Here is a 57,671-nt window from a genome sequence, read left to right on the forward strand (position 1 = left end):
CCGCATATTACACCTAAACGCGCATGTTTAGCCGTTGCAGGTCCAATAAAAGCTGGGCAAGTGCATTTAACTAATTTAGGTTGGCATTTTAGCGTCAGTGAATTTAAAACTCATTTTGATTTACAACAACTAGAAGTCATAAACGATTTTGCTGCCTTTGCATACGCCGCCCCTTATTTAGATCCTAAACAAAATGTCATTGTTAAATCGGGTCAAGCTGATGACAATGCAAACATTGGTGTTATAGGTCCAGGTACTGGCTTTGGTGCAGCGTGTTTAGTTAGAACGTCGCAATCTACCGCTGTTTTAAGTTCAGAAGGAGGGCATATATCGCTTGCACCTGTTAATGAGCTCGATACCTTATTATTAAATGAGTTACGTAAAGATCATCCGCATGTTTCTATCGAAACAGTATTTTCAGGCCCTGGTATTGCGCATTTGTACAAGGCCATGGCTGCAGTTAAGGGTGTAACAGCTAAAAATTTAGACGCGGCGCAAATAAGTAGTCTAGCAAATAGCGGTGAATGTACTGTTTGTGATGCAACGCTTAACCAATTTTGTGATTGGATCGGCAGTGTAGCCGGCGATTTAGCCGTTGTTTACGGCGCTTTAGGCGGATTATTTATCGGCGGTGGAATACTGCCTCGTATGCAAGCAAGACTTCTAGAGAGTCGTTTTGTTGAACGATTTTCGCAAAAAGGTATTATGTCGCAGTACGCAGGGCAAATCCCTGTAACACTTGTAACACAAGACAACATACCGCTTATTGGCGCTGCTGCGTGTTTACACAATAGCAAATAGGGCTTTGGCCTTATTGGTTGTATTTGGATAATGGATAGATGAAAAAAGTAACCATAAATATTGTAGCAAGCCATGCTGGGGTTTCTAAAAAAACCGTTTCGCGTGTTTTAAATAATGAGCCAAATGTAAGTGCCGCTACCCGAGAAAAGGTACTCGCGGTATTTAAAGAACTTGATTACACACCTAATCCTATTGCGCGTGGCCTTGCACAAAATCGTAGCTTTATTATTGGTTGTTTATACGATAATCCCAGTAAAAGTTATATCACTCGGGTGCAAACGGGCGCTTTAGAAGCATGCAAAGAAAATAACTATAACTTATTGATACACCCTTGTGAGTTTCGTGGTGAAGCCCTTATAAATAATATTGAGCAATTACTACAGACTTCTCGATTAGATGGCATTGTATTAACACCTCCTTTTGGTGATTTTGCCGAGCTGGTTTCATTTTTAAAATCTAAAAAAATTCCTTACGCAAGAGTTGCGTCAGCTTTACTTCAAGATGATTCTATTTCAGTTCGTAGTAATGATGAGCAAGGCGCATTTGAAATTACTGAGCATCTAATTAGCCTTGGGCATAAATCTATAGCGTTTATTAAAGGGCACCCGGATCACAGTGCGACGCAACAGCGTTTTAAAGGCTACAGGCGTTCACTTGCAAGCCATGGAATAGAATTTGATGAGCGCTTAGTAGAGGAGGGTAACTTTAGTTATCACTCAGGTGTCGACAGCGCGCGCAGTATTTTAGACTTATCACCTAGGCCAACAGCTGTATTTGCATCAAATGATTACATGGCGGCAGCGGTGTTAAAATTAGCTACCCAGCGCCAACTTAAAGTACCTGATGATATTTCTATTGCGGGCTTTGATAACGCACCTATTGCGCGTCATATTTGGCCTGGTTTAACGACTATTGCACAACCGGTTGAGGAAATGACTAAACAAGCCGTAACTCAACTTATTTCACACATAGCTCAACCGCAAGAACAGCCGTATCAGGTAACGCTTGAGTCGCGCTTAATTACACGTGAGTCTACCTCTGCGATAAAATAGTGAGTTAAAAACACTTTCACAGTAGCCCGAATATGAGTGACGCTTATTCGGGCTTTTTTTTGCTCTGAACTTGCTAAAATATACTTTGTGCCTAAAAATCAAATAGGTCATTATTCGGTCATGTTAAAATATTAAACTATTTTTGTTACCTAGGGTTGACACCGGTGTCATTGCTATGCGTTAATACAGTGACACCGGTGTCAGGGTTGTTGTGAGAGGCTCCCTGGTAGCGTACCTTTGAACGGGTAAATCAAAGATGCTCAGTACAGTTATTTACGTGGAGTCTGTAGTTGCTACTGAGCCTTTATCCTCTAACTAATAGAGATGAGTTAAATTATGTTACATCCTCGTATTCAAGAAGTTACCCAGCGCGTTATCGAACGCAGTAAAAATACCCGTCAAGATTATTTAGAACGTATTTCGCACGCAAAAAAACAAACAAGAGTTCGTGCCGGTTTAGGTTGCGGAAATATAGCCCATGTTATGGCTGCTTGTAGCAGTGATGACAAAGCGCGCTTAAAGGCTGATGAGCAGCCAAATCTTGCTATTATCAACTCATATAACGATATGCTTTCGGCTCATGTGCCATACAAAGATTACCCAGATTTAATTAAAGACATTGCTACCAAATTCGATGCTACAGCACAAGTTGCTGGTGGCGTTCCTGCAATGTGTGATGGTGTTACGCAAGGGCGTGACGGCATGGAACTTTCACTTTTTTCTCGTGATGTAATTGCTATGTCTACGGCAATTTCTCTTTCGCACGATGTGTTTGATGGCGTTTTTTGTTTAGGTGTTTGTGACAAAATAGTCCCGGGTTTATTAATTGGTGCATTGTCGTTTGGTCATTTACCTGTGTTCTTTTTACCAGCAGGCCCAATGCAGTCAGGTATTCCTAATAAAGAAAAAGCACGTATTCGTCAAAAATTTGCACAAGGTTTAGTAAGCCGTGAAGACTTATTAGAAGCTGAAAGCGCGTCTTATCACAGTGCAGGTACTTGTACGTTCTACGGTACTGCAAATTCAAACCAAATGTTAATGGAAATAATGGGCTTACACCTTCCTGGTAGCTCGTTTATTAATCCTTACACTGAGCTTCGCGATGGTCTTACAGGTAATGCTGTAGAAACTATGCTTAAGCAGCTTACAGATGATAAAGAAAGCCCATGTTTAGCTGATGTGATCAGCGAAAAAACGATTATAAACGGTTTAGTAGGCCTGCTTTCTACAGGTGGTTCTACTAACCATGCTATTCATATTGTTGCGATAGCAAAAGCGGCGGGCATTCAGGTTACGTGGAAAGACATGTCTGATTTATCAGAAGTTGTACCACTGCTTACACGTATTTACCCTAATGGTTCAGCTGATGTAAACCACTTCCAAGCAGCGGGCGGTATGGGTTTCTTAATGCGTGAACTAGCAAGCGCCGGTTATTTACACACAGACGTTAAAACAATGCTAGGTGATGGTTTAGCGCCATACATGACAGAGCCTCGTTTAGATAAAGACGATAGCCTGATCATGAGCAACTCAACCGGCCCAACTAAAGTTAAATGGGTAGATTGCCCAGCAAACTCACATGATGAAGAAGTGCTTCGCCCTGTGAGTAACCCTTTTAGTAAGCAAGGTGGTCTGCAACTTCTAACAGGTAACTTAGGTAAAGCCGTTATCAAAGTGTCAGCGGTTGCTATTGAGCATCAGGTTGTTACTGCTCCAGCAAAAGTATTTAGTTCACAAGGTGCTTTGCAAGATGCATACACGCGTGGCGAATTAAACCAAGACTTTATTGCCGTGCTAAAAGAGCAAGGCCCTAAAGCGAAAGGTATGCCAGAGCTACATAAATTAACGCCAGTAATGGCAACGCTTCAAGATGAAGGCTTTAAAGTAGCTATTGTTACTGACGGCCGTATGTCGGGTGCATCAGGTAAAGTACCAGCTGCTATTCACTTAGCACCAGAGGCAGTAGAAGGCGGCATTATTGCTAAAATCCGAGAAGGTGATTTAGTGACGCTTGATGCGCCAAACGGAATATTAAAAGTACACGTTAGCGACGAAGAACTTGCTAAACGTGAAGCAGAACTTAGCCAACCAAGTGCCACATTTGGTACAGGCAGAGAATTATTTACTGGATTTAGAAATATCGTAAGCAGTGCCGATTTAGGCGCGAGTGCTTTTGGACTTGAATAAATATTAGCCATACTGGGTAATGAGGAACAAGTAATGAGTATTGAAAAAATCTTAGCATCGGCACCCGTAGTGCCAGTGGTTGTAATCGAAAAATTAGAAGATGCAGCACCACTTGCAAGAGCGTTATATAACGGTGGCTTAAAAGCCTTAGAAATAACACTACGTACACCTATTGCTGCAGAAGCTGTAAAGCTGATGAAAGCAGAAGTACCTGAAGCCTATGTAGGTACTGGTACGGTAGTAGATAAAGCAAGTTTTGATCTTTCGGTTGCCGCTGGTGCAGATTTTATGGTGAGTCCAGGTGTGAGCGATGAGCTTATTGCTTTGGCTAAAACATCAGATATACCATTTTTACCAGGCGCTGCAACTGCAAGTGAAGTTATGCAACTTGCGTCGCACGGTTTTAAGTATTTAAAATTCTTCCCAGCAGAAGCTGCAGGTGGAACGGCTATGCTCAAATCAATCGGTGGCCCATTACCACACATTACTTTTTGCCCAACTGGTGGCATAAGCTTAGCAATCGCACCTAATTATTTAGCGCTTAATAACGTTATATGTGTTGGTGGTACGTGGATGCTAGATAAACAACTAATTGAAAATAAAGACTGGCAAGCAATTGAAGCGCTTGCTCGCCAAGCAAGTGAACTTAAATAGGAGTCTAAAATGATTAATGTAGCAATTAACGGTTACGGCCGTATCGGTAGAAATGTTTTACGTGCACTTTATGAGTCAGCTCAAAACAGCGAAATTAAAATTGTAGCAATTAACGATTTAGCACCTGCTAACGTTAATGCACATTTAACGCAGTATGACTCAGTTCATGGTCAATTTTCTAAAAAAGTAACACTTGAAAATAACACCATGTTAATTGACGATGACGTAATAACGTTAACGCAAGAGCGTGACCCTGCAAACTTACCGTGGAAAGCACTAAATGTAGATATCGTTTTAGAATGTACTGGTTTTTTCACTAAACGCGAAGATGCAGCTAAACATATTACTGCAGGCGCTAAAAAAGTAATCGTTTCTGCTCCAGGTAAAGATATGGATGCAACAGTGGTTCATGGTGTAAACAGCGATGTAATTAACGCTGATAGCCACATCATCTCTAATGCTTCTTGTACTACTAACTGTTTAGCACCGCTTGCAAAAGCAATTAACGACACAGTAGGTATTGAAAAAGGTAGCATGACTACTATTCATTCTTATACGAATGATCAAAATTTATCTGACGTATACCACCCTGATCTATACCGTGCTCGTAGTGCAACTCAATCTATGATCCCAACTAAAACAGGTGCTGCGGCAGCTGTTGGTTTAGTATTACCAGAACTTGCTGGTAAATTAGACGGTATGTCGGTACGTGTACCAACAATCAACGTATCTTTAGTTGATTTTACGTTTATTACTAAGCGCGATACGACTGCAGAAGAAATCAATGCAATCATGAAAGAAGCGTCAACGGGTTCAATGAAAGATATTTTACAATATAATGAGCTTCCGCTTGTTTCTATCGACTTTAACCATAACCCTGCGTCATCTATCTTTGATGCAACGCAAACTAAAGCCGATGGCAATCTAGTAAAAGTAATGGCTTGGTACGACAACGAATGGGGTTTCTCAAACCGCATGTTAGACCAAGTTAAAGCATTAGGTGCATTTTTATAAGCCCTAGTGTTGTAAAGTTTTAGCTTTATCCAACCAAGCCACGCATTGCGTGGCTTTTTTGTGTTTGGCTTATCTGTATATTTGCAACTCAGACTATGGAGGGAACTATTTATATTTTTTATATCCTAAATTTTGTTAATATTGGGTCATGGAAATCTCGTTATATTTAAACGAAGCAAGGAATAATAAAAATGATCAGAGCTTTATCACGAAAAATATTTCGCACAAATCATCTACAAATAGGTGAGGGGAACATAAGTGGCTACATAGCCTGCTTTTTAGCAATACTGAGTTGCTTAGGCGTCTTAGCTTTTCACTTTCCTGAATACTTAACCACACCAGAGCTGAGAAAAAGCTACAGTGTCGATTTTTTACGTCAGCTTATGTTTGCATCATTATTGGTCTCGGGTAGTTTGGGGCTACTTAACTTTGTACGTAATACCAATAAACGCTTAGGAGCTACAGCGTGGTTTTTTATTATTCTGGCAATTATGTTTGGCGGACCAAACGTTGAGGTAAACGAGTTTGCAAGCGACACGCCTTACATAGGGCTTGATTGGTTTATTTTAGATTTGCTCGGCTCAACGCTTATATTTATCGTGATTGAAAAGCTATTACCACATCGTAAAGATCAAAAAATATTACGTAGCGAATGGCGGGGCGATTTAAACCACTTTTTTGTAAATCATTTAATTATTGGTTTTGTATTACTCGTTACTAACCACTTTGTGCATTATGGCTTTGGCTGGGCTGTATCATCGACTATTCAAGGTTATATAGAGCAAACACCATTTGTAGTGCAGTTGTTTTTAATTATACTCGTGGCCGATTTAATGCAATATTGGGTGCATCGCGCTTATCACGAAGTTCCTTTATTATGGCGTTTTCATGGTGTACATCACAGCGCCAAAGAAATGGATTGGTTAGCGGGCTCTCGCCAGCATATTCTTGAAATACTGGTTACTCGCAGCTTAGTGCTCACGCCCATATTTGTACTTGGGTTTTCACAGCAAATAATTAGTTTGTACGTCATTATTGTGGGTTTGCAGGCTGTGTTTAATCATGCAAATGTACGCGTTAGATTTGGTTGGCTAAAATATTTCATGGTTACACCGCAGTTTCATCATTGGCATCATGCGTCAGATAAAGACGCGATTGACCGCAACTACGCTGCGCACTTTTCGTTTTTAGACTACGCGTTTGGTACTGCTGTTAAAGGTCAAAAAGAGTGGCCAAAAGCATACGGTGTAGTCGGGGATTACATGCCGATAGGTATGCTTAAACAACAGGTTTATCCGTTTAAGCGCACTAAATAGATTCAAAAGTTCGAATAAATACAAACTAAAAGGGAGCAACGTGTTATACGTTGCTCCCTTTTAGAATTTATTTAATTAATACTGAGTTATATATTTAGTTCTTCTAATAACTCAGTAAATTTAGGCCTTTGATTTAATACAGGTTGCATAGCGCGTTTTGCCATATCGGACATTTCACCAAATAGCTCACTTTGCCTATCATCGCCGGTAACCGTGCCTAATAAGTCTTCAATTAAACAGCCCAAGGCTCTTACTTCTATAAGCTCTAACTGCTTTTGTTGATACTCACTGAGCATTGCTAAATTAGTAGAAGCACCAAAATCACCAAACAAAACATCATGGTCTTGGTTAATCATAGTGTTATGCGCATAAATGTCGCCGTGACTTACTTTAAAAACATGCAAGTGATGTAAGGTACTTACCATTTGCTGTGCAATTTTTAAAATAGCCTGAGTTGAGTAATGGCAATCATTGTTAAAGGTATCACGCGTACAGGTTTCGAGGCTTGGAGGCAGGCCTAAATTAGCGAAGCTCTTATCTATTAGTTCCATCACTAAGCCTAGCTGACCACTTTGTTCAATATAAGCAAGCACCTTAATTAAACTAGCGTGGTCGCCTGCTTGTAAGCAGCAATTTACTTCATCAAGCGGGTAGCCGTCGCTGGTAATTGCACCTTTAAATAATTTAATTGCTACAGAGTTATCAGCCGATTTTGCTAAATGAATAACGCCCGAGGCACCTTGACCAATAACATGGCTAAGCGTGTAATCGTTAAGCGGTTTATTTTCTAAGCTGCACTTTGTAAGGCACTGAGCTTTATTAAAATCGTTACCGGCAAACGCCAGCCAAGCAAGTTTAGGCAGTTCAAAAAGCCAGTCGTCTACGTGTGTTAAGTTATTAGCAGAGAGCCTAACAAGCTCAAGGTTTTTACACTGCGCCATGCTACTTGGCAGTTGCTTAAGTTGATTGCCCGCAAGTGCGAGCTTTTTAAGCTGTGTAAATTGGCCAAAGGTTTGAGGCAGCTCAGTAATGTTGTTGTCGGTGAGTATGAGCCATTCAATATTTTTTGGTAAACAATAATCACTAAACTCAGTTATTTTACAGCCCTTAAATGCAACCATTATCAGAGCAGGGCACTTAGCTAAAACCGCAGGAATATGCTTAAACTGATTAAACGATAAAAATACTCGCTTAAGGCGTGTTAAACAGGCAAATTCATCAGGTAGTGTTGATAATTTATTATTTGATAAATCGAGCACTTCAAGCGTGTTAGCTAAGCTAAAAATTTCTTCAGGAAATGTGGTTAGCTCTTCTACTAATTGCAGGCGAGTAGCACCAACAAGCTTGCCACTTTTAAGCTCTTCAAGGGAATTCATATATTTATACCACGTTCTAAAAATAAAAAAGCCAACATAGCTGTTGGCTTAAAATCGTTCTAACTTACTAAATTGTTCTTTAGAATTGCGCGTTATGGTAAACGTTTTGTACGTCGTCGCAATCTTCTAGCATGGCTAAAAAGCGTTCCATAACTTCAACGTCTTCGCCTTCAATTGGCGTTTCAATTTGTGGCACAAAGCTAATTAGGTCTTCGTCAAATTCAGTCACGCCCATTTCTTCAAGCGCTGTACGTGTATTGTTATACTCTGTGTGAGGAGCAAAAACAGTGACTTTACCGTCATCTACTTCTACGTCAGTTACATCAACATCAGCCATCATAAGGGCTTCAAGTACTGCTTCGTCGTCATCACCGTCAAATACAAAAATAGCAAGGTGATCAAATAAATGTGAAACAGAGTTTTGAGCGCCAATTTTAGCATTTGCTTTGGTAAAACAAACACGTACATCAGCAAAGGTACGCTTGTTGTTGTCTGTTAAACAGTCAACAATAATCATACAGTTACCAGGGCCGTAACCTTCGTAACGTGTTGCTGAGTAGTCTTCGCCGCCGCCACCTTTTGCTTTGTCGATTGCGCGGTCAATAACGTGTGCTGGTACTTGGTCTTTTTTAGCGCGTTCAATTAAACGACGTAATGATAAGTTACCATCTGGATCTACACCGCCGTTTTTAGCACAAATATAAATTTCTTTGCCGTACTTAGAATAAACTTTAGTTTTAGCACCCGCAGTCTTAGCCATTGAATCTTTTTTGTTTTGGTAAGCTCTTCCCATCTGCGTTTCGCCTTAATATATGTAAATAATAGAATAAAATTATAATGCGTATTCTAAAGGTAAATGCATTCAAGGGCTAGTAAGTATTAAAGCCGATTAAAACTGTAGCGTTTAAAGTCCATCTAAAGTGCATTTTAGTGAGGGATTATCGAGGGATTTAGACGTTGGAATTATATCTATTATTGTAAATTTAACTCAATAAAAAAGGCAACCTGTATAACAGGTTGCCTTACTAAGTAATAAAATGTAAGTATTACTTACCAAATACGTACACGTTCATCTTCAGGAAGGTATAACTCATCGCCTTGCTTTACATCAAACGCTTTGTACCATGCATCGTGGTTACGTGGCGCTTGTGCTCTAAAGCGACCTGGGGCATGCGTGCCACCACGCAGTTGGTTAAGCATGCTTTGCTCAGTACGTTTTTCTTTCCATACTTGTGCCCACGCAAGGAAGAAACGTTGATCGCCAGTCACGCCGTCTATTACAGGCGCTTCTTTACCATTTAAACTTAGCTTGTACGCATGATAGGCCATTGACAAACCACCCACATCACCAATATTTTCGCCAAGGCTATTTCGACCATTAACAAAATTACCTTCAATTGGCTCGTATTTACTGTACTGCGCAGCCAGTTGATCGGCTTTTTTGTCAAATGCAGCGCGGTCAGCATCAGTCCACCAATTACGTTGCACACCGTTTTCGTCTGATTTTGAACCCTGATCGTCAAATCCATGACCCATTTCGTGACCAATTACAGCGCCAATACCGCCATAGTTTACAGCCGGATCGGCATTTGGATCGAAAAACGGCGGTTGTAATATCGCAGCCGGAAATACAATTTCATTAAACGAGCTATTGTAGTAAGCGTTTACGCGTTGTGGCGTCATGCCCCAGCGGTTACGGTCTGTTTTTTGTAGCTCTTTTTCAACACTTTCTGCGTGGAAAAAATCACGCATGTTTTTCACATTACCAATCAAATCGTTTTTAGTAATGCTTAAACCATCATAAGACTGCCATACATCGGGGTAACCAATTTTTGGTACAAATGCAGCCAGTTTAGCGCGCGCATTTACTTTAGTTGCATCGCCCATCCACTCTAGGTTATCAATACGTTCACCAAGGGCTGTACGAAGGTTTTCAACTAGCTCTGACATTTGTTGTTTTGATGACTCAGGGAAGTAACGCGCTACGTATATTTTACCAATAGCAAAACCAAGCGAACTTGTGCCTGACATTTCACTTATTGCACGTTTCCATCGAGGACGAGGTTCTTGTTGTCCGTTTAGTTCTTTACCAAAAAAAGCAAAATTAGTATTAAATACGTCCTCTGATAGTAAACCTGCGTTACCGCTAATAGCGTGATACGTTAGGTAGTCTTTCCATACTGCAATATCTTCTTGATTGATTAGCTCAATCATCGCTTTTATTGGCTCAGGCTGAGATACATTTAACTGAGGTACTTTATAACCTGTTTGCGCAAAGTATAAATCCCAGTTAAAGCCAGGATAAGCAGTGCTTAAATCGGCACGTTCAACTTGGTTTAGGGTTAAATCGCGATTACGGCGCTTTTCACGAGGCCAATGACCTTGTGCAATTTTAGTTTCAAGATCAACAATTGCTTGAGCACGCTTAGCGGTATTTTCAGTGCCTGCAAACTCAAGCATGTCAGCAATGTGAGCAACATAAGCTGTACGGGTTTTTACAAAGCGCTCAGCGTCTTCAAGGTAGTAAGAGCGATCTGGTAGGCCTAACCCACCCGCACCTAGTGACATTTCATATTTGTTAGGGTCTAGGCGATTAAACCACATACCGCCGCCAAAAGGGGCTTTATTACCGGTTAACCAAGACTTACCAAACATTTCAGCTAAATCGTCAGTCGACGATATATCACTAATTTCACTTAACAATGGCTTGATAGGCGCTACACCTAGTTTATTAAGTGTCTCGGTATCCATATAGGCGTTGTAAAAATCAGCAACGAGTTTTTCTTCTGCGTTTAAATCTTTACGTGCTGCTATTTCTTCAATAATAGCTTTAACATCGCCTTCGCTTCGCTCAGCTAACCCTGAAAATGCACCGTAGCGGGTTTTATCTGCAGGCATTTCGTAGTTGTCATACCATGTGCCACTGGCATACATAAAAAAGTCATCGCCTGGTTTAACGGCTTCGTTACGGGCTGTTAAATCAACACCAAAACTACCTAATTCTGCTTTTTCTGCCACTGTTGCTGTGGCTACTTTAGGTTGTTGCTCGTCTGTTTTTGTTGTTTGCGGCTCTGAACAACCGGTAATAAATGTGGCAGCTAATGCTGCGGCAATTAAACTCTTTTTCATTATGTTCCCCTGAGGAGCTTTTTTGGATTCAAATAGGTATGAATCATTTTTATTGTTATGAATATTTAACTTATCGATTGTTATTGATATTAATCATACAAACAAACCTTTTGAGGTGAATCACCACAGCGCTCGATAAAGCTTAGATTAAGCAAGAAGAGCAAGATTAAAAGCGCGAGGTAAACTCCCGCCCACAGTTAATAGCGATGTTTCGATTTATTCGTGGGCTTGAGGCTTAAATTTATGTGTAGGCGGGGCTTTATGCCGCGCTTGTTTAAGTTAGCTCAAAAAGTGCGAGGTAAACTCACACCTACGGTTTAACAGCAATGTTTCGATTTATTCGTGGGCTACGGCTTTAATTTATTTGTAGGCGCGGCTTTATGCCGCGCTTGTTTAAGTTAGCTCAAAAAGCACGAGGTAAACTCACGCCTACGGTTTAATAGCGATGTTTAGATGTATTCGTGGGCTGGGGCTTAAATTTATGTGTAGGCGGGGCTTTATGCCGCGCTTGTTTAAATTGGCTCAAAAAGCGCGAGGTAAACTCCTGCCTATATTTAATAGCGATGCTTAGATGTATTCGTGGGCTGGGGCTTAAATTTATGTGTAGGCGAGGCTTTATGCCGCGCTTGTTTAAATTAGCTCAAAAAGCGCGAGGTAAACTCACGCCTACGGTTTAATAGCGATGCTTAGATGTATTCGTGGGCTGGGGCTTAAATTTATGTGTAGGCGGGGCTTTATGCCGCGATTGTTTAAATTAGCTCAAAAAGCGCGAGGTAAACTCACGCCTACTATCCCTTATTTTTTATGCTGTAGTTCCCACATACGAGCGTATTCTCCGGCGAGTGCAAGTAACTCATCGTGCTTACCTTGCTCAATAATTTGTCCGGCTTTGAGCACAATAATGGTGTCTGCATCGGTAATAGTAGAAAGGCGATGGGCAATAACAATACTCGTATGGTTACTGGCAACTTCACGCATTGCTGCGAGTATAGCTTGCTCAGAATGAGAGTCGAGAGCAGAAGTTGCTTCATCAAAAATTAAAATAGGGGACTTTTTCAAAATAGCGCGCGCAATAGCAATACGCTGTTTTTCGCCGCCGGATACTTTTAAACCGCGCTCGCCAACCAGCGTTTTATCGCCTTTATCAAGAGTTGCTATAAAGTTTTTTAAATGCGCCATAGCAATGGCTTCATCAATTTCTGCATCGCTTGCTGATGGCCTACCGTAAGCGATATTTTCACGAATAGTCGTGTTAAACAGCACGGTATCTTGCGGGACTATTGCAATGGCTTTTCGTAAACTATTAAGTGTTACTGAATTTATGGCTTGATTATCAATACTAATTTCACCACCGCTTACATCATAAAAACGATAAAGAAGTCGGGCTAATGAGCTTTTACCAGCACCACTGGCACCAACAATGGCTACTTTGCTGCCAGCTTTAACACTAAAGCTAAGGTTATTAAGAATAGGGCGATGCGCATCGTAACTAAAACTTACATTTTTAAATGTTATTTCACCTTGGCTAATATTGAGTTCTTTTGCATTAAGTGCATCGGTTATTTGTGGTTTTTTGTTAAGTAGCCCAAGCATATTTTCAAGATCGGTTAGCGCGCGTCTTATTTCGCGGTACACAAAACCTAAAAAGTTAAGCGGTAAAAATAATTGAATCATATACGCGTTAATCATCACAAGTTCACCAATAGAGAGCGCACCTGCAACTACTTCGGTTGAGCCCAACCACATTAACGCGGTAATAGCACAAGCAATAATAAGCGCTTGGCCTGAATTGAGCGCGAGCAACGACATTCTATTTTTTAAACGGGCTTTTTCCCAGTTTGCTAAAAAGGTGTCGTATGTTTTTGCTTCAAACTGCTCATTATTAAAATATTTTACAGTTTCATAATTAAGTAGGCTGTCTATGGCGCGGGTATTACTTTGATTGTCGGCAGCATTTGCTTCTCTAATAAAGCGGTTTCGCCACTGAGTAACCACCACAGTAAAAGTAATATAAATAGCGACGGCCAGTAATGTAATAAGCGCAAACCAAACAGAAAACAACGTGCCAAAAATAATCGCAACGGTCAGTATTTCAAACAAAGTAGGCACAATGTTAAACATTAAAAAACGCATTAAAAAACTTAACCCGCTAGTACCGCGTTCTATATCGCGGCTAATACCGCCAGTTTGCCTGTCTAAATGAAAAGCCAGCTCAAGCGAGTGCAAATGCTTAAATACTTTTAAACCAATATCACGCATGGCGTGCTCGGTTACGCGCGAAAATACAGCATCTCTTATTTCACCTAAAAATACACTGGCAAAACGCAGCGCGCCGTACATCAATAACAATAAAGCGGGAATAACTAGCAGTGGGTTAATCGACTTATCAACCGAGTCTATTATTTCTTTAAGTGCCCAAGGCATTAAAAGCGTGGCACCTTTTGCGCCTATAAGCGCCATAAGTGCAATAAAAACACGGCCTTTAAATTTTGTAAGGTAGGGCCACAGTGTTTTTACACTTTGGCGTAAATTCATGGCGTCTGGTCGTTTTTCACTGCTTTGTCTGGGGCGCATTAAAAGTCTCAGTAAAATTAAAATAGATAGTAAATAACTAAAGGCTATTGTATTTCAAATACTAGCCCTTATATACTACGCATCCCTTATTTTAGTTTTAAAACGTGAATGTTTAAATTTAGAGTGTTTTTAACTGCCTTTTTGCTACTTGCTGCACTTTTTAGTGTGCAAAGCAATGCTATGGACGCCTCACAAAATTTAAATATTAATGTAAGTACGCAGGTTTCGCTTACTGATATTACCGATCTAACTAAAATACAGCCTATTACTAAGTCTGTAGATACTACGCAGCATAAAAAAACGCATCAAACCGATTTTGACGCGCACCAACCAAGGTTAACTGCCAATAATTCATCATTGTTTTTGCACACTGTTCAAAGTGAGTCTGAATACGATGTTGTTTTTGAATTTTTTGCTCAAAACCTTGTTAGGCATATATTTTTAAAACCACGCGCTGTTAACCCTATACAACCTTGGTACACGTTTGTTACTAATAGTAAAAAGTCGCGTTTGAGTGGCTGGAAAGACGTTAACTTACTCTACACTGCTGTCACTACCTACCACGCTTAATTTTCCTTATTTAATTTTATTTAGGTTTTAACTTTTAAAGTTTTAGCCTGCAGATTAATTGTGCTTTTAAAAAGTACGTTATCAGCTAATGGCTGATAGTAAGGATTAAACATGTTAAGTTTTAAAAAAGATAAAAAGCCGTCTACGGCTAAGTTCAAATTAAGCTATATAGCCATGCTAATAGTATTGGTATTATTAGCTATTAGCGCATTACCAAACCTATATCCAAATAAATCGTGGTTGCACATCAGTACTGCTCCGCACAGCGAAACACAATCTTTACCGAGCACTAAAACCCTAGTTACCTTTTTAAATAACCAAGGGCTTGAGGTTGAGCAGGGCGTAGATAAACAGTCAACTATTAATGTACTTTTAAACGAGCCAACTAAAAGCGCTCAGGCGCAAGCGGCTATAAAAGCGCAATACCCAAACACGCAAGTAAAAATTGTTGAGCATGCAACCAGCCCTACATGGTTACAAGATTTTGGTTTATCGCCAATAAAGCTGGGCCTTGATTTAAATGGCGGTGTGCTATTTGTACTAGACGTAGATTTAGATAAAGCCGTTGATGAGCAATTAGTCAGTGCGTATCAACAAGCTAAATCAATTATTATTAAGCAAAAAGCACATGGTATAAAAGCGCAGCAAACTCAGCACGGGTTTGAAATAAACGCATTGCCTAATGCAACCGACAAGTTAACCCCTGTTATTGAAGAGCTACAAAGCCGCTTTGCTAATTTAGCCGTTGTAACAAGCAATAACGGCAGCGTTAAAACCGCCAAATTTAGTTATTCAGAGCAAGGCCGCAGTGCGTTTGATAAAGAAGTAATGGGGCAAACCCTTACAACTCTTCGTTCACGTATTGAAGAGTTAGGTATTACCGAAGCGGTAACACAGCAACAAGGCAAACATCGCATTCGTATAGAGCTACCAGGTGTGCAAGATCCAACCGAAGCAAAACGTATTATTGGTGCAACTGCATCGCTTGGTTTTTATCAATTAAAAGAAATAGGCGGACAAACATTTAATATGCAATCGGGCGGTACGATTGAGCTTGACCCTGTGCCAATTTTTACAGGAGACCATATTAATAATGCAAACATAGGCCGCGACGATTGGGGTAAACCACTGGTACAGCTAAGCCTAGACGGCCAAGGCGGGGATGCAATGTCGGCGTTTTCAAAAGCCAATATTGGTAAGCCAATGGCGACGGTCTACTCTGAGTACTCTCAAAATGCTAAAGGCGAAGTAGTTAAAAAAAGCGAAGTTATTAATGTTGCTAATATTGCTCAGCATTTAAGTTCGCGTTTTAGTATTACCAATATGAAAAGCCAACAAGCTGCAGCCGACCTTGCATTGCTACTACGTGCAGGCTCGCTTACCGCGCCCGTTACAATTGTGCACGAACAAACAATAGGGCCAAGCCTCGGCAGCGAAAACATTAGTAATGGCTTAGCTGCGCTTATGTTAGGTATGGGTATTACCCTTGCATTTATGGCGCTTTGGTATCGCCGTTTAGGCCTTATTGCAAACGTGGCACTTATATTAAATTTAACGTCGCTTGTGGGTTTAATGTCATTATTACCAGGGGTTGTGTTAACGCTGCCGGGTATTGCAGGCCTAGTGCTAACTATAGGTATGGCGGTAGACACTAACGTAATAATATTTGAACGCATTAAAGAAGAGCGCCGCCAAGGCCGTGCACCGTATCAGGCTATTCAAGAGGGGTATAAACAAGCCGCAAATACAATATTTGATGCCAATATAACCACCATGATCACCGCACTTATTTTATATGGCATAGGCTATGGGCCCGTTAAAGGTTTTGCCATTACACTCGCACTGGGGCTTTTAACGTCTGTATTTACAGGTGTGTACGTATCAAAAATATTAAGCCAAACGTTGTATTTAAAAATGGGTAAAAAAGCAGGAGTAAAAGCACATGCTTAACACTTTTTTGAAAGGTGAAAAGGGCACACGTTTACGTTTTATGGGTATGCTTTTAAGTGCTATTTTAGTGCTGCTATCGGTATTTACGCTTACGCAAAAAGGGCTAAATTTCGGCCTGGATTTTACCGGCGGTTATTTAACTGAGTTTACAACCAACCAAAGTGTTGAACTAAAAGAGCTTCAATCGTTTATTGCTAAAAATCACAACGGTGATTTTGAGCTAACCGCGCAAGGTAATAGCCATTTTCAATTAAGAGAAGCGCCAAGTACATCAACTACATCAACAACAGCTAATAGCCTTGATTGGCAAAGCGCTGTTACACAAAACGATTATATAAACGCACAGGTTTTATCGTCGGCCTATATTGGCTCGCAAGTGGGCGATGAGTTATTTGATCAAGGCTGTTTAGCCATGTTTACTGCAATGATTGCGGTAATGCTTTACCTTGCAGTGCGTTTTGAATGGCGTTTAGCTGTTGGCTCTGTGGTTGCGCTAGTGCACGATTTAATACTCGTACTTGGGTTATTTTCACTATTACAAATTGAGTTTAACCTAACCGTGCTGGCCAGCTTACTGGCTATTATTGGTTACTCACTTAACGACTCAATAATAGTGGGAGATAGAGTACGCGAGCTTTTACGTGTCAAATCAAACAATGTACTTAGCCCAGCGACTATTATTAATAATGCGATTAAAAGTACGCTAACACGTACCTTAATAACGTCGGGTACCACACTTGCTACGGTTGCCAGCGTTTGGTTACTTGCAGGCGCACCACTGCAAGGCTTTGCTATTGCATTATTTACCGGCATTGTAGTGGGTACGTTCTCGTCTATATGTATAGCGGCAACCTTGCCAGAACTATTGGGCTTAAGCGCTAAAAACTACGAAGTTAAAGTAGATGCTCACACGCAAACATTATTAGATATGCCATAAGGTTTTTAATAAAGCACAAGCAAAGAGCCGTACCAACCAATCAATGGCTCTTTGCTAGTTTAATGCTTATTTAACCCTGGGGTATTCCAACCAACCTAGCGGGGTTTAAAACAATGGTTTTAAGCCCCGCAAAAATGTTAAACTAACTGCCTTATTTTTTACAGCCTGTATTGTATTAATCCCCATGAATAAAACCCACGTTATCGAACATCTTCGTTTTGCACTAGAAGCGCAGCTTACAACAGCAAAAGTAGCGGCAAAAACTGCGCACGACACCGCCACACATGAAGAAAACATAGCCGAAAATAAATACGATACCCTAGGGCTCGAAGCCGCTTATTTAGCACAAGGCCAAGCCCAGCGCGTAAACGATTGCTATAAAAGCATAGAATTGTTTGAACCTGCCTTTAACGAAAAACCAACCGACAAAATAGCTATCGGTTCGCTGGTGTGTTTAGAAGATGATAACGCAGCGCAAAAATGGTTTTATTTAGGCCCAGCCGCTGGTGGTTTAACAGTAAACGTTAAACAGCATTCCATTGCCGTTGTAACACCCGGCGCACCAATGGGTAAGCAGTTATTAAATAAACAGATTGATGATGAAATTACGTTAACAATAGCAGGTAAAGTCCACGAATATATGGTTGTAGAGATTTTATAAAGCTAAAATATGTAATTTTTGAAATATATGAAATTAAGTTTTTAGATTTCCTATTTCAAGTTTTTATGTATGAATTAGGAAAATAGACCTTGATCTGCGATTTTGCTAATGTGTCACACAAATAACTTTTTCTTTGAGGTATTCATGGAAGATAACGAAAGAATAAATCAACAAAAATCTGAAAGTAATTTAAGTCAAAAAAATAAAACACTAGGTTTATTTAAAAGACTAAAGATTTCTTTTATCAGTTGGGTGATGGAAAATACCGTATTAATACTGTTTATCGTTACAGGCTTATATGGTTTAGGATTATTGCTTTTTGGGCTCTATAATGGAGTTTATTTATCAGAGTTAGTTGGATTGTATGCGGATTTAAAAATCAAAGAATCTTCTGATTCATACATAATTTCTTTTTACGCATCTGCAGAGCAGGATTATTGGTTTTTCGTATTTATAGGAATCATGGCGTGGTTTATTAGTTTTTTGAGCTCGAGGAAAGAAGCAAAAAATGATAAATTAATAACAAAAATAAATCATTTTTTTCCAGAAATAGATCCAAGTTCTGCACATATGCGGTATCTTGAGCAAAAAATTAATGAATTATCTTGTATAGCTGATTACGTTTCACGAAAGGTGATCATTAGCTCTTTTGAGAATAATTTGATAGAGACACAAATAACTGTTGTTACAAAGTTAGTGAATATCCATCATAATCATGACTTAACAGAGAATTTTGGTGAGTTTTATGTGACTCAGGATGATGCAGTAAAAAGTAAAAAGCCTTGGGGTAGGCTAAATATGTTTATTTTTGATACTCCTTCTATGGGATCGGAAGAGTTAGTTAAACCACAGAACTTTCCCGCGGATAAATTCCACGAAAAATATAATATAAAACTTAATAGGGAAGAAGTTGGGACATTAAGCAGTAACTATTCATCTTGGGCTGAGGTAAGGGAAAACTCTGAATTAACCCCAGCATTTTTTACCCGTCAATATTGCTTTGAAATAGTTAACAATACAGCATCAAGGTTGAAAATAAGAGTATCTTGTACTAGACACCCAGATTCCGTTATTATTTTAGCACCAGATAAGGGAATGGATGCCGCGCTTGTATTTAAAAACATACGTCCAGACGAAGATTCAATTATAATAAATGTAGAGGAAGAAACTTAAAATTTATCTATATTTGTAATTGTATGTACAAACATTTTACGTTATTCTGAATCTATTCCGGTAAGGTATAAATAATATCTTCTATAAGGTGATTATTATGATGAATAAAGTTAAAGGCATGTAAGCCTAAATTTAAAATACCTAAAAGGCGGTTTATTACCGCCTTAATTATTTAACACACATTTAAACTTCAATTGTTAGCCTTTTTTACTAAATTCCGCTGTTACTATCATTTCGCCAATACCTTCTATTTTACAATCAAGTTCGTGATCTCTTTTATCAAGCACTCTTCTAACTACCGCTTTGGTACCAATTTTAATTACTTGCGAGCTGCCTTTAATTTTTAAATCTTTGGCTACTGTCATTTTGTCGCCATCATTTAGCAAGGTGCCGTTGGCATCTTTAACTCAAATAGCGTATTAATCGTTTGTATTATTTGGGTTCCACTCATGAGCGCACTCGGGGCAAACAAGCAGTTGTTGGTCTTCGTAAATATAATCACATTGGCATTTTGGGCAGAATAACAGTGACACCGATCCTGATTTTTGCAGTTTAGCGAATTAACTACTAGGCTATTATAAGTGTGAAAAATAAGCAGGGTGTTTTATGGCAATCGCAAGAAAGCGTCAAGCAAGTTTGGTTGATACAAGATATTATCACTGTATTTCACGGTGTGTTCGTCGTGCCTTTCTGTGTGGTGAAGACCACTTTACAGGTAAGTCTTTCGAACATCGACGAGGCTGGGTTGAAGACAAACAGAATAATTAAGATGACACCCATCCTAACTATTACGAAAAAATCTAACAAAACAGCATGAAGAGTGCATTATTATAAATAATTAAACACGCAAAAAGTTGAGCTATGTAGACAAAATGAAAGTAAAAATAGACAGCCCAATCGGACAACGACAGCTGTTTATTAAATAATGGCAAACGACTCGGCTGTATCGAACCGGCTTTCCTTTAAATAAAAAGCGTAACATAACAGTGAATAAATTTTATTGACCACTACACATGAATAAATTGACCTTACGAGGTCAAACGCAAGTGAATACGCAATGGCAACTGTATTGCCTTGTTCATAATATAGAAAAACTGCAAAACACGATGCATTAAGAAAGGCAGAACCTTTTAACCTCAAATAAGCCACTCAGACATCTGTAATCCCTTCCAAAACACCAATTGAAACAACACCAAACACTTTTTTATATGTTACGTAAAAATACAGTAATCGATTGAACCAAAATAGGAACTCGGCTATGGTTTGTTTTCAATAAAAACAAATAAAAAAACGAGTTAATCTACAGGCTCGTTAGCTTCTAATGGAGTCAGATGAAACCTTCAACCTTAAATACCTTACTCGTTGCAAAATCCATCTATGGAGAAACGAAATATTTAGTTAACTCTGGTGATAAACACTCCAGTACTGCTGGCATTATTTTATTACAAGATTTTGTGGAATTGGTTGTTTTAGCTACTTTAGATGAACTAGATATTGATGAAAAAAGAAACTTGGAATCAAAATCGTTTGATGAACTTCTAGGTGAGTTAAAACGAAACAAAGTTCCTGTTATAAAGTCAGGTACGATTAAAGCATTAAATAAACAGCGTGTTATATCTAAGCATTATGGTCAACTCGCTGAACCTGCCTCTGTTGTAAATTACTTCAACACTGCAATGAAATTTGTTGATGGGCTATTACTACATGTTGTTGGTTGCAAATTACAAGAAGTATTCTTAATTGATGTTCTCAAAGAAGGGAAAGTAAAAAATATTATTAAAGAAGCACTTGAACATTCTGAGAATGGAAAGCACTTTGAATCTTTAATCGATCTACGTAAGGCTTTTTTTGTTGCTTACGAAAGGGAATTTTCTGTCTATGGATGGAGAAATGAACCCAAAAACTCTAAAAATAGATTAGGTTTAGGGCTATTTGGTAAGGGGGGGCTTAAAGCTCATCATTGGACGACAAATAAAGAGTGGATTACAGAACAAGTAAAAAAACCAACTGATTATATACAACTCAATCATGAGCAATTAAAAATTGATTGTATTGAGTGGGGGGTAAATACAGTAGACATTGAAAACTTCCGCCGATTATCCCCAAGTGTTGTGGAAACTGAAGAAGGTAAGTGGCACTTTGATTATGATTCAAATTTTGCCGCAAATGAATTCAATGCGGATAATTTTAAATATTGCTTAGATTTATTATTAGATTTCCTATTAAAAAAACAAGAATTTGACTCTAGTAGAAAGTGGCCTAAAAAAGATAATCCTACATTAACTCCTCCAATTTATGTAGGTAAAGAAATTTATGAGCAACCAGATCAAACATCAAAAATGGTTGCAGTGGTTAAAGAAGATTATCTTTATACAGTTGACAGGATCGTGTCAGGATTTAATTCAGATGAGAGGTATTTATTTGTTCATTTATACCCTAAAGAAACTGAGTTTACTTTCTCAGATCATATATGGGGATACCTGTTGAATTAACGAAGCTAACAAGGCAAAGTAGTAGGATAAAAACAGTTTGCTGTTTTCGTGCCTCAACATTTTAGCAAACAATTTTTTGCCTCTGTTTGAGGCGTTAGTTTTCAGGTGGAATCTTGAGAATATTATCTTTTCTAATCGCTTTATTACTATCTGCTTCTGTTTTTTCTAAGGAAAACAATAGTAAGTATTTTGTATTTATAGGTGAAAAAGTTAGTTTTGAGCATGTCCAACCTAATAAAGGTGAACGTACTTTTGATCGTCAATATTTATCAACATACAAAATCATTGCGCCAGTTCTAGGTGAGTATAATGGCAAGGAGATTATGTTTACCGCCTTTGACCACTATGGTAAACCACCATTTCTAAAATATGATCATGTGCTACTTTATTTAGTGTTACAAGATGGACGTTATTATCATTCTAAGTATCAATACACTCCGCTTTATAAAACGTTGGACTGGGTCATACTCAACGTATGACTACAATCATTCTTATAATGAAAATACTAAAATAAAACCAGAAAAAATAGATTTCTTAAATCCTGTATTAATCGATATAAGTGATTATGAAAACGCTGATTTGCAATTATGGTTTCCTACACCGTATTATCAAATCAAGGGAAATACAGCCATCGCAGTGTATGGTAATTATGTCGAGCAATTATTTACTCTTAAGCAATCAGGCGTTTTGAAAGCTCGTGGCAATTTCCAGTAAAAAGAAAGCTAACAACACGCCCTGAGGTGGACGACTAGTAAAATTTAGCTATTAATTGCAAATTTTAAAAGTGATGAGCCTCTACGTTTTAAGGCCGCTAAATACGTCGATTCATCGTAGGGTGCATTCGTTTTCCAGCACCTAAATACAATCCTTATCCATTTAAAGGCCAGCCCACTCTACAAATGTTTGCCTTAAAAAAAGTGGGGCAACTATAACGCCAATGAGTCCACATCTTTTGACCACTGCGCTCAATAACAGGCGCTATACCCGCGTACTTTTGAAGCTCTGCAGCATCATTGTAACGCGCTAAGAGAATAGAAAAAATTATTCACTTTATAGAACAGTGAGATTAAATCAATGGGCTCAGTACACTTGATTTGGTTATTCAGAGCAAAGCAGGCGCTCTGCTTTCATTGATTGTTGTCCTTTTTGAGTATCTAATTAAATTAATAACTGGAATACAAAAAGCTAAGCTATGCAAACAGTTTTCTCTCAAAACTGACTAAAGTTATTCTATATCATTTAAACTTTAATTTGTGAAAGTAAACATTTGACGGAAAAAAGTCGAAGAGTATATTTTTACTTACTTATTAAATTATTTTTTAACGAAGTACATACTATGAGCAATTCTAAAATTTATTTAAACGGATTAGGATTAGGTTCCTTATCAGCGGCAGTTTACTTAGTGCAGAAAGTTGGTTTCGCCCCAGAAAACATTCACATTTTTGAAAAAAACACTGAAACTGATTTAGTCGGTGGGTCAATGGATGCATCTTTTAAAATGATTGATGGCAAGCCTGTTTACATAATGCGCGGCAGTCGTATGTACGAAGATAAAGTATATTGCTGCACTAAAGAATTTTGGTCATTAATACCTTATGACGAACTTGGATCTTGCCTAGACGACTATGAAGCTAATGCTAAAGAATGCAATATGGACACTGTGGTTAGGCTATTACATGCAAATGGAGAGAAAGATACTGGGCACGATCTTGGGTTAGGCGCAACTGAAGCTCTTCAAATGGCTCGATTAATAGAAATACCAGAATCTAAGATCCCAGCAGATGCTAAAATCACTGATTATTTTAGTGACGATTTTTTCAAGAGTAATTATTGGTATATGTGGCGTGCTCTTTTTGCTTTTCAGCCATGGCACTCTGCGATAGAGATGAAGCGTTACATGAAACTATTTTATCACCGTATGTCTGATATGGAAAAAATGACCTCTTTAGAACGTACACGTTACACAAACTATCACTCGTTCATTCTACCGGCTATTAAACTCTTAACAAAAAAAGGCGTTCAAATACATTATAATACTTGTATTACGGATGTTGATTTTAAAGAAAGTGATGATAAACGCTGGGTAGAACGCTTACATTTAAAAAATGCAGATGATAAAATCTTAGATTCAATAGAAGTTAGACCACAAGACAAGGCATTCTTGACAATCGGCTCAATTGTTTCTAATCATTCTTATGGCTCCCACGATGAGCCTGTATCTACAACACCTGCAGAAAAACCAGGCGAAGCTTACCAATTATGGCAAAACATAGTATCAAAACAAGCAGATTTAGGTAGACCAGAGCGTTATTTACGTGATGTTTCACTTTCTAGAATGATGCACTTTACCGTAACGTTTAGAGGAAATCTTTTTGAAAGAAAATTCCAATGGTTAGTTGAACGACCAATGGGAGTACAAAGTCCATTACCTTTAACACAATCTCCATGGATAATGCATTTACACACCTATCGCCAGCCTTTTTACCCGGGTCAAGCGGCAGATACTTGTGTAATTTGGGTTTCAGCATTAGGTGAAGATAATATTGGTCAATTTGTAAAAAAACCTATGTATGAATGTACTGGAAAAGAGATTTTAGAAGAGCTTTTAGGACATTTATGGGGTGATCTAGACGAAGATGAAAAAACAGAACTTCTTGAAACATCTTACTGTATACCTTGTAGATTACCTTACGGAATTTCTCAATTTTTACCTAGAGCCGAAGGTGACAGACCTCCTGTTGTACCTAAAGGTTCGCAAAACTTTGCGCTGTTAGGACAATTTGTTGAAATACCAGATGGGATAGTTTTCACAACCGAATATAGTGTTCGTGGGGCTATATTAGCCATTAACAAATTAATAGACCCATCAATAAAGCCACCTGAAATGTACTTTGGTCAACACCATCTATGGGATAACTTAAAAAATGCAAAAGCAATTTTAAATTAATCCCCACGAACACTCGTTTGTAACGAGTGTCATCAGAGAGTTATAAAAAATTAAACAACAAAAGCTATCTATTTAATGAAGTAATTAGGATGACACCCATCCTAATTACTATCACAATAAATGCGCTTATTAATATTCATGAATTGATTGTTGGATGGCATGGCTTCGCCATTTATCCGACCTATTCAAACTAGTTAGCCTTTTTCACAAACTTAGCAGTCACCATCATTTCGCCAATACCTTCTACTTTGCAATCTAGTTCGTGATCTTTTTTATCAAGTACTCTTCTAACGACCGCTTTGGTGCCAATTTTAATTACTTGCGAGCTGCCTTTAATTTTTAAATCTTTGGCTACTGTCACTTTGTCGCCATCACTTAACACAGTGCCGTTGGCATCTTTTACTAAAATTTCGGCTTCATCGTTTGTATTATTTGGGTTCCACTCATGAGCGCACTCGGGGCAAATAAGCAGTTGTTGGTCTTCGTAAACATATTCACATTGGCATTTTGGGCAAGCAGGTAGCAACATTTTTAAACTCTTATAAAGTACTGTTTTGCGTATTTTAATCGGCATTAGGTGGAAAATATAGTTAATCAATATTTTTCATCTTCACGCTAAAAATATCTCGTTTGTGCGTTTTATAAAAAGGGCATATAAAGCACATGTCGCTTAAGCAATTTAAGCGCTAACTCGTACAGTAGGTACCTGTTAAAGCACCCATCGTATTAAGTGATTTGCAACAATGCTCCACTTAGTACGATGGGTGTTTCTATTTATAATGCTTAGTAATGTTACTTAAGCATGCTTTTTATATTTTGACTTAACTAGGAAAAGTCGTGTTTAAAACCTTAATTGTGGTTGATAACAACGAGCAAACGCTTGCTCAATCGTTCGAAAATGTAATTACGTTTAATACCTACTTACGTGATTACCCAAAACAAAATGAACCCAAAACACGCATTATTAATCTGTGCGACTCAAGCCAATACTTGAGCAAAGGTTACTACTGCTCGTTACTTGCTGAGGCGCGCAAGCACCAAGTTTTGCCAAGTGTAAAAACAATAAACGCATTACGTAGTGGTCAAGCCCCTATGTTAAATGTAGGCCAAATAGATGGCACACTTTACTTTGGTAATGCACTAAACGATTTACAATCAAAAGCGGCAAAGTCGGTATTTAAACAATACCCAACGCCTATTTTATTTGTTGATGAGCAAGGCTTATTACAACAAGGTTCGATGTCGTCTTTAAACGAGCAGCAGTACAGCGACTTTGTAGCAAAGCTAGATAACTTTACTAAAACACAGTGGCGTATTAGTTCGGTACAACGTCGTTTTAGATGGGACATGGCAATACTTGTTGATCATAACGAAAAAGTACCGCCGAGCGATAAAGACGCCATTGCACGCTTTATTAAAGCCGCCGCTAAACACGGCATTAATGCACAAGCGCTAAGCTTTGACGAAATTGATAACATTGCTCAGTTTGATGCGTTATTTATTCGCCAAACTACAGCGATTGACCATCCAACATATCGCCTTGCAAGCAAAGCGCAAAGCCTTGGTTTAGTGGTTATTGACGATGCTGAGTCTATTTTGCGTTGTTGTAATAAAGTGTATTTACACGATGCATTTAATTATCAAAAAGTGCCAAGTTTAAAAACAGTTGTAGTGGCTGATCAATCAAATGAAACGCTTACTCACTTAGAAGAAGCCTTTACGTATCCGCTTGTTTTAAAAATGCCAGAAGGGTCTTTCTCAAAAGGTGTTTATAAAGTGTCAAACCGCGATGAGCTTGAAGCTAAGCTTACAGAGTTGTTTGAATTTAGCGCATTAGTGCTTGCGCAAGAATACATGTATACCGAATACGATTGGCGAGTGGGTGTGTTAAATGGCCGTGCAATTTATGCATGTCGTTATTTAATGGCGCGTAACCATTGGCAAATTTATAACCACGACGCTAAACGGTTTTTCTCTGGTGGCTTTGAAACATTGCCAACCTTTGAGTTACCAAAAGCAGTATTAGATGCAGCATTAAAAGCATGTAAAACGGTAGGTAGGGGTTTATATGGTGTTGATGTTAAAGAGCATCAAGGCAAAGCATACGTGCTTGAAGTAAACGACAACCCAAGTATTGATCACAAGGTAGAAGACGGCTATTTAGGCGACGAGCTATATATGATCATTATGGATGAATTTAAACAACGCTTAGAAGCGCGAGGCCGTGGGTAATAACATGAGCAACCTTGTTATTCGAAAGGCGCTTAGCAGTGATTTAAATGCACTGATTGACGTTGAAAACGCTTGCTTTAATAACGATAAATTGAGCCCGCGCAGTTTAAAGCGTTGGCTAAGTGCTAAGCACGGTATTTTACTTGTTGCAGAAAATGGCGAGCAACTATGCGGTTACGGGCTAGTGTGGTGCCATAAAGGCACACGTTTAGCGCGTTTATATTCGCTTGCTGTGTTACCCACAATGCAAGGTAAGGGCATTGCAAAAGTACTGCTTACTAGCCTTGAAAAAGAAACGTGTGAGCGGGCTCGTATTTACCTGCGCTTAGAGGTAGCTGTAAATAACGAAGGCGCGATAGGGCTTTATAAAAGCTTAGGCTACAGAGTGTTTGGTCAATACAGCGATTATTACGACGACCACAGTGACGCACTACGAATGCAAAAAAACATTCGACAAACAAGTGAGTTAAAAGTGGCGCGTTTAACGCCGTGGTATCAGCAAACTACCGAGTTTACGTGCGGACCTGCTGCGCTATTAATGGCTATGGGTGCACTTGAGCCGACTACTGAGCTTAACCAGTCACATGAGTTAGCACTCTGGCGTGAAGGTACCACTATTTTTATGACCTCGGGTCATGGTGGTTGCCATCCGTTTGGTTTGGCACTTGCCGCTAACAAGCGGGGTTTTAAAAGCGAGGTAATGGTTAATACCACAGAGCCTTTGTTTTTAGATGGCGTACGTAACGAGAACAAAAAAGTGGTACTTGCCACAGTGCATCAACAATTTGTAGATGGTATAGCGCAAGCAAACATACCGCTTACGCATAAAGATGTAGAGCTTGAGCATATTGAGCAGTGGTTAAGTAAAGGCTTTAGTGTGCTGTTATTAATTAGTACATACAGCTTTGATGGTAAAAAGTCGCCACATTGGGTGTGTGTTACACACCTTGATGAGCACTGCGTGTATGTTCACGACCCGTTTTGCGAGCCCGGTAACGACAAACAACTCGCAATAGATTGCCAATATGTACCTATTGCACGAAGTGATTTTAGTAAAATGTCAGCGTTTGGTAGCCAACGTTTAAGAACGGCGGTGGCTATAGCTAATAAAATATAAGGTTAACAGTGACTTTTTTAGATTTAATTGATGTAGCCCCGTATTCGTGGGCAGCTATTGGTACTGCGGCTTTTTGCGGTGCCATTATTGGAATAGAGCGCCAATTGCGTGGTAAACCTGTCGGCATTCGTACATCAGCCCTAATAACGCTGGGCACGTATTTGTTTTTATCCACTGCGTTTAATTTACAAGGGGATGTAATTGATCATTCTCGTGTGGTTGGGCAAATAATTACAGGCATTGGCTTTTTAGGGGCAGGCGTTATGCTTGCAAAAGATGGTGCGGTGGTTGGTGTAACCTCAGCCGCGACTATTTGGGTGCTTGCATCAATAGGCGTTATGATAGCGACCGAAAACCTTGGCGCTGCAATAAAACTTTCGGTGCTGGTGGTCGGTATTTTATACGGTGTAGACGTACTCGAAGCTAAATTTAAAAGCTTAAGTAAAGGCGTACACACTAAAGTAAAAAACTATCAAAAGCGCTACTATCGAAAGGATTTTAACGAATCAGAACGCCACTAAAAGTGGCGTTTTTTAGTGCTATTTAAATAATTACATTTTGAACAAGTGCTATTAAATGACGACTAACCAAATAACTTTCGTCTAACTACTTTTCTATAACCACTGGGCGTTTGGCTTAATACCTTTTTAAACACACGCGTTAAATGCCCTTGGTCGTTATATCCCACTTCTAAGGCTACTTCTTGAATTGATAGATTTGATGACGCTAATAACTCCTTCGCACCTTCTACGCGTAATTGTTGCCAATACTCAATAGGGCTTTGATTAGTAGCGGCTCTAAAACGGCGGGTAAAAGTACGGTAGCTCAAGCTAAATTGGGCAGCGACTTCTTGCAGGTTTAACTCGGCGGCTAAATTGGTTTTTAGCCAAAACTGAATTTGCGCAATTAGCTCGTCGGGGTGGCGGTCAACTGCGCCTTCTAAGTAGCGTTGATCTTCGTAGGGTTTACGTATTTCGTGCGAAAAGTTTCGCTCTACATGTTGAGCGGCGGCTTTTCCATAGTACTGACTAATAATATGTACGATCACATCTGCAAGGGCATTAAGGCTTGCTACGGTATACATGCGTTCTGACTGAGTTATAAAAAAGTCGGGTTTTAAACGCACTAACGGGTAGTCGTGGCTAAATTGATTGGCGTAGTGCCAATGGGTTGTAGCAGGGTGCCCATCAAGTAAGCCAGCCTCAGCTAGTAAGCAGTTGCCAGTGCCTACACCAATTATATGGCTGCCTGCGCTAAAGCTCTCGCTTAGCCAGTCAACTACGTCTTGATTTGTACGCACCACTGGGCGCGGATTGCGCCAAATACCAGGCACTATAATTAAATCACTATAGGGCGCATTAGTTGTTATGCAATCAGGAATTATCGCAAGGCCTGCGCGAGTAGCTATAGATTCTGCATTTTTAGCCACTAAATTTATAGCAAGCGGTCTAAAGCCATGTTTATCAATATGGCCTTTAGCAAAGGCCTCGCCGGCTCTTAACATCTCAATTGGCAGTGTTAAACTAGTCACTAATAAATGCGGATATACCGCTATAGCAATGTTTAGTGGTGGATTAGTGTGTTTATCAGTCATATAAATGCTCCGACCAGTACATTTTGGCCTTTTGTGCTGGATATTTGGCTATTAAAGCACAATGTATAGTGCATAATCCATTTAAACTGCCTGTTCTTCTTATAACACGTTTTTTAAAGGTAAATTATGACTGCATTACCCGTTATAGTGGGCATGGGTGGCATTAACGCCGCTGGCCGTACTTCTTTTCATCAAGGTTATCGCCGTATCGTGTTAGACAGTTTAAACGCTCAAGATCGCAGTGAAACATTTTTAGGCCTCGCCACACTGATGAATCTAGTAAGCGTTGTAAACGGCCAATTACAAGATACACAAGGTAATAATGTTGAGCAAAGCGACATAGAAGCACGTTTTGGTGAGCAAATTATTGCTGGTACACTTATTCGTAAAATTGAAAAAGAACACTTTGATGCTGATGCCACGCCGTGGCAGCAAAAAATGACACTAAGCGCATCAAGCGAAAACGCTATTATGTTTGAAACACGTGCTCGCGATTTACCAACGCCGGTTCCGACGAGTTGGCAGGTTGAAGAACTTGAAGGCAAAAAAGTTAAAGTTACTATTGCTGCCGAAATAGATGTAAAACACAACTCAACGCGTGATAACCCAATTAAATCTGCAGGGCAATTTCCAACTGGTTTTGATCCGTCTGTTATGTATAACAGCCGCTATCAGCCACGTGGCCTACAAGCGACAATTTTTGCAGCTACCGATGCGATCAAATCAACAGGGCTTGATTGGCAACACATTATGAATAGCGTAGAGCCAGATAAAATTGGTACCTATTCAGCATCGGTAATTGGCCAAATGGACGACAAAGGCCTAGGCGGTTTAGTAAAAGCGCGCCAACAGGGCGATCGTGTTAGCACTAAGCAGTTAGCACTGGGTTTAAATACAATGTCTACCGATTTTATTAACGCGTATGTTACTGGCAATGTGGGGACTACATTTTCGACCTCAGGAGCCTGTGCTACGTTTTTATATAACTTACGTGCAGCGGTTAACGATATACAGGCAGGGCGTACGCGTGTTGCAGTTGTAGCAAGTGTTGAGTGTGCTATTACACCAGAAGTGATTGAAGGCTTTGGTAACATGAGCGCACTTGCCAATGTTGAAGGTTTGCGCCGTTTAGATAACTTATCAAGTGATGAAGAACCAGATTATCGCAAAAGTAGCCGCCCATTTGGCGACAACTGCGGCTTTACATTAGGTGAAGGCGCACAAGTTGCTATTTTAATGGACGATGCCTTAGCCCTTGAACTAGGCGCTGACATTATGGGCTGCGTACCGGATGTATTTGTAAATGCAGATGGCATAAAAAAATCAATCACGTCACCTGGTCCTGGTAACTATATTACCATGGCTAAATCGGCTGCTTTAGCAACGAGCCTTTTAGGCAAAGAAGCTTTGCAAGAACGTAGCTTTATTTTAGCGCATGGCTCAAGTACACCACTAAATCGCGTAACAGAGTCGCTGATATATCACAAAGTGGCACAAACGTTCGCTATTGATAATTGGAAAGTGACAGCGCCAAAAGCCTATGTTGGTCATACTATAGCTCCTGCAAGTGGCGACCAATTAGCGATAGCTTTAGGTGTATTTAGCCATAATATTATGCCGGGTATTACCACAATTGATAAAGTGGCTGATGATGTTTACACCGATCATCTTGATATTCGTAATAACCATTACGAATGCGCCGATATGGATATTGCTTTTATAAATTCAAAAGGCTTTGGCGGTAACAATGCAACAGCTACCGTACTTTCACCAAAAGTAACAATGCAAATGCTCGCTAAGCGCCATGGCGATGAAGTTATGAGTAGTTACGCGCAGAAAAACGTGGCAATTAAAGCCGCGCAACAAACGTATCAAGCTCAAGCCGATTTAGGCCAGTACGAACTTATTTACCGCTTTGGCGACGGACTTATTGACGACAACGATATTGTAATAGACGAGCAAAGTATTCAGTTACCTGGCTTTGAAAAAGCAATTACGTTTAGCACAACAAATTCCTATCAAGATATGTTTTAAGCACACATACTTGTTAGCAAGGCGCTTTTTAAGCGCCTTTTTTAATGTCTGAAATTACGTAATGCATTCCTACAAAAATACTCAACACCCCTTATTTAATAGGCTGTAGCATCATTATGAGTTCTTAAACATTGGAGTCGGTACAGAGCGAGCACAGACTTCACCGTAAGAAAAGACCCTCACTGGAGCCACAAACAGACCTATTTCTCCGCTCTAAACCGTTCTAAAATTCACTGTCTCAAGCACTGTTAAACAAGCTTTATTACTCGCCACATGTCCGATTCAGTTTTTTCGCAATAGTAGGGTAAGTATTAATTATTAAAACGTCGAAAATACACTACGAGACTATTTATTATATTCATACATCAGGCGTTAAATGCTCACTCCGAACTTATCAAAAACAAAAACCACGGAACGCTGACAGTTGAAAAAGTTACTTCAATTTATAATGGTGACACCTTTCGCGCTAATATCGCGGGTTTGCACTCTCTGATAGGGGAGAGTATTAGTATTCGCGTAGCGGGTGTCGGCACACCTGAAATGCGCGGTAAGCGTAAACAAGAGAAAGATCTTGCTCGCCAAGCAAAGCAAGTAACAGTTGAAGCGCTACGCTCAGCTAAGGTTATTGAGCTTAGGAACACGAAGCGTGGTAAGTATTTTAGGATAGTGGCTGACGTATACGTGGACGACAAAAACCTGACTGACATTCTAATCAGCTCAGGCTTGGGCGTTGTCTACGAGAGTGGTACAAAAGCGAAAGATTGGTGTGGTTAGTCTACTAGTTCTTAGCAACTATGAACTAAACGCAGCCAGTCGGAAAGTTTAACGTACGAAGATAAAATTTATCATTTTTGATTTGAGTCAGTCTATCCGCATTTTAAAAAGTAACCCAAGATACCTATGATGTCGAAGAGCATTTCACAACCTTTATTAATTAGCGTTAATATTTCATTAATGCTAATTATGCTTAATATGGAATAAATCAGCAATAAACATATAAAAAGAATTAATGTACTAAAGACAAAGTTAATATTTCTAAGTGCTTTATTAGCGAGGTTAACAACCTTACCAGAGGCTTTTTTTACCATTCCATGAATTTCTGTATTTATCTTTTCATTTTCTGTGTTTTGAGTTTTTTCTATCAGTGTTAAGACATCAATAGCGCTATCTTTGATGTCTTTTATGACAAGTTTTCTAGTATTTAAACTCAATAAAACAATTACCGTCGAGAGTAATAGTGCAAAGAAGATCACTATCACACTTTCAGGTGACCATGATTTAACTAAAGCTATTGCAACCATGATTGAAGGTATGATCAAAGATTTAGATAAATGATCTTGTAATTGATCATTTATTTTTTTTAAGTAATCAAGCTTTTCAGTTTCGATTTCTCTTTTAATTTTATCTAAAGAAAACCTGCGTACATAGAATTCGTATTGATTAGAAAAGTACTCCCATAAAATTTGTGGTTTCTTAAATAATTCAGTAATGAAGTTGTTAGAGTTTTTGTGTGATTTAATCAGATCTATGATACTGCTTCTTAAAACTAGTCTTTTTTCAGCACTGTGGATATCACCATTTTTCATTTCCTTGATTAAAGAGCTAAAATCTTGCTCCATTTCTGGATTAGTTGGTGATGGAATCGATTCAATTAAACCATCAACGTCAAGGATTGTAGTCAATTCTAAATAATGTTTTTTTATTGTTTTTAATTTCTCGTCTTCTACTATGAAAATATACTTTGGTATTCTGGTGTCTTTATCGTATTCACAATGGTCACTTATATTTTTAAGAAGTAGCATCCAGCTTCTCAAATTATTGACTGAATTTCTTATTAATCTAGACTTTTCTTTTCTATCTTCTACTATATAAATTTCACTAGGAAGCTCTTTATCTTCTCCAGACAAGAAACTAAATATACGGGATAAGTACTCGGTCCTTTTTAAATATAAACCGTCTATCTTATGCTTTTTGATTGAGATTTTGTGAGTTGCATTATCTATTTGGACTTCAAATTTTTTATTTGATTCAAGATGTTCTATAGCAAGTTCTAAATCGGCAAATGCATCGAATTCAAAAAACACGTACCCTTCGTTTTCTCTATGAGATTTACTTTGTTCATATAAATCTCTTAAACAAGTAAAATCATCCATTATTAATTAAAGATTTTAATTTTTTAATAAGAGTATCGTCAGTGATATTCTGAGTAATAGTTAATATGTTTAAAGTCGAATTAAAGGTAATATCTTTATTCGACCCTGATGGACCAATTTCATTTTTTGAAATCGATGCTTTGAAAGAATCTGTTTTTATTTCTACCCACAATAGCTCGTTTTGCTCTTTACTTTGTACGAAGAAATCATTGATTTTGTATTCGTTTTCATCTACGAAACTAACAAAAGTATTATCCAAAAGTGGGTACTTTTCACTAATGACACCATTAATGACCCTTTGGATATCTTCTACAGAGACTTTACGATCTTTATTATTATTTTCGTAAAAGCGACCAAGCTTTTCTTCAGCAGCTTTTTTCATACCTCTTTCAATTGGTAATTTTTGGTCAAAATACTTTTGTAACGCATCTGTTGCTGTTTCGGATGATTTTTTATCGCTAAGTAGATTTAATGTTCCTAAAGATTCTGTAAAATACTGCCTGATATCGCCGGTACCGCGAATAAATGAAACTTCGTTTATATCTTCATCTAAATTATTGTTAATATGTCTATCTTTAAATTCTTTTACTTCAACTCTAGCTCCTTGAACAAACTTGTCTAAATCGATAACTTCTTGTGCAGTTAGTGTCAATGTTTCTTTATCATCAAATTTTAGAGCTTTAGTATTAGTAATCATTAATATTAAAACTCTTTCATGAATAACCTCATTAACTTCTTCGTTGTAGTGAACAAAAGCAATAATTGAGCCTTCTTTATTTTTCTTTTTTTTCGCTTTGTCTATAAGTATTTTACTTGTGTACTCTTTTACAAACTCGGAAAATAATATTGCGCCATCATCTTTCAAGAAAGAAGATAGTTGCTTGGAAAAAGTAGCTGCGCCTTTAGATACATCTATTTGGCCATAGGATTTATTCCTATTTTTCCTAAATTTAGTTGAAACTTCTGTGGTAAATTGCACTACTTCTTCTGAGTTTGTATCCCAAACATCACCTAAGTGATATCCCCATTTATTTTGATCTTCTACTTTATAAATTTGCGCAGCGATCGCATTTAAGACTTCAACCATAAAAAATTCCATATCATTTTAACTAAATTTTGGCAAGTGAGATTGTTGTTTTGACCCACTATTCTTACTGCAAAATACCGCACAGTTAAGTTACCTTCCCTATAGGTGTCAATATCACACAAGGTCCCTATAATTTCAATTACATTATGAATAAAGAACAATAGTGTCAAACTTGAATTTCTTATAAATAAACTAGACATCCACCCTAATTTTTTGCAGTTAGGCTAACTAAGTACTAGGCTTTTGTCAGTGTAAAAAATAAGCAGAGTGTCTTATGGCAATCGCAAGAAAGCGTCAAGTAAGTTTGGTTGATACGAAATATTATCACTGTATTTCACGTTGCGTGCGTCGTGCTTTTTTGTGTGGGGAAGACCGTTTTACTGGTCAATCTTACGAGCATAGACGAGGGTGGGTTGAAGATAAGCTGCTTGAATTAGCTAAGGTATTTTGTATTGATGTGTGTGCTTACGCCGTAATGAGTAATCACACCCATTTAGTCCTGTATGTAGATGATAAAAAAGCGAATAGGCTAAATGATAAAGCGATTGTTATTCGCTGGCATAAACTCTGTAAAGGCACATTGCTAACGCAAAAATATGTACAAGGTGAAAAGCTAAGTAAAGTTGAACTCATCTTTTTCAATCAAACGGTTAAACAATATCGCGAACGTTTAGCAAGTATCAGCTGGTTTATGCGTTTGTTAAATGAAGACATTGCGCGCAGAGCAAATAAAGAAGATAACTGCACGGGTAGGTTTTGGGAGGGGCGCTTCAGGTCACAAGCACTTCTTGATGAAGCAGCACTTGCAGCCTGTATGGCCTATGTCGATTTAAATCCCATTAGAGCTAAAATGGCTAACACACCAGAAGAGTCAGACCATACCAGCGTACAAAAGCGCTTAACATGTGCGGCAGAAGGTAAACAGCCTAAACAGTTACTGCGTTTTGCAGGTATGCCACGTCAGATTATGCCTAAAGGGTTACCGTTTGAGCTTAAATCGTACCTTGAACTTGTTGAGCTAACAGGGCGAATAATACGAGAGGATAAACGCGGGTATATTGATAATATGAACCTTCCTTTGCTTGAAAGGTTAAATATATCCCCAGAAAACTGGTTAAAACTGACTACGCAATTTACACGCGTATTTCATGGTGCAGTGGGCAGGCCTACTTCACAAGTAAGTTACTGTGAAAATTTAAACAGAAAACGGCGAGCGAACATCAGTAACTGCGAAAAGCTACTTGCATAAACTTAAACTACTCAGTAAAACTATTCAGTAATAAATCACAACTGCACCATGCAGTCATTTTCATGCGTGCAATTTAGATTAAGAGTGCTAGTGACTTATTTAATGGATGAAATGAAAATAACCCGACGATAAAAGATATATTATTAACCTAAAAATTAAATTATATGGCACAGTTTTATTTGTTCAATTAGAGTGGCTGTCTAGTTTAATTCCTCTAGTTTAATTCCTCTAGTTTAATTCCAAGATTATGTACGCGCATACGATGCAATAGCAGCGCTAGGTAATATTGAATCTATAACATTTACTGAGCAAAATAAAGAACAATTATTAGCACAAGTTAATGATATTTATAAAAACTCGGGAGATATTAAACAACAATTTAGTTTAGCGTCAGAACAAGCTGTAATGCCTATGATATCGAAGTCTGAAGTTAAATTAGAATCAGAATTACCACTGAGTAAAGTGCAACTTAGATGCGAAAACAAAGTCGTTGACTATGACACTAATACAATTGATAAAATTGTTATTTCGAAAAATGATTTGCGTTGTGGATTATTAATAAAAAGCGCTCAAGCACAAACAATTACACTTAAGCAAAGCGGTGAAAGCTTTTTGGGATTCGTGAGGGTCAAATCTTGACTTCACACATTAAGAATCTTTAATGTAATGTGTGCTCATGGCACTGAGCCTAACTCACAGCGATAAGCGGACGGTCAATAATTTTGATATATGATGTCAAGATTTGACCCCTTTGGCTCACAATCTATGGCGGTGACACCTTTCGTGCTAATATCGTGGTTTTGCATTCTCTGATAGGGGAGAGGATTGGCATTAGAGTAGCGGGTGTCGACACGCCTAAAATGCGTGGTAAGTGTCAGCAAGAAAAAGCTCTCGCTCGCTCGCCAAGCTAAGCAAATCACAGTTTAGGCGCTACGTTCAGCTAAGGTTATTGATCTTAGGAATACAAAACGTGGTAAGTGTTTTAGAATAGTGGTACTAAAGAAAAGGATTGGTGTCTTTGAGGATTGGTTAGTGTGGGGCTATTAACAAAAGGCTAAGGTTACCAACGACCGTAAGTGGCACTTTTCCGAATTTCGGCTATGAGCGAGAAGCAGACGGTCGGTTAAACTCGTTTTTGGACAAAAGTTTGTTAGAGTTATTCACTACCCGCAGGTAATACTCATAAGATTTTGTAGGGGGCCATAAGGAAATTGAGCTGATAATCTTACTCACATTAATGATAAAATTAGTTCTGTATACTGGTATAACTTGTTTTGTAACAAAATCAGTTATACCAGTACATATCAATCCCTAACAAGAGAGTGACAAATCATTCGAAGTACATACCACCAAGCGTAAACCGAATGATGGCTTTGACCATCATTATCATCCAATAATCCGTGGGCCACTTGGTTTCTAAAATTACAACCCAGACTCTCGGTAAAGATCGTCTTAAGTTCAAATGCTACTTTTTCACCGAATATTGTTTCGAAATTATTTTTCAGTACTAAAGAGCTCAATGAAATTTCATCCTCAATACTACCCTTACTATCATTTATTGTTGTGCTATGTTCACCCGAATCCTTTAGTTTCATTCGAACAATATGTTCTATCTGTGGACACAATAAATGTATAGCAGCAGAAAAATCATGCTCAAAACCAAACCAAAGTGCCAAGCCTAAGGTTTTTTCTCGGCCATCAGGTACTAATGGAGAGTGTAAGCATATCAACTCAAAAAACTCTCTAGAGAAAGAATGCTCTTCACGTAGTTGGTCTAAAGCAGGCAATAATTCAGTTTTTACATCGAAATTCATGTAGGAGAGATAGTTTTCAATACATTGTTCATGTATTGCACGTTTAACATCTTTAACATCTTTAACATCTTTAGCATCATCTTTATTATGAGCTGGTGATTTACCAAGAACTCGCCCATCTCGTGAAATATTGATCGTACTTACCATCGATTTATAATTTACATTTCTTAAGTTTTTTTCAGCCTCAGCGGACATAGTTTCTAAATCAGAACTAACAGTCAAACCACAGTAATAGAGAAGAGCCGTTTTTGCATCTGTTTTACCTGATACATGTTTTTTTGCGTTAACTACCATATCAGATACATCTGGCATGGGGAGTTCTATTGTGACCATTTCATCAATCATCTGTTTACCTGAATGCTCAATTTTATGCTTTAGCCTACTTATTATTTCTTCTATTTTGTTTTGATCAGTACGATATTTAATTTCAATATCTCGGTATGCTTTTAATGCATCACAATAAAATAATTTTGCAACTACAGCCGAGTCCGTTAATCTTTTATCCCCTTCAAGCTCATAACTGTTAGCATAAAAAACCCTTGAGTTCACCCATGGTGCTTTATCTTTAAATAGTGTAGAAATTTCAATTGCAAGTTTCATATATTCTCTGGTTACATGATACTCGCCTTGCTCGTTAGACTCTCTGGCTAGTTCAGTTAAGCGTGAAAAAATATTGTCAAAATTATCAGCCTTACTACTTGTTTTAAATAGTAATGAGCAGAGTTTTCGAACTATGAAATTATATTTTCCATGATCTAGATGAATAGTTTCTAAGATTCTATCTTTTAACTTAGTCAATCTATTGAAGTCTTTGATTTCTTTGCAGAGTACTAAAGCTCTTTCCCATTCGTTGACTTTATACAAAAAACTTGAGTCAAGCTTGATTTTTTTTCTGGTGTAACAATCAATTGCAAGTTTAGCCCAATCTTTAATGGGATATTTAGTCCTACAAAAAAGAATCTCAGCCAGTCGAGCTTTTAGGTAATTATCGTCAGTTAAAGGAATGATGGCTTCATAAAATTCTAGCTCTTCTTCAGTAAAATCTTTCAAAATATTCGTTTCTGAAGGTAAGACTAATGTGAACGGGTTATAGATATTATCGGGGTGCCTAAGCTTCAAACTGACAACCCTCTCAAGCATAGACAAGGTGGTTTTTTTTGAATAACTAACTTCTTTTCCTATGACGGTGCAAAGATGAAGTTCATAGGAGTGACCATTTTCAGGAATAATGGAGATCTTTTCATCCCACTTTAATGCCTTAAAAGCGTCAACATATTCGCCAGTCATAGTTTTCCACCTAGAGTTTTATGCGATAAAATCAATGACTAATATTAGCATAACACTTAGTTACGTCACGGATTAATGCTCATCATTCTGCGAAGACTTCTTCTTTATCAAATGCTAGCTATACAAAGAGACAATGGGGTCAGGTCTTGTTTTTTGCTACTATTCTACTAAACTTTGAATAATGCAATTTAAAATACTCGCCAACATCTTTAAGAGTATAACCTCCTGATAAGTACGCCTCTCCGATTGCATCGTCCCGATTAGCATGCAATTGAGCATATTCTGCTAACGGTGTTTGTCAACCTAGTTGTCGCGATCACTACGTTATGCAATCTCCGCTTTGACGATTTCACGTTCAGGTGAACTTCTTCTGGTAAATCCCAGTTTCGGATGTCACCACTCCAGCGTTCAGGCGTTTGCTCCTTATAAGAACCAAAGGGGTCGCGTCTTGTTTTTTCCTACCTTCTTTTTGAATGCCTGCAAATGCTGTGGTTTCAACTGGTGAATGTAACGCTAGCCTTGTTTATTAGGAATATCGTTATTTAATATCAAGCTTAATTACCGAGCTGATTTATTCGCTAATCTGAACGTTAACTATATTAAATTTACTTGAATTTTTTTACATACCTAAGCGTTATAAAGTTAATAATGGCAAGTAAAATTGCTATTTCGTAGCGGCTGTACGCTACGGCTATACCAATTAAACCCATATTCCAAATACTTGCTGCGGTTGCAGTGCCTGACGTAGTACGGTTATTTTTTAAAATTGCGCCACCGCCTATAAAACCAATACCAGTAATTATGCCCTGTAACATTTTAGATTGAGCTTCTGCGCCATCTAAAACCGACATAGCAATAAGTGCATACCCACACGATGCTACCGCAACAAGCGGAAAGGTACGAAGGCCTGCGCCATCATGGCTACGTTCTCTGTCGTAAGCCATAGGTAGTGCAAGTAGGTAAGCAATACCTAAATGTATTAAATTATCGACGATTTCATTCCACTGTAAATCAATTTCCATTACTGTTCTCTGTTGATAAACTTTGTAAACAGATAGCAATCATTAGGCCAGTTATAAATTAATTTAAATTCAGTATCTTAAGGTTTTTTAAATACAAAAAAGTTAACTAATAGAGAAACATTTACACAGCTATTTAACGCTTTTACACAACAATTTGGCTGATCAGGTTTGATCTGCGTACTAAAGGGTCGTATTCTTTTCGGCAAACTTAAATACTGTTATGTGAACCTTTTGCCTCTAAATAACACGCCAACCAGACTCGAGAAAACAGCCTTAGTACTTTGCTTAAGTTTGTCCGTTATTGCTTTTTTATTTCCACAATTATTAACTACACGCCTACAACCTATTATTAGTGAGTTATTAGGTTATTTAGGGTCGCCATTTTTTATATTAGTTAACCTGTTACTTTTTGCCGTTTTAGCTATTGCGATAAGCCCCTTAGGGCAGCGTAAAATTGGAGGCGCACAAGCAAAGGTTGAGTTTGGCCTGTTTGGGTGGCTATCTATGTTATTTGCAGCAGGTATGGGTTCTGGATTAATATTTTGGGGAGTTGCAGAGCCTGCTTTACATACGGTTAGCTCGCCATTAAAACAAAGCTTATATCCAAATACTCAAACAAGTGGTTTAGCGCTTACCTTAGTTAATTGGGGCGCACATGCGTGGGCACTTTATGCAGTATTTGGTTTGGTGCTAGGTGGGCTTACTAGCAATAGCGGTAAAGCGGGTGACATAAGTGCACCAGTAATGAGTGCTGTAAAAGGTTTAATAAATAGAGGCTGGCAACTAAAGCTAAGGTTTAGCATTAAGTTAATAGCCATATTGGCGATATTTTTTGGTGTTGTAGGCACTATTGCAAATTCAACTTTGCTACTGCGCAAAGGCCTTGAGCTAAAGTTAGGCGTAGAATCAGTTTTACTTTCTGGCTTTATCATTATTAGCTTAATCGTTATTTTGTATACGGTATCGGCAACATTAGGGCTTAAAAAAGGCGTTCAAACGCTCAGTAAATTTAATGTACTTTTAGCTTTTATGCTTATTGTATGGCTATTAATTTTTGTGCCTATACAGCCAATTATAGATATAGCTTTGGGAGGCACATGGGATTACATTCAACTTATAACCACAGGCACATGGCAGTTTGAAAGCGTACTAAAAAAGCCTGAGTGGGCAAATGGCTGGACATACAATTACTATTTTTGGTGGTTAGCGTGGGGCCCGTTTGTTGGTGTGTTTTTAGCTAAAATAAGCCAAGGGCGCCCAGTTTGGCAATATATTGTTGGTGTTGTATTTGTACCAACCTTAGTGACCATTATTTGGTTTAGTGTGTTTTCGGGCTCTGCGATTGCGTGGGATCAAACGCATAATGCAGGTATTTTAGCGGCTATTAAAGCCGATTATACACAAGGGCTATTTGTATTTTTTGAGCAGCTAGGGTGGCAAGGTGGCTTATTAATTTGGTCAAGCTTATTACTGTTACTTATTTTTGTAGCAACTTCAGCGGATTCTGCCGTTTTAGTAATTCGTGAACTGAGTGGTGCAAATGAAGCTCAAACATGGAGCTTATATGCTTGGTCGTTTGCGTTAGGTTTATGCGCGTTTGTTTTGTTAGTGCAAAATAACGAACCGTTAAACAGAAGTGTTGCGATTATTGGCGCTTTGCCATTTTTAGTTATTTTTATTTTTCAGCTGGTGGGTTTTACAAAAGAGTTTATAAATGAGTTTAAGTAATCATGCCTACATATTTTTACAATGCTATTTTTAAAGTTGTATATAATTTAGGTAATGTTTTTGAACAGGATGAATCATGAGAACGCTAACTTTATTTTTATGTGTTATTTACCTAAGTGGCTGCACAGTTGCCGGCGCTATTATTGACGGCCAAGCACAGTCAAATGCACGTGATAATAAATATAATAATAGTCCTGCTCGTTCAGAGCCTTATAAAAATCCACTCGAACCTGTGCCTACAGATAAAAACGGATTTAACTTTACTGATATGGGATTAAAGATAGATTCGGCTCTTGTTAGCCTAGTGAAGGGGGAAAGCACTACAACGCAAGTATGTAGGCAGGTCACTAAAAGTCTAAAAGAGTGTGTAGAAGTAGAAAAGTCATCTCTACACACTAATGAGTCTAAGCAGTTAAAAACTGATGATGAAATAATAAGTGTTGGTCAATAAAACTACTTATAAAAAAGTAACTATGATCGTAACCTTCTTGCATCTCCAGTGTTAGCGGGTAGCTCTTTTCGTTAGCAACAGCCACTAAGTTTTGTGGTTTAAGTTGCTCCTCTAAAAAACCATCAGCATCGCCTTGAGTAGTCAGCATCGGTAAGTAATCAGTTTGTTTGGCTTTTTTCATCAGCTCGCACGTGTCGTACTGTGCCCAAAGCGATTTATCACTGCCCAAATACCCTGTAAATGCTTTTTCGCCCCACGGACAGTTTATTGGGTTAACGATAGGGCTAAACGCAGATGCACTAACGTATGCTTTAGGGTTTTTAAGCGCGACCATTAATGCACCGTGCCCGCCCATGGAGTGACCACTAATTGCCTTTGTGCTTGTGACGGGAAAGTGTTGTTCAATAAGAGCCGGTAACTCACTAACAACATAATCGTACATATTAAAATGGGTGTTGTAAGGAGCTTGCGTTGCATTCACGTAAAAGCCAGCACCTTGTGCAAAATCGTAAGCGTCTTCATTGGGTACATCTTCGCCGCGCGGGCTGGTATCAGGCGCTACAATTGCAATACCCAGCTCTGCTGCTTTTTTAAACGCGCCTGCTTTTTGCATAAAGTTTTCGTCAGTACAGGTTAAACCTGATAACCAATAAAGCACAGGTACTTTGTTTGCCTCACTTGCACCAGGCGGTAAAAATACGGCAAAGCGCATAGTGCAATGTGTACTTGTTGCAGCGTGAGTATATTGTTTATGCCAACCGCCAGACACTTTTACACTTGAGATATTTTCTAACATACTTAATCCTTAAAGCCGCAAACTTAAAAGCCGTCTACTTAAAAGTATTACGGCTTATTATTAAACGTGCTTAGCTGTTATTAGTAATGAATGACTGTACGAATACTTTTGCCTTCGTGCATTAAATCAAATGCTTCGTTAATATCTTCAAGGCCCATTGTATGGGTAATAAAGTCGTTAAGAGCAAATTCGCCAGCCATATAACGTTCTACTATTTCAGGTAGTTGCGAGCGACCTTTAACGCCACCAAATGCGCTACCACGCCATACACGCCCAGTTACCAGTTGGAACGGACGGGTTGATATCTCCTGGCCAGCACCGGCTACGCCAATAATTACCGATTCGCCCCAACCTTTATGACAACACTCAAGCGCAGAGCGCATTACATCAACATTACCAATACATTCAAACGAGTAGTCAACACCACCGTCGGTCATTTCAACAATAACTTCTTGAATTGGCCTATCAAAATCTTTTGGATTAATTAAATCAGTTGCACCAAGTTTTGTTGCTAAATCGAATTTAGTGGTGTTTATATCAACACCAATAATACGACCCGCACTTGCCATTTTTGCGCCAATAATGGCTGATAAACCAATACCGCCTAAGCCGAATATAGCAACCGTGTCACCAGGTTTTACTTTTGCTGTGTTTGTTACTGCACCCATGCCTGTTGTAACACCACAACCTAGTAAACAAATCTCTTCTAAAGAGGCTTCTTTATTTACTTTAGCGAGTGAAATTTCTGGCAATACTGTGTATTCAGAAAACGTAGAAGTACCCATGTAGTGATAAATTGGTTGGCCGTCTTTAAAAAAGCGTGTTGTGCCGTCTGGCATAAGGCCTTTACCTTGTGTTTCGCGCACAGCAGAACATAGGTTAGTTTTACCTGAAGTACACATTTTACACACGCCACATTCAGCCGTGTATAGAGGAATAACATGATCCCCAACTTCAACACTGGTTACGCCTTCGCCAATTGCGTATACAACGCCTGCGCCTTCATGGCCTAAAATAGCAGGGAATATGCCCTCAGGATCTTGACCCGATAATGTAAATGCATCGGTATGACATACACCAGTAGCGGTAATTTTTACCATTACTTCGCCTTTTTTAGGCATCATCACATCAACTTCTTCAACGCTAAGTGGTTGATTAGGACCCCAAGCAATAGCTGCTTTTGATTTAATAAATTCTGACATGTGTTTATCCTTTGTAGTGGTTAGATAATAATTGTAGACCCAATTTACTTGGGCAATGTAGCTATTGTATTTGTTTCTCAAACAATGATAATCTCTGATTTATTAAAACACTTTTACAGTATGGTAATAATGGCGCGTTGGGATGGGATAGATGAGTTTATAGCGGTAGGTGAAGAGGGCAGTTTTACCGCAGCGGCTAAAACGCTTGGGCTGTCGGTTGCGCATATTAGCCGACATGTAACAGCGCTTGAGCAACGTTTAAATACCCAGCTTTTAACCCGTACTACTCGTAAAGTGGTTTTAACTAAAGAAGGCGAAGTGTATTTACATCAAATAAAGCACTTACAGTATGCAATGGATGAAGCAACGCAAGGTCTTGCCACGCACCAAACTACACCAAAGGGTAAAATTAAACTCACGGCTCCGGTTATGTACGGGGAAACGTTCATAATGCCTTTAGTGAATAACTTTATGTATGACCATCCTGAGGTAGAAGTTGTTGCCACATTAAGTAACGAGCAAGAAAACTTGCTAGAAGGCGGCTTTGATTTAGCAATAAGGTTAGGGCATCTAAAAGATTCAAGCTTAAAAGCTCGCAGGTTAAGTGCAAGGCGCTTTATTATGTGTGCTGCGCCTGAATATTTAAGGCGTTTTGGCGAGCCTCATACTTTAGGTGAATTAAATAATCATCAATGCTTAGTTGGTAATAGTAGTTATTGGCGCGTAAACGAAAACAATCGTGATAAGCACATTAAAATTGCGGGCCGCTTGCAGTGTAATAGCGGTTGGGCACTGGTAGATGGTGCAAAAAAAGGGTTGGGTATTGTACAGTTACCCGACTACTACATTGGCAACGAAATTTCTTCTGGCGAATTAGTTCCTATTCTAACGGCTTATCAACCACAGCAAGAGGGCGTATGGGGCGTGTATCCACCAAGGCAGTTTGTGGCCACTAATGTACGCGTATTACTCGATTATTTAGTCGCAGGACTTAAAGCTTAACCGCGAGTTAATGGTTAAATACATATTGCTTTAAATATAGCCAAGTATCAGATTTTTAAATTATTTCTTACATTTTACGTCATACCCAAAGGCACTTTTTTCGTGCTACTATTGCTCAATACTTTTAGGATAAGTGTTAAAAATAATATGTTTCAACCGGTTAGCTTATTTATAGGGCTTAGATATAGTCGCTCCTCTAAGGGAAATGCGTTTATATCGTTTATATCGTTTTTTTCTATCGCCGGTATTGCTATTGGTTTAATGGCTTTATTTACGGTCAGCAGTGTAATGAATGGCTTTGAAAATAGCTTAAAAACGAACATGCTAGGGCTTATTCCTCACGTTGAAATAAAAGCGGAAGCACATACTGCTGCACAAATGAATACCCTAAAAACCGACCTCGAACAATCTCCCTATGTTGACCATGTAAGCTTATATCGCCACGGCGAAGCTATTTTACAAACTAATAAAGATTTACACGGTGTTTTACTGCAGGGCCTTTATGACGATAACGGGTCTTTATATAAAATAACCGACAAAATAGTGCAAGGCGATTGGAAAACTGTACTTAACAAAAACTACAGTATTGCAATAAGCCGTTATTTGAGCCGTAAATTAGGCGTTAGCGTGGGTGATAAGCTGCGCGTTATTATGCCTAATGCTTCAACATATACACCTCTTGGGCGAGTACCTAGCCAGCGTTTATTTAAAGTTGCCGCAATATACGAAACCGGCTCTGAAATAGATATGGCACTTGCGTTTACTAGTGGCGCTTCGCTGCAACGCGTGCTTAAGCTTGATAAAAACACTGCCCCTAATTTAAGTATCTCGTTGCACGAGCCGTTCGAGCTAGATGAATTTATTGAAGCCAGCCAGCTTATTTTAAACGATCATAATTATAGTGATTGGCGCAGTACCCAAGGGACTTTATTTGCAGCCGTTGCCATGGAAAAGCGCATTATGTCGATGTTGCTTGCGCTTATTGTATTGGTGGCGGTGTTTAATATTGTATCGGCTTTAACCATGATGGTGAGTGAAAAACAAGGCGAGGTAGCCATACTACAAACGTTAGGTTTAACACCTTCCCAAGTTCAAAAGGTATTTATGGTGCAAGGCTTATATAACGGCGTAATAGGTACTGCAATAGGTGCGTTTTTAGGTGTTATATTTAGTTTGTATATAAATGAGTTACTTGCATTAGTAGGTTTAAACTTACTTGCAGGTATAGAGCTTCCGGTAAAATTTGATATTTTGAGTTTAGTAATAATAGCGTTTGCCAGTATTACTATGAGCTTTTTAGCTACCTTATATCCTGCGCGTAAAGCCGCAAAAGTAAAACCAGCAGAGGTATTACGTTATGAATGATTTAGTTATTAGTTGTGAAAATTTAAGTAAAATTTATCAAGACGGCAACAACCAAGTCGAAGTATTAAAAGGCGTTGATTTAGCTTTGCAGCAAGGCGAAATGCTCGCGATTGTGGGTAGCTCAGGCTCTGGTAAAAGTACGCTTTTACATATACTTGGTACATTAGATACCGCAAGTTCGGGTAGCGCTAAAATAAAAAACCAAGAAGTTGCCAAGCTTTCGCGAACAGAGCAAGCCGCATTTAGAAACCAAAACTTAGGGTTTATCTATCAATTTCATCATTTATTAATGGAGTTTAGCGCGGTAGAAAACGTAGCTATGCCATTATTAATTAAAGGCTTAAGTGCAAAAGAGGCTAAAGTACAAGCCCTCGATATGCTCGAAAAAGTAGGCCTTGCACATCGCAGCTCACATAAACCGTCTGCACTTTCTGGTGGAGAGCGCCAACGCGTGGCAATAGCCCGTGCACTGGTTACTAAACCTGCGCTTGTGCTTGCTGATGAGCCAACCGGTAATTTAGATAAACAAAATGCGATTAAAATTTACGATCTAATTAACGAGCTAAACCAAAGTTTAAACACCAGTTTTGTAGTGGTTACACACGACTTAGAACTTGCCGATAAACTGGGTAAAATAGCGTATTTAGATGATGGAAAACTAGCTATTAAAGAGTCGCAGCATGTTGCTTAGTGCATTTTTAAGTCAACGATTTAGAGCTTACTCAGGCCATAAAGACGAAAAAAACGGCTTTGTTAGTTTTATCGCTAAAGCGTCAACCATTGGTATTTTATTAGGGGTTGCGGTTTTAATAGTGGCGCTGTCGGTAATTAATGGCTTTGAGCAGCAGTTAGTACACCGTTTACTAAGCGTGGTACCGCAGGTTGAATATGTAGCACCAAGTAGGCCTATTGCAAATTGGTCGCAAAAAGTTGAGGACTTACAAACACAACCGCATGTAACAGGGGCTGCGCCATTTATTGCTGTTAATGGTATGGCGCAATATAAAAGCCAGTTAAAAGCGGTTGAAATTCGTGGTGTAGAGCCATCGCTTGAGAGTAATGTATCGGCAGTAAACCAGTTTACCAGCGGTAAATTAGTGAGCCAGTTAGGCCTTGATGACGTTATTTTAGGCAAACAAATAGTAAAACAGTTAGATGCCAAAGTCGGCGATAATATTACGTTGCTTATTCCCCAAATAAGCCAAAAAGGTAAGTCATTATTAGCACCTAAACGCGTAACACTTAACCTTGCGGGTATCATAGAAATGGGCGGCCCCATTGATAGTACCGCTGCGTTTATTCATCTTAATAAAGCGCAGCAAGCATTAGGTTACGACGAAACCCAAGTAACAGGGCTACGATTAAGTGTTGATGATGTGTTTTCGGCGCATCAAATAGCGCTAAAAGTGGGCCAAACTATTGATGACTATGTGTATATTTCTAGCTGGTTTAGAACGCAAGGCAGCCTGTATCAAGATATTCAAATGGTACGTACCATTGTTTATATTGTGGTGTTTTTAATTATTGCGGTAGCTAGTTTTAATATTGTGTCGTCTTTGGTGATGGAAGTGCGCGAAAAACAAGGCAATATTGCTATTTTAAAAACCATGGGCGCAAAAGACAGTACTATTTTAGCCACCTTTGTAATGCAGGGCTTAATGCAAGCATTTGTAGGAGTCGCGCTCGGGACATTAATTGGAGTGGTATTGGCGCTTAACATAAGCGAGCTATTTACCTGGATAAGCCAATTATTTGGTGCTAACCCGCTTGAAGGTGTTTATTTTATAGAGTTTTTACCAAGTAAATTAGCACTTGAAGACATTGGTATTACAGTGATTGTTACGTTTGTGCTAGCGATACTTGCCACTATTTATCCTGCATGGCAAGCAACGCGCGTAGATCCTGCCAAGGTGCTAGGTAACTAGGTATAAGAAGCTTAAATAAAAATTAATAGGGTGGTATTAGTAAACCTGTTAAACTAGGTGCTTATTTAAAATTAAGCAATAACTGCTTGGTTGCTATACCTCACTTTGGGATTTACTTTGACTAATAACGATATTTTACGCCGCATTCGCTACACTTTTAACTTAACTGATACTGCTATGGTCAATGTTTTTGCATCAGCAGAGCATACTGTTACCAAAGAGCAAGTAATTGCATGGTTAACTAAAGAAGGTGAAGAGGCTTTTACCCCAATAAGTGATACTGAGTTTGCTAGCTTTTTAAATGGGTTTATTAATACCCAACGTGGCAAACGCGAAGGTGAGCAACCAGAGCCTGAGAAAAAGCTAAATAACAATATTATCTTCATGAAGCTGCGTATTGCTTTAAACATGAAAGCAGAAGATGTTATTGCAACACTGGCACTTGTTGATTTTGACTTAAGCAAACATGAGTTAAGTGCATTTTCTCGTAAAGTAGATAACAAACATTACCGTGTTTGTAACGATCAAATACTACGCTTGTTTTTAACTGGTGTTCAAAAGCAGCACCGTCCAGAAGAATCTGCTGAGTAACTGGTTTTAGCTAATCAGCTTTTAGTTAATAGGTTTTATATGCGCGCAATGCAGTATAAAGCCTGTTAACTGTTATATTTTTAAACAAACCCACACCTAACCTAACACTTCTAAAATTTCCTTTTAAAAACATTACAGTTTAGCCTTGCACAAATCTTTACGTGCAACTGTGAATTTAAATTCATCTTTAATAAATAAAAATCAAACTTCCAATTAAAAATAATTCAAGTGCTGCACGTTAAATATCTTAACTTTCCATGCTAAGGTAGCAGTTAATTATATTAAATTAAGACCTTAAAGCATGAATCATAAACTTGATCACGTTTACTTTAACATTTGATAAATACTTTTATTATTAACACGGAAGAATAATTATGAATTATATCCATAGCACAATTGCACAATTAAAAAATAGTAGTCCTGCACAATGCGAGTTTTATCAAGCTGTTGAAGAAGTACTTGAATCACTCGAACCTATCTTAGAAAACTCAGAAAAATACAAAAAAAATGCCATTATTCAACGCTTAGTTGAGCCTGAACGTCAAATTATGTTTAGAGTTCCTTGGGTTGATGACGAAGGTAATATTCAGGTGAACAAAGGCTACAGAATTGAGTTTAATTCTGCACTTGGCCCCTACAAAGGTGGTTTACGTTTTCACCCCAGTGTAAACGCCAGCATCATTAAATTTTTAGGTTTTGAGCAAATATTTAAAAACGCTTTAACGGGTTTACCAATCGGTGGCGGTAAGGGTGGGGCAAACTTTGATCCAAAAGGTCGATCGGACGCTGAAATAATGCGTTTTTGTCAATCATTTATGAGCGAGCTCTATCGCCATATTGGCCCTACAACCGATGTACCCGCTGGAGATATAGGTGTAGGCGCGAGAGAAATAGGTTACTTGTTTGGTCAATATAAACGTTTAACTGGTCGCTATGAAGGTGTATTAACAGGCAAAAGCTTGTTATGGGGCGGATCGCTAGTACGCAAAGAAGCAACGGGTTATGGCGCCGTTTATTTTGCTGACTACATGCTACAAGCACGCGGCGATAGCCTACAAGGTAAGCGCTGTTTAGTCTCAGGCGCAGGTAATGTTGCTATTTATGCTATGGAAAAACTTTATCAAATGGGGGCAACACCAGTAAGTTGCAGCGACTCTCGTGGCACTGTGTATCATGAGTCGGGTATAGATTTAGACCTTATTAAGTGTTTAAAAGAGCAATCGCGTGATTGTTTAAGTGCATACAAACAAACTCACCCCGATGCTATTTATATTGCTGTAAATGACTACCCTAAAGATGGGCATGCTGTTTGGCGATTTAACGCAGACGCTGCTTTTCCATGCGCCACACAAAATGAATTAACACAGGGCGATGCAAACGCATTATTAACCGGCGGCTGCTTATTAGTAAGTGAAGGCGCAAATATGCCTTCTACAAAAGAGGCTATTGAGAGCTTTATTGCTGCAAAAATTGCGTATGGGCCAGGTAAAGCCGCAAATGCTGGCGGCGTTGCAACAAGCCAATTAGAAATGGCACAAAATGCGAGTATGCAAAGCTGGACCTTTGAAGAGGTTGACGAAAAGCTAAAGCAAATTATGAAAAATATATTTGTGACAGCCAACGACACCGCAATAGAGTTTGGTAAGCCAGGAAACCTTTTATTAGGTGCTAATATTGCAGGCTTTAGGCGCGTCGCCGATGCAATGATTGAGCAAGGCGTAGTATAAAAAACACGATTAAATGCCAAATCTAGCCATAAATTTATACCTAATTGTGGCTAGATTTAGTTATAAATGTGATTAGTTAATTATAACTCTATAAAGCTGAGCTATAACAGCGTAGGATCAACTTACTTTCGAATGAAAAATAGGTTTGCACCTTAGTGCATTAACACAAAAATTTATGCAAACAACTGCAAAAGCATCACTTCCAAACGCCTTACTTATTTCTATTAGCACACCACAGTTTAAAGGAGACGAAGCTACAGAGTCGCTTGCAGAACTTGCGCGCTTGGTGACTACTTTAGGGTTTAAAGTAGTAGGTACTCAATCGCAAAAGCAAAGTTCTACCCAAAAGGTTAATGTACTTGGCTCAGGCAAACTAGCAGAAATAGCGCACCTTACTGGTAATAAAGGGTCTGCTGCAGAAGAGCAAGAGGATGAAAATGTTCTTGATGACGATCCATTATCCGACATGCCGTCAGAAATCCCATCAGACGATTTAGATTTTGCTTGTGCCGATGTTGTAGTTTTTGACTGCGATTTAACGCCTTCTCAACTACGTAATGTTGAGAACCAGTTAGGTGTAGAAGTATTTGACCGTACCGGCATAATTATTGAAATATTTAGCCGCCATGCGCGAACTAAAACTGCAAAATTACAAGTTGAAATTGCTCGTCTTAATTATGTAGCGCCTCGACTTCGTGAAACATCAACCGGTGATAAAGAACGCCAAATGGGTAAAGGTGCGGGTGAAACCACACTTGAGCTAAATCGCCGTAAAGTACGTGACCAGCTAGCAGAATTAAAGCGCGAACTTGTTAGTGTTCAAGATGTAATGATGGACAGACGAACGCAGCGCTCTGAGCTATTTTCAGTGGCTTTAATTGGTTATACCAATGCCGGTAAGTCATCAATGATGCGTGCTATTACTGGCAGTGATGTAGAGGGCGAAAATAAGCTTTTTGCTACGCTAGATACTACAGTTCGTGCGTTATATCCCATTACGCAGCCTCGTATACTCGTATCGGATACAGTTGGTTTTATTAAAAAGTTACCTCACGATTTGGTTGCTTCGTTTCACTCAACGCTCGCTGAAGCACATGATGCGTCGCTACTTTTGTATGTTGTTGATGCGTCAGACCCTTCTTTTCGCTCGCAACTTGAAGTAGTACATAAAGTATTGGCAGAAGTCGGTGTTGAAGGCAGCAAAAAATTATTAGTGCTGAATAAATCAGACCAATTAAGTACTGAGCAACAGCAATCGCTGATGGAAGAATTTCCTGATGCGATGATGACCTCTACTCGTAACCCTGACGACATTAGTAAACTGCATAAATATATTGTTGATATTGCTCAAGAGGACATGATTGAAGAAGACGTTATTATACCGTACACCGCTAAAGGTATAGTAGGCGAAATTCGATCAAGTATGAGTGTGGTTAAAGAAGAGTATGAATATAGCCATATTAAATTAACAGTACGCTCAAGTGCGATTGATTTAGAACGTTTAAAAAAGAGAATGTTAGATTTATAATAAGTCCAGCACACAAAAAGCACAGCCAATTGGCTGTGCTTTTTAATCGTTGCTGAGGTAGATTTATTATTCAGAGCTCAGGCTTTTGTAGAGAAAAATTAAGAGAAGGCTTTGTCGCTTAGCTCTTCTTGCATTTGCTCTCGCATTTTAAATTTTTGCAGTTTACCTGTTACTGTCATTGGGTAGTTTTCTACAAAGCGGATATGTCGTGGCATTTTAAAGTAGGCTAGTTTGTCTTTTAAAAACTCACGAATTGCTTGCTCATCAAGCACTGCATCTTCTTTTGGTTGGATCCAAGCGCACACTTCCTCGCCATACCTTTCATCTGTTATACCAAATATGGCAGCATCTTGAATACCCGGGTAGGTGTAAAGCACTTCTTCTATTTCGCGCGGGTAAATGTTTTCGCCGCCGCGAATAATCATATCCTTAATACGGCCGACTATGGTGACAAACCCTTCAGTATCCATTACACCTAAATCGCCAGAGTGCAGCCAACCGCTGTCATCTATTGTGGCTTTTGTTTTAGATTCGTCATTCCAATAGCAGCGCATTATACCTGCACCTTTACTACACACCTCTCCAGGTTGACCAATTTGTTGAATGTTACCCAATTCGTCAATAATTTTAACCTCGGTATGCGCAAGCGCACGGCCAACGGTCGTTACTTGACGTTCTATTGATGAATCTGTTTCGGTAATGTTGTTTATGGGGCTGCACTCAGTTTGCCCGTAAGCAATGAGCACTTGATGCATGTTCATTTGTGTTTGCACTTTTCGCATTACTTGCTCAGGGCACGTTGAACCGGCCATTACACCTGTGCGCAAAGTACTTAGGTCGTAATCGTTAAAGTTACTTAGTTCAAGCTCACTAATAAACATAGTAGGTACACCATGCAGCGCTGTACAGCCTTCTTGTTGCACGACATCAAGGGTAGTTTTTGCATCAAACGAATCACCTGGGTAAATGGCTGCAGCACCTTTACTAACACATAATAAGCTACCTAGTACCATAGCAAAGCAATGATACAGCGGGATCGGAATGCATAATTTATCATCGCTTGTAAAGTGCATAGACTCAGCAACAAATAACGCATTATTTAAAATGTTTTTATGTGTAAGCGTTGCGCCTTTTGGGTTGCCTGTTGTGCCTGATGTAAATTGGATATTAATATCTTGCTCTGCATTTAAGTTTGCACCTATTGCTTTTAATTCAAGCTCATGTGCCGATGTTGGCAAGTTAATAACATCATTAAACGCATGCATACCAGGAGATTCTTCATCACCGATACGAATTATATTTTTAAGAGTAGGCAGTGCTTTTAAATTAAGTTTGTTTTTATCGCAACTTGCAAGTTCTGGAGCCAAACTATTAAGCATTTCTAAATAATCACTCCCTTTGAAGTTTGATGCTGTGATTAAAGTTGAACATTCAACACTATTTAAAGCGTATTGTAATTCGTTAGGGCGATATGCAGGGTTAATACACACCATTATTGCGCCAATTTTAGCTGTTGCAAACTGGGTTAAGCACCATTCAATATTATTGGGAGACCAAATACCAACGCGCTCTCCTGGTTTTACACCAAGGGCCAGTAAGCCCATAGCAAGTTGATTAACTTCTTTTTGAAACTCTTTATATGTTAAACGAATATCTTGATGATGAACGACAACGGCTAAAGCCTCTGGGTTTTTGTCGACAATAAAGTCAAAGTACTCGCCAATGGTTGAATTTGTTAAAGGTGTGCTTTGTATACCTTTAAAATAGCTTTGCGATAACGGTAAGTGATTTATTTGTTCTACTTCTTTTACCGCAATAGTGTGTGTGTGCATTGCTCTCTCCATGAAAATGTGTGTGAGTTATGTAAACTACAAAGTTAAAATAAACACATATTGTCGACAAAGAGAAGAGTGGTTAGACTAATGTCTTAGTACCTTTATAAAATCTAATCATGTTTTTTAGATACAAAAAAACGCGTCTTACAAAGTAAGTACGCGTTTTTAAACGAGCAATGAATTTACATTTCGTCGCTGCGGTATGTTTTTTTCATTATATAAACGTAGGCATTTACAAATGCATTCTCTTGGTACTTTTTAAGACCCGTTTCTTCAAAATCAATAGGAATAGGATTACGCTTAACCTGTTCTTTAATTTCGGTTGTGGTAAATAAACGTACATCTAAATTGTCGATTAATTGAATCGCGGTTTCCATTTTGAATCCTTTTGCGCTGCCAGCAAATTTACCTTTTGGCTGACGCTCACGAATTGCAACAGAATCAATTTGGTAGTCTTGCATTAGTTTTGCAAAATCAAATTGAAATTTACGCATTACTTCAGTGTCGTTACCGTTACCTAAGGTAAAGCGTGTTTGGCGCACATCGCGAATATCAAATACGTCATTATCTTTACTTAAAATACAAAGTAGTACATCACTACCGGTAATTTCTACACCACATGTTCTCATGTCTATTCTCTAAAATTACTTAATTACGCAGTATTATACGCAACGTACATTAAAATGCGAGTACAGGTATAGTTGTAGGCGCGTAATTAGCGCGTTGATGCTTTTATATTTTAATTAAATGATTTTTTTTGCACTAAAAGCTACATTTTGTGCTCAAAATGGGTGGATTTCACCCCTTTAAACTTGTAATTAAATGCACAGCACGCGACAATATATGCTTGTAGTTGAATAGACTCGTCATCTACATTAATTAGTCAATGCTTATTCGTAAAAGCGTTGTCGAGCCATTCTCATTTAATTTAATAAAAATACACGTGATACATTGTAGGTGTCACCACTGTAGTAAGGATTTATAATGCCAGTTATTACTCTTCCAGACGGAAGTCAACGTAGTTTTGAAAACCCTGTAAGCACGCTTGATGTTGCAAACGATATTGGTCCTGGTTTAGCTAAAGCGACCATTGCCGGTCGTGTTAATGGCGACCGTGTTGATGCATGTGATAAAATTTGTGAAGATTCTCGCCTTGAGATCATCACCGCAAAAGACGATGACGGCCTTGAAATTATTCGTCACTCTTGTGCTCACTTAATTGGTCATGCAGTTAAGCAACTTTTCCCAGACGCAAAAATGGCAATTGGTCCTACTATTGATAACGGTTTTTACTACGATATCGATATGGAACATTCATTATCACAAGATGATCTTGAAGCAATTGAAAAGCGTATGTTGCAACTAGCTAAAACAAACTACGACGTAGTGAAAAAAACAGTAAGCTGGCAAGAAGCACGCGATACATTTGAAGCGCGTGGCGAAACATACAAAATAGAAATTTTGGACGAAAACATTGCTAAAGATGACCGTCCAGGGTTATATCATCACGAAGAATATGTAGACATGTGTCGTGGACCTCACGTTCCTAACATGAAATTTTGCCAAAACTTCAAAATAATGAAAGTGGCAGGTGCATATTGGCGTGGTGATTCAGACAACAAAATGCTACAACGTATTTACGGCACAGCGTGGGGCGATAAAAAGCAACTTAAAGCGTATTTAAAACGCCTTGAAGAAGCTGAAAAACGCGATCACCGTCGTATTGGTAAAGCGCTTGATTTATGGCATTGGCAAGAAGAAGCGCCAGGCATGGTATTTTGGCACAACGATGGTTGGAGCATTTACCGCGAGCTTGAAGAATTTGTACGTGAAAAATTACGCGAATATGAGTACGAAGAAGTAAAAGGTCCTATGATGATGGACCGTTCACTTTGGGAAAAATCAGGTCACTGGGAAAAGTATTCAGAAGCAATGTTTACCACTGAGTCTGAAAAGCGTGAATACGCAATCAAACCAATGAACTGCCCAGGACACGTGCAAATCTTTAACCAAGGTTTAAAATCGTACCGTGATTTACCACTTCGTATGGCTGAATTTGGCTGTTGTCACCGTAATGAGCCATCAGGCGCATTACACGGCTTAATGCGTGTACGTGGCTTCACACAAGATGACGCTCACATTTTCTGTACCGAAGAGCAGATAATGGACGAAGTTTCAGCGTGTATTAAGATGGTTTATGATACATATGAGACATTCGGGTTTGAGAAGATTGTAGTTAAGCTTTCAACTCGTCCAGAACAACGCATTGGTGAAGACCATATGTGGGATAAAGCAGAGCTTGCTTTAGCCGAAGCACTTAAGCTAAATGATATTGAATTTGATTATCTTCCGGGCGAAGGCGCATTTTACGGTCCGAAAATTGAATTTACTTTGTACGATTGTTTAGACAGAGCGTGGCAGTGTGGTACAGTGCAATTAGACTTTGCATTACCGGGTCGTTTAGGCGCTACCTATGTAGCAGAAAATAACGAACGTCGTACACCTGTAATGATACATCGTGCCATTTTAGGTTCTATTGAACGCTTTATTGGTATTTTAACAGAAGAGTACGCTGGTTTATTCCCGACTTGGCTTGCGCCAAAGCAAGCGGTAATCATGAATATTACCGATAAACAGGCTCCTTATGTTAAAGAAGTTGTACAAAAATTAAATAAACTTGGAATTAGAGCCGCTGCTGACTTGAGAAATGAGAAGATTGGCTTTAAAATCCGTGAGCATACACTTAAGCGTATTCCATACTTGCTTGTTGTTGGCGATAAAGAAGTTGAACAACAAGAAGTAGCAGTGCGTACTCGCACAGGTGAAGACCTAGGCAAATTTAATGTCGATGATTTTGTAGCTAAAATTAGCGAAGAAATTAAAAATCGACAGTAAAAATCGAGCGTGTAAGGCATTAACAAACAGCCAATTACACGCTTATATTATTGATATTCTTGGAGGAACGTACTATTAGAGGCGGCAAGAAAGGGCAACAAACAGCTCAAAAAAATCGTATTAACGAAGAAATTACAGCGCAAGAAGTTCGTTTAATTGACATTGAAGGCGAACAAGCTGGAATTCAGTCATTACAAGACGCGC

46 protein-coding genes and 3 pseudogenes (2 of these 49 cut by a window edge) are annotated in these 57,671 nt (G+C 38.8%); 33 read left to right on the forward strand and 16 right to left on the reverse strand.

What is annotated here, in order from left to right; genetic code table 11:
- The 6 genes from glk to I6F66_RS01660 all read left to right on the forward strand — a co-directional run.
- A protein-coding gene (gene glk, locus I6F66_RS01635) for a glucokinase (RefSeq protein ID WP_165740594.1) crosses the window boundary here: on the forward strand, nt 1-801 show its 3' portion. Its footprint begins 192 nt before the window's first position; 801 of the gene's 993 nt are visible here — the last part of the coding sequence; its start codon lies off the left edge, out of view; the stop codon is at nt 799-801.
- Between the two features lie 38 nt (nt 802-839).
- A complete protein-coding gene (locus tag I6F66_RS01640) occupies nt 840-1,853 on the forward strand; it encodes a LacI family DNA-binding transcriptional regulator (protein ID WP_197208535.1) in 1,014 nt (337 codons plus the stop codon).
- 336 nt (nt 1,854-2,189) lie between these two features.
- Nucleotides 2,190-4,040 (forward strand): phosphogluconate dehydratase, encoded by a 1,851-nt coding sequence (gene edd, locus I6F66_RS01645; protein WP_165740596.1) that lies wholly within the window; start codon nt 2,190-2,192, stop codon nt 4,038-4,040.
- A 33-nt stretch (nt 4,041-4,073) separates the two neighbouring features.
- The gene (gene eda / locus I6F66_RS01650; protein ID WP_197208537.1) at nt 4,074-4,694 is read left to right on the forward strand and encodes a bifunctional 4-hydroxy-2-oxoglutarate aldolase/2-dehydro-3-deoxy-phosphogluconate aldolase; all 621 of its coding nucleotides are present in this window, start codon (nt 4,074-4,076) and stop codon (nt 4,692-4,694) included.
- A gap of 9 nt (nt 4,695-4,703) precedes the next feature.
- Complete coding sequence (gap, locus tag I6F66_RS01655) at nt 4,704-5,708, forward strand: type I glyceraldehyde-3-phosphate dehydrogenase (RefSeq protein WP_165727417.1); 1,005 nt, start codon at nt 4,704-4,706, stop codon at nt 5,706-5,708.
- Nucleotides 5,709-5,899: 191 nt separating this feature from the next.
- A complete protein-coding gene (locus I6F66_RS01660) occupies nt 5,900-7,024 on the forward strand; it encodes a sterol desaturase family protein (protein WP_197208540.1) in 1,125 nt (374 codons plus the stop codon).
- A gap of 86 nt (nt 7,025-7,110) precedes the next feature.
- Here the strand turns inward: I6F66_RS01660 and I6F66_RS01665 are convergent, their stop codons facing one another.
- From I6F66_RS01665 to I6F66_RS01680, 4 genes are all read right to left on the reverse strand, one after another.
- Complete coding sequence (locus tag I6F66_RS01665; protein ID WP_197208542.1) at nt 7,111-8,400, reverse strand: leucine-rich repeat domain-containing protein; 1,290 nt, start codon at nt 8,398-8,400, stop codon at nt 7,111-7,113.
- A gap of 79 nt (nt 8,401-8,479) precedes the next feature.
- The gene (locus I6F66_RS01670) at nt 8,480-9,193 is read right to left on the reverse strand and encodes a YebC/PmpR family DNA-binding transcriptional regulator (protein WP_010555049.1); all 714 of its coding nucleotides are present in this window, start codon (nt 9,191-9,193) and stop codon (nt 8,480-8,482) included.
- A gap of 257 nt (nt 9,194-9,450) precedes the next feature.
- On the reverse strand, nt 9,451-11,529 hold the full coding sequence (locus I6F66_RS01675) for a M13 family metallopeptidase (protein WP_197175256.1): 2,079 nt from the start codon (nt 11,527-11,529) through the stop codon (nt 9,451-9,453).
- Nucleotides 11,530-12,324: 795 nt separating this feature from the next.
- Entirely contained in the window at nt 12,325-14,103 is a 1,779-nt protein-coding gene (locus I6F66_RS01680; RefSeq protein WP_197139521.1) for an ABC transporter ATP-binding protein/permease, read from the reverse strand.
- 108 nt (nt 14,104-14,211) lie between these two features.
- Between I6F66_RS01680 and I6F66_RS01685 the strand changes: the two genes are divergently transcribed.
- From I6F66_RS01685 to I6F66_RS01705, 5 genes are all read left to right on the forward strand, one after another.
- On the forward strand, nt 14,212-14,673 hold the full coding sequence (locus tag I6F66_RS01685; protein ID WP_165740708.1) for a hypothetical protein: 462 nt from the start codon (nt 14,212-14,214) through the stop codon (nt 14,671-14,673).
- Between the two features lie 111 nt (nt 14,674-14,784).
- Complete coding sequence (secD, locus tag I6F66_RS01690; RefSeq protein WP_197178793.1) at nt 14,785-16,623, forward strand: protein translocase subunit SecD; 1,839 nt, start codon at nt 14,785-14,787, stop codon at nt 16,621-16,623.
- Nucleotides 16,616-17,560 (forward strand): protein translocase subunit SecF, encoded by a 945-nt coding sequence (gene secF / locus I6F66_RS01695; RefSeq protein ID WP_197208545.1) that lies wholly within the window; start codon nt 16,616-16,618, stop codon nt 17,558-17,560. Before secD ends, secF begins: the two co-directional genes overlap by 8 nt.
- A 184-nt stretch (nt 17,561-17,744) precedes the next feature.
- Nucleotides 17,745-18,221, forward strand: a complete 477-nt coding sequence (locus tag I6F66_RS01700) for a GreA/GreB family elongation factor (RefSeq protein WP_197208547.1) — start codon at nt 17,745-17,747, stop codon at nt 18,219-18,221.
- Nucleotides 18,222-18,365: 144 nt separating this feature from the next.
- Nucleotides 18,366-19,394 carry a hypothetical protein gene (locus I6F66_RS01705; protein ID WP_197208549.1) on the forward strand — a complete coding sequence of 343 codons (1,029 nt, stop codon included), beginning with the start codon at nt 18,366-18,368 and terminating at the stop codon, nt 19,392-19,394.
- A 197-nt stretch (nt 19,395-19,591) separates the two neighbouring features.
- Here I6F66_RS01705 and I6F66_RS01710 read toward each other — a convergent pair.
- Nucleotides 19,592-19,927, reverse strand: a pseudogene (locus I6F66_RS01710) (zinc ribbon domain-containing protein YjdM).
- A gap of 73 nt (nt 19,928-20,000) precedes the next feature.
- On the opposite strand from I6F66_RS01710, the pseudogene I6F66_RS01715 reads away from it, so the two are divergent.
- The 4 genes and pseudogenes from I6F66_RS01715 to I6F66_RS01730 form a co-directional block, all read left to right on the forward strand.
- A pseudogene (locus tag I6F66_RS01715) lies at nt 20,001-20,150 on the forward strand (Mobile element protein); the annotation flags it as partial.
- Between the two features lie 257 nt (nt 20,151-20,407).
- Complete coding sequence (locus I6F66_RS22505; protein WP_231611812.1) at nt 20,408-20,509, forward strand: transposase; 102 nt, start codon at nt 20,408-20,410, stop codon at nt 20,507-20,509.
- 216 nt (nt 20,510-20,725) lie between these two features.
- Nucleotides 20,726-21,886: a hypothetical protein gene (locus tag I6F66_RS01725; RefSeq protein WP_197208551.1), complete on the forward strand. Its 1,161-nt coding sequence runs from the start codon at nt 20,726-20,728 to the stop codon at nt 21,884-21,886.
- Between the two features lie 113 nt (nt 21,887-21,999).
- On the forward strand, nt 22,000-22,365 hold the full coding sequence (locus tag I6F66_RS01730; RefSeq protein WP_197208553.1) for a hypothetical protein: 366 nt from the start codon (nt 22,000-22,002) through the stop codon (nt 22,363-22,365).
- Nucleotides 22,366-22,644: 279 nt separating this feature from the next.
- On the opposite strand, the pseudogene I6F66_RS01735 reads toward I6F66_RS01730, so the two are convergent.
- Nucleotides 22,645-22,910: pseudogene (locus tag I6F66_RS01735) on the reverse strand (transposase); the annotation flags it as partial.
- A 312-nt stretch (nt 22,911-23,222) separates the two neighbouring features.
- Here I6F66_RS01735 and I6F66_RS01740 point away from each other — a divergent pair.
- A complete protein-coding gene (locus tag I6F66_RS01740) occupies nt 23,223-24,833 on the forward strand; it encodes an oleate hydratase (protein ID WP_197208555.1) in 1,611 nt (536 codons plus the stop codon).
- A gap of 190 nt (nt 24,834-25,023) precedes the next feature.
- Here the strand turns inward: I6F66_RS01740 and I6F66_RS01745 are convergent, their stop codons facing one another.
- Nucleotides 25,024-25,362 (reverse strand): zinc ribbon domain-containing protein YjdM, encoded by a 339-nt coding sequence (locus I6F66_RS01745; protein WP_197208557.1) that lies wholly within the window; start codon nt 25,360-25,362, stop codon nt 25,024-25,026.
- Between the two features lie 308 nt (nt 25,363-25,670).
- Between I6F66_RS01745 and I6F66_RS01750 the strand changes: the two genes are divergently transcribed.
- Genes I6F66_RS01750 through I6F66_RS01760 form a run of 3 tightly spaced genes read left to right on the forward strand, consistent with a single transcriptional unit; the run spans nt 25,671 to nt 28,703 of the window.
- Entirely contained in the window at nt 25,671-27,065 is a 1,395-nt protein-coding gene (locus I6F66_RS01750) for a RimK family protein (protein WP_197208559.1), read from the forward strand.
- A gap of 4 nt (nt 27,066-27,069) precedes the next feature.
- Complete coding sequence (locus I6F66_RS01755) at nt 27,070-28,182, forward strand: GNAT family N-acetyltransferase/peptidase C39 family protein (RefSeq protein ID WP_197208561.1); 1,113 nt, start codon at nt 27,070-27,072, stop codon at nt 28,180-28,182.
- An 8-nt stretch (nt 28,183-28,190) separates the two neighbouring features.
- Nucleotides 28,191-28,703 (forward strand): MgtC/SapB family protein, encoded by a 513-nt coding sequence (locus tag I6F66_RS01760; protein WP_165740703.1) that lies wholly within the window; start codon nt 28,191-28,193, stop codon nt 28,701-28,703.
- Between the two features lie 62 nt (nt 28,704-28,765).
- On the opposite strand, the gene I6F66_RS01765 is transcribed toward I6F66_RS01760, so the two are convergent.
- Complete coding sequence (locus I6F66_RS01765) at nt 28,766-29,776, reverse strand: GlxA family transcriptional regulator (RefSeq protein WP_197208563.1); 1,011 nt, start codon at nt 29,774-29,776, stop codon at nt 28,766-28,768.
- Nucleotides 29,777-29,902: 126 nt separating this feature from the next.
- On the opposite strand from I6F66_RS01765, the gene I6F66_RS01770 reads away from it, so the two are divergent.
- On the forward strand, nt 29,903-31,810 hold the full coding sequence (locus tag I6F66_RS01770) for a beta-ketoacyl synthase (RefSeq protein ID WP_197208564.1): 1,908 nt from the start codon (nt 29,903-29,905) through the stop codon (nt 31,808-31,810).
- Between the two features lie 480 nt (nt 31,811-32,290).
- Entirely contained in the window at nt 32,291-32,584 is a 294-nt protein-coding gene (locus tag I6F66_RS01775; protein ID WP_231611813.1) for a thermonuclease family protein, read from the forward strand.
- 92 nt (nt 32,585-32,676) lie between these two features.
- On the opposite strand, the gene I6F66_RS01780 is transcribed toward I6F66_RS01775, so the two are convergent.
- Together I6F66_RS01780 and I6F66_RS01785 are read right to left on the reverse strand one after the other, a co-directional pair.
- Nucleotides 32,677-33,963 carry a hypothetical protein gene (locus I6F66_RS01780; RefSeq protein ID WP_197208566.1) on the reverse strand — a complete coding sequence of 429 codons (1,287 nt, stop codon included), beginning with the start codon at nt 33,961-33,963 and terminating at the stop codon, nt 32,677-32,679.
- Complete coding sequence (locus I6F66_RS01785; RefSeq protein WP_197208567.1) at nt 33,956-35,050, reverse strand: hypothetical protein; 1,095 nt, start codon at nt 35,048-35,050, stop codon at nt 33,956-33,958. The genes I6F66_RS01780 and I6F66_RS01785 overlap by 8 nt, the downstream gene beginning before the upstream one ends.
- A gap of 274 nt (nt 35,051-35,324) precedes the next feature.
- Here I6F66_RS01785 and I6F66_RS01790 point away from each other — a divergent pair, with 274 nt between their 5' ends.
- Nucleotides 35,325-36,299, forward strand: a complete 975-nt coding sequence (locus tag I6F66_RS01790; RefSeq protein WP_197208569.1) for a transposase — start codon at nt 35,325-35,327, stop codon at nt 36,297-36,299.
- A gap of 1,304 nt (nt 36,300-37,603) precedes the next feature.
- Here the strand turns inward: I6F66_RS01790 and I6F66_RS01795 are convergent.
- Complete coding sequence (locus tag I6F66_RS01795) at nt 37,604-39,400, reverse strand: DUF4209 domain-containing protein (RefSeq protein ID WP_197208571.1); 1,797 nt, start codon at nt 39,398-39,400, stop codon at nt 37,604-37,606.
- A 605-nt stretch (nt 39,401-40,005) separates the two neighbouring features.
- Nucleotides 40,006-40,422 (reverse strand): MgtC/SapB family protein, encoded by a 417-nt coding sequence (locus tag I6F66_RS01800; protein WP_197192346.1) that lies wholly within the window; start codon nt 40,420-40,422, stop codon nt 40,006-40,008.
- A 222-nt stretch (nt 40,423-40,644) separates the two neighbouring features.
- On the opposite strand from I6F66_RS01800, the gene I6F66_RS01805 reads away from it, so the two are divergent.
- Nucleotides 40,645-42,150, forward strand: coding sequence for a BCCT family transporter (locus I6F66_RS01805; RefSeq protein ID WP_368668186.1), 1,506 nt, complete (start codon nt 40,645-40,647; stop codon nt 42,148-42,150).
- 76 nt (nt 42,151-42,226) lie between these two features.
- Nucleotides 42,227-42,601 carry a hypothetical protein gene (locus tag I6F66_RS01810; RefSeq protein WP_197139555.1) on the forward strand — a complete coding sequence of 125 codons (375 nt, stop codon included), beginning with the start codon at nt 42,227-42,229 and terminating at the stop codon, nt 42,599-42,601.
- Here I6F66_RS01810 and fghA read toward each other — a convergent pair.
- Nucleotides 42,555-43,397: an S-formylglutathione hydrolase gene (fghA, locus tag I6F66_RS01815; protein ID WP_197178774.1), complete on the reverse strand. Its 843-nt coding sequence runs from the start codon at nt 43,395-43,397 to the stop codon at nt 42,555-42,557. The two genes, I6F66_RS01810 and fghA, sit on opposite strands and share 47 nt — an antisense overlap.
- Nucleotides 43,398-43,477: 80 nt before the next feature.
- The gene (locus I6F66_RS01820; RefSeq protein WP_197208574.1) at nt 43,478-44,599 is read right to left on the reverse strand and encodes an S-(hydroxymethyl)glutathione dehydrogenase/class III alcohol dehydrogenase; all 1,122 of its coding nucleotides are present in this window, start codon (nt 44,597-44,599) and stop codon (nt 43,478-43,480) included.
- 129 nt (nt 44,600-44,728) lie between these two features.
- Between I6F66_RS01820 and I6F66_RS01825 the strand changes: the two genes are divergently transcribed.
- From I6F66_RS01825 to hflX, 7 genes are all read left to right on the forward strand, one after another.
- Nucleotides 44,729-45,601 (forward strand): LysR family transcriptional regulator, encoded by an 873-nt coding sequence (locus I6F66_RS01825; protein ID WP_197208576.1) that lies wholly within the window; start codon nt 44,729-44,731, stop codon nt 45,599-45,601.
- Between the two features lie 147 nt (nt 45,602-45,748).
- Nucleotides 45,749-46,966, forward strand: a complete 1,218-nt coding sequence (locus I6F66_RS01830) for a lipoprotein-releasing ABC transporter permease subunit (protein WP_197178770.1) — start codon at nt 45,749-45,751, stop codon at nt 46,964-46,966.
- Entirely contained in the window at nt 46,959-47,657 is a 699-nt protein-coding gene (gene lolD, locus I6F66_RS01835; RefSeq protein ID WP_197178764.1) for a lipoprotein-releasing ABC transporter ATP-binding protein LolD, read from the forward strand. Before I6F66_RS01830 ends, lolD begins: the two co-directional genes overlap by 8 nt.
- On the forward strand, nt 47,647-48,891 hold the full coding sequence (locus tag I6F66_RS01840; RefSeq protein ID WP_197208578.1) for a lipoprotein-releasing ABC transporter permease subunit: 1,245 nt from the start codon (nt 47,647-47,649) through the stop codon (nt 48,889-48,891). The genes lolD and I6F66_RS01840 overlap by 11 nt, the downstream gene beginning before the upstream one ends.
- A gap of 117 nt (nt 48,892-49,008) precedes the next feature.
- Nucleotides 49,009-49,482 (forward strand): DUF1456 family protein, encoded by a 474-nt coding sequence (locus I6F66_RS01845; RefSeq protein WP_002960721.1) that lies wholly within the window; start codon nt 49,009-49,011, stop codon nt 49,480-49,482.
- Nucleotides 49,483-49,856: 374 nt separating this feature from the next.
- Nucleotides 49,857-51,209, forward strand: a complete 1,353-nt coding sequence (gdhA, locus tag I6F66_RS01850; RefSeq protein WP_197178754.1) for an NADP-specific glutamate dehydrogenase — start codon at nt 49,857-49,859, stop codon at nt 51,207-51,209.
- A 175-nt stretch (nt 51,210-51,384) separates the two neighbouring features.
- The gene (gene hflX, locus I6F66_RS01855; protein WP_166419060.1) at nt 51,385-52,737 is read left to right on the forward strand and encodes a GTPase HflX; all 1,353 of its coding nucleotides are present in this window, start codon (nt 51,385-51,387) and stop codon (nt 52,735-52,737) included.
- A 98-nt stretch (nt 52,738-52,835) separates the two neighbouring features.
- Here the strand turns inward: hflX and I6F66_RS01860 are convergent, their stop codons facing one another.
- Nucleotides 52,836-54,569 carry an AMP-binding protein gene (locus I6F66_RS01860; RefSeq protein WP_197208580.1) on the reverse strand — a complete coding sequence of 578 codons (1,734 nt, stop codon included), beginning with the start codon at nt 54,567-54,569 and terminating at the stop codon, nt 52,836-52,838.
- A 185-nt stretch (nt 54,570-54,754) separates the two neighbouring features.
- Complete coding sequence (locus I6F66_RS01865; protein ID WP_007582681.1) at nt 54,755-55,201, reverse strand: DUF3010 family protein; 447 nt, start codon at nt 55,199-55,201, stop codon at nt 54,755-54,757.
- A 355-nt stretch (nt 55,202-55,556) separates the two neighbouring features.
- Here I6F66_RS01865 and thrS point away from each other — a divergent pair, with 355 nt between their 5' ends.
- Both thrS and infC read left to right on the forward strand, forming a co-directional pair.
- A complete protein-coding gene (thrS, locus tag I6F66_RS01870; RefSeq protein ID WP_166419058.1) occupies nt 55,557-57,467 on the forward strand; it encodes a threonine--tRNA ligase in 1,911 nt (636 codons plus the stop codon).
- Nucleotides 57,468-57,526: 59 nt separating this feature from the next.
- Nucleotides 57,527-57,671, forward strand: the start of a protein-coding gene (infC, locus tag I6F66_RS01875) for a translation initiation factor IF-3 (RefSeq protein WP_197208582.1). 416 nt of this gene lie beyond the right edge of the window; 145 of the gene's 561 nt are visible here — the first part of the coding sequence; the start codon lies at nt 57,527-57,529; the stop codon falls past the right edge of the window.

Origin of the sequence: Pseudoalteromonas sp. NZS100_1, from assembly GCF_015864285.1 — a bacterium.
GTDB lineage: Bacteria > Pseudomonadota > Gammaproteobacteria > Enterobacterales > Alteromonadaceae > Pseudoalteromonas > Pseudoalteromonas arctica.

What these genes read in the sequence shown, in the direction of transcription:
- I6F66_RS01700 (WP_197208547.1), top strand. Translation starts at nt 17,745, where the DNA reads ATGAATAAAACCCACGTTATCGAACATCTTCGTTTTGCACTAGAAGCG.
- I6F66_RS01680 (WP_197139521.1), bottom strand. Translation starts at nt 14,103, where the DNA reads ATGCGCCCCAGACAAAGCAGTGAAAAACGACCAGACGCCATGAATTTA.
- gdhA (WP_197178754.1), top strand. Translation starts at nt 49,857, where the DNA reads ATGAATTATATCCATAGCACAATTGCACAATTAAAAAATAGTAGTCCT.
- I6F66_RS01755 (WP_197208561.1), top strand. Translation starts at nt 27,070, where the DNA reads ATGAGCAACCTTGTTATTCGAAAGGCGCTTAGCAGTGATTTAAATGCA.
- gap (WP_165727417.1), top strand. Translation starts at nt 4,704, where the DNA reads ATGATTAATGTAGCAATTAACGGTTACGGCCGTATCGGTAGAAATGTT.
- I6F66_RS01785 (WP_197208567.1), bottom strand. Translation starts at nt 35,050, where the DNA reads ATGGTTGAAGTCTTAAATGCGATCGCTGCGCAAATTTATAAAGTAGAA.
- lolD (WP_197178764.1), top strand. Translation starts at nt 46,959, where the DNA reads ATGAATGATTTAGTTATTAGTTGTGAAAATTTAAGTAAAATTTATCAA.
- thrS (WP_166419058.1), top strand. Translation starts at nt 55,557, where the DNA reads ATGCCAGTTATTACTCTTCCAGACGGAAGTCAACGTAGTTTTGAAAAC.
- fghA (WP_197178774.1), bottom strand. Translation starts at nt 43,397, where the DNA reads ATGTTAGAAAATATCTCAAGTGTAAAAGTGTCTGGCGGTTGGCATAAA.
- I6F66_RS01865 (WP_007582681.1), bottom strand. Translation starts at nt 55,201, where the DNA reads ATGAGAACATGTGGTGTAGAAATTACCGGTAGTGATGTACTACTTTGT.
- I6F66_RS01810 (WP_197139555.1), top strand. Translation starts at nt 42,227, where the DNA reads ATGAGAACGCTAACTTTATTTTTATGTGTTATTTACCTAAGTGGCTGC.
- I6F66_RS01640 (WP_197208535.1), top strand. Translation starts at nt 840, where the DNA reads ATGAAAAAAGTAACCATAAATATTGTAGCAAGCCATGCTGGGGTTTCT.
- I6F66_RS01725 (WP_197208551.1), top strand. Translation starts at nt 20,726, where the DNA reads ATGAAACCTTCAACCTTAAATACCTTACTCGTTGCAAAATCCATCTAT.
- hflX (WP_166419060.1), top strand. Translation starts at nt 51,385, where the DNA reads ATGCAAACAACTGCAAAAGCATCACTTCCAAACGCCTTACTTATTTCT.
- I6F66_RS01675 (WP_197175256.1), bottom strand. Translation starts at nt 11,529, where the DNA reads ATGAAAAAGAGTTTAATTGCCGCAGCATTAGCTGCCACATTTATTACC.
- I6F66_RS01705 (WP_197208549.1), top strand. Translation starts at nt 18,366, where the DNA reads ATGGAAGATAACGAAAGAATAAATCAACAAAAATCTGAAAGTAATTTA.
- I6F66_RS01660 (WP_197208540.1), top strand. Translation starts at nt 5,900, where the DNA reads ATGATCAGAGCTTTATCACGAAAAATATTTCGCACAAATCATCTACAA.
- I6F66_RS01780 (WP_197208566.1), bottom strand. Translation starts at nt 33,963, where the DNA reads ATGGATGATTTTACTTGTTTAAGAGATTTATATGAACAAAGTAAATCT.
- I6F66_RS01820 (WP_197208574.1), bottom strand. Translation starts at nt 44,599, where the DNA reads ATGTCAGAATTTATTAAATCAAAAGCAGCTATTGCTTGGGGTCCTAAT.
- I6F66_RS22505 (WP_231611812.1), top strand. Translation starts at nt 20,408, where the DNA reads ATGAATAAATTGACCTTACGAGGTCAAACGCAAGTGAATACGCAATGG.
- eda (WP_197208537.1), top strand. Translation starts at nt 4,074, where the DNA reads ATGAGTATTGAAAAAATCTTAGCATCGGCACCCGTAGTGCCAGTGGTT.
- I6F66_RS01670 (WP_010555049.1), bottom strand. Translation starts at nt 9,193, where the DNA reads ATGGGAAGAGCTTACCAAAACAAAAAAGATTCAATGGCTAAGACTGCG.
- secF (WP_197208545.1), top strand. Translation starts at nt 16,616, where the DNA reads ATGCTTAACACTTTTTTGAAAGGTGAAAAGGGCACACGTTTACGTTTT.
- I6F66_RS01795 (WP_197208571.1), bottom strand. Translation starts at nt 39,400, where the DNA reads ATGACTGGCGAATATGTTGACGCTTTTAAGGCATTAAAGTGGGATGAA.
- I6F66_RS01745 (WP_197208557.1), bottom strand. Translation starts at nt 25,362, where the DNA reads ATGTTGCTACCTGCTTGCCCAAAATGCCAATGTGAATATGTTTACGAA.
- I6F66_RS01790 (WP_197208569.1), top strand. Translation starts at nt 35,325, where the DNA reads ATGGCAATCGCAAGAAAGCGTCAAGTAAGTTTGGTTGATACGAAATAT.
- I6F66_RS01800 (WP_197192346.1), bottom strand. Translation starts at nt 40,422, where the DNA reads ATGGAAATTGATTTACAGTGGAATGAAATCGTCGATAATTTAATACAT.
- I6F66_RS01830 (WP_197178770.1), top strand. Translation starts at nt 45,749, where the DNA reads ATGTTTCAACCGGTTAGCTTATTTATAGGGCTTAGATATAGTCGCTCC.
- I6F66_RS01765 (WP_197208563.1), bottom strand. Translation starts at nt 29,776, where the DNA reads ATGACTGATAAACACACTAATCCACCACTAAACATTGCTATAGCGGTA.
- I6F66_RS01665 (WP_197208542.1), bottom strand. Translation starts at nt 8,400, where the DNA reads ATGAATTCCCTTGAAGAGCTTAAAAGTGGCAAGCTTGTTGGTGCTACT.
- I6F66_RS01860 (WP_197208580.1), bottom strand. Translation starts at nt 54,569, where the DNA reads ATGCACACACACACTATTGCGGTAAAAGAAGTAGAACAAATAAATCAC.
- I6F66_RS01770 (WP_197208564.1), top strand. Translation starts at nt 29,903, where the DNA reads ATGACTGCATTACCCGTTATAGTGGGCATGGGTGGCATTAACGCCGCT.
- I6F66_RS01825 (WP_197208576.1), top strand. Translation starts at nt 44,729, where the DNA reads ATGGCGCGTTGGGATGGGATAGATGAGTTTATAGCGGTAGGTGAAGAG.
- edd (WP_165740596.1), top strand. Translation starts at nt 2,190, where the DNA reads ATGTTACATCCTCGTATTCAAGAAGTTACCCAGCGCGTTATCGAACGC.
- secD (WP_197178793.1), top strand. Translation starts at nt 14,785, where the DNA reads ATGTTAAGTTTTAAAAAAGATAAAAAGCCGTCTACGGCTAAGTTCAAA.
- I6F66_RS01740 (WP_197208555.1), top strand. Translation starts at nt 23,223, where the DNA reads ATGAGCAATTCTAAAATTTATTTAAACGGATTAGGATTAGGTTCCTTA.
- I6F66_RS01840 (WP_197208578.1), top strand. Translation starts at nt 47,647, where the DNA reads ATGTTGCTTAGTGCATTTTTAAGTCAACGATTTAGAGCTTACTCAGGC.
- I6F66_RS01685 (WP_165740708.1), top strand. Translation starts at nt 14,212, where the DNA reads ATGTTTAAATTTAGAGTGTTTTTAACTGCCTTTTTGCTACTTGCTGCA.